Origin of the sequence: Streptomyces sp. CBMA152 (assembly GCF_014596475.1) — a bacterium.
Taxonomy (GTDB): domain Bacteria; phylum Actinomycetota; class Actinomycetes; order Streptomycetales; family Streptomycetaceae; genus Streptomyces.
The window spans coordinates 113,839-170,825 of the sequence record NZ_MECJ01000028.1; the positions used below are offsets into that span (position 1 = coordinate 113,839).

At 70.3% G+C, this 56,987-nt stretch carries 51 protein-coding genes (2 of these 51 only partly in view); 19 read left to right on the forward strand and 32 right to left on the reverse strand.

From position 1 onward, the window contains the following. From BG418_RS24025 to sigE, 3 genes are all read right to left on the reverse strand, one after another. On the reverse strand, positions 1–1,732 hold the 5' portion of the coding sequence (locus BG418_RS24025) for a trypsin-like peptidase domain-containing protein (protein ID WP_188276051.1). The gene continues 14 nt to the left of window position 1, outside the view; only the first 1,732 of its 1,746 coding nucleotides appear in the window; it begins with the start codon at positions 1,730–1,732; the stop codon falls past the left edge of the window. A 173-nt stretch (positions 1,733–1,905) separates the two neighbouring features. Continuing rightward, the gene (locus BG418_RS24030; RefSeq protein ID WP_188276052.1) at positions 1,906–2,820 is read right to left on the reverse strand and encodes a zf-HC2 domain-containing protein; all 915 of its coding nucleotides are present in this window, start codon (positions 2,818–2,820) and stop codon (positions 1,906–1,908) included. Next, positions 2,817–3,593, reverse strand: coding sequence for an RNA polymerase sigma factor SigE (gene sigE / locus BG418_RS24035; RefSeq protein ID WP_188276053.1), 777 nt, complete (start codon positions 3,591–3,593; stop codon positions 2,817–2,819). The genes BG418_RS24030 and sigE overlap by 4 nt, the downstream gene beginning before the upstream one ends. Positions 3,594–3,713: 120 nt before the next feature. On the opposite strand from sigE, the gene BG418_RS24040 reads away from it, so the two are divergent. Next, on the forward strand, positions 3,714–4,451 hold the full coding sequence (locus tag BG418_RS24040; protein ID WP_188276054.1) for an O-methyltransferase: 738 nt from the start codon (positions 3,714–3,716) through the stop codon (positions 4,449–4,451). A 196-nt stretch (positions 4,452–4,647) separates the two neighbouring features. Here the strand turns inward: BG418_RS24040 and BG418_RS24045 are convergent, their stop codons facing one another. Beyond that, entirely contained in the window at positions 4,648–4,815 is a 168-nt protein-coding gene (locus tag BG418_RS24045; protein WP_009997451.1) for a DUF3117 domain-containing protein, read from the reverse strand. Positions 4,816–5,124: 309 nt separating this feature from the next. Here BG418_RS24045 and BG418_RS24050 point away from each other — a divergent pair, with 309 nt between their 5' ends. Next, positions 5,125–5,925 carry an enoyl-CoA hydratase/isomerase family protein gene (locus BG418_RS24050; protein WP_188276055.1) on the forward strand — a complete coding sequence of 267 codons (801 nt, stop codon included), beginning with the start codon at positions 5,125–5,127 and terminating at the stop codon, positions 5,923–5,925. A gap of 108 nt (positions 5,926–6,033) precedes the next feature. Here BG418_RS24050 and BG418_RS24055 read toward each other — a convergent pair whose 3' ends face one another. Together BG418_RS24055 and BG418_RS24060 are read right to left on the reverse strand one after the other, a co-directional pair. Beyond that, positions 6,034–6,612, reverse strand: coding sequence for a DNA-3-methyladenine glycosylase I (locus BG418_RS24055; RefSeq protein WP_188276056.1), 579 nt, complete (start codon positions 6,610–6,612; stop codon positions 6,034–6,036). Then, on the reverse strand, positions 6,609–6,935 hold the full coding sequence (locus tag BG418_RS24060; RefSeq protein WP_399000036.1) for a DivIVA domain-containing protein: 327 nt from the start codon (positions 6,933–6,935) through the stop codon (positions 6,609–6,611). The genes BG418_RS24055 and BG418_RS24060 overlap by 4 nt, the downstream gene beginning before the upstream one ends. A 103-nt stretch (positions 6,936–7,038) precedes the next feature. On the opposite strand from BG418_RS24060, the gene folP reads away from it, so the two are divergent. After that, positions 7,039–7,899, forward strand: a complete 861-nt coding sequence (gene folP, locus BG418_RS24065; RefSeq protein WP_188276058.1) for a dihydropteroate synthase — start codon at positions 7,039–7,041, stop codon at positions 7,897–7,899. 214 nt (positions 7,900–8,113) lie between these two features. On the opposite strand, the gene BG418_RS24070 is transcribed toward folP, so the two are convergent. Both BG418_RS24070 and dapE read right to left on the reverse strand, forming a co-directional pair. Next, positions 8,114–8,875, reverse strand: a complete 762-nt coding sequence (locus tag BG418_RS24070) for a TIGR00730 family Rossman fold protein (RefSeq protein WP_188276059.1) — start codon at positions 8,873–8,875, stop codon at positions 8,114–8,116. Between the two features lie 124 nt (positions 8,876–8,999). Next, positions 9,000–10,079 carry a succinyl-diaminopimelate desuccinylase gene (dapE, locus tag BG418_RS24075; RefSeq protein WP_188276060.1) on the reverse strand — a complete coding sequence of 360 codons (1,080 nt, stop codon included), beginning with the start codon at positions 10,077–10,079 and terminating at the stop codon, positions 9,000–9,002. A 190-nt stretch (positions 10,080–10,269) separates the two neighbouring features. Between dapE and BG418_RS24080 the strand changes: the two genes are divergently transcribed. Continuing rightward, complete coding sequence (locus BG418_RS24080; RefSeq protein ID WP_317453742.1) at positions 10,270–11,220, forward strand: hypothetical protein; 951 nt, start codon at positions 10,270–10,272, stop codon at positions 11,218–11,220. Between the two features lie 349 nt (positions 11,221–11,569). After that, entirely contained in the window at positions 11,570–12,019 is a 450-nt protein-coding gene (locus tag BG418_RS24085) for an ATP-binding protein (protein WP_188276061.1), read from the forward strand. 78 nt (positions 12,020–12,097) lie between these two features. On the opposite strand, the gene BG418_RS24090 is transcribed toward BG418_RS24085, so the two are convergent. Continuing rightward, positions 12,098–13,195, reverse strand: coding sequence for a bifunctional succinyldiaminopimelate transaminase/glutamate-prephenate aminotransferase (locus tag BG418_RS24090; protein WP_188276062.1), 1,098 nt, complete (start codon positions 13,193–13,195; stop codon positions 12,098–12,100). Between the two features lie 109 nt (positions 13,196–13,304). Then, positions 13,305–13,640, reverse strand: coding sequence for a ferredoxin (gene fdxA, locus BG418_RS24095; RefSeq protein ID WP_188276063.1), 336 nt, complete (start codon positions 13,638–13,640; stop codon positions 13,305–13,307). A gap of 141 nt (positions 13,641–13,781) precedes the next feature. Between fdxA and BG418_RS24100 the strand changes: the two genes are divergently transcribed. Both BG418_RS24100 and BG418_RS24105 read left to right on the forward strand, forming a co-directional pair. After that, positions 13,782–14,798, forward strand: a complete 1,017-nt coding sequence (locus tag BG418_RS24100) for a GNAT family N-acetyltransferase (protein WP_188276064.1) — start codon at positions 13,782–13,784, stop codon at positions 14,796–14,798. 115 nt (positions 14,799–14,913) lie between these two features. Next, positions 14,914–15,753: a transglutaminase-like domain-containing protein gene (locus BG418_RS24105; RefSeq protein ID WP_188276065.1), complete on the forward strand. Its 840-nt coding sequence runs from the start codon at positions 14,914–14,916 to the stop codon at positions 15,751–15,753. Positions 15,754–15,775: 22 nt separating this feature from the next. On the opposite strand, the gene BG418_RS24110 is transcribed toward BG418_RS24105, so the two are convergent. The 8 genes from BG418_RS24110 to BG418_RS24145 form a co-directional block, all read right to left on the reverse strand. Next, positions 15,776–16,381 (reverse strand): response regulator transcription factor, encoded by a 606-nt coding sequence (locus BG418_RS24110; protein ID WP_188276066.1) that lies wholly within the window; start codon positions 16,379–16,381, stop codon positions 15,776–15,778. Positions 16,382–16,390: 9 nt separating this feature from the next. Beyond that, positions 16,391–17,569, reverse strand: coding sequence for a sensor histidine kinase (locus BG418_RS24115; protein ID WP_188276553.1), 1,179 nt, complete (start codon positions 17,567–17,569; stop codon positions 16,391–16,393). Between the two features lie 26 nt (positions 17,570–17,595). After that, on the reverse strand, positions 17,596–18,336 hold the full coding sequence (locus BG418_RS24120; RefSeq protein WP_188276067.1) for an ABC transporter permease: 741 nt from the start codon (positions 18,334–18,336) through the stop codon (positions 17,596–17,598). Beyond that, positions 18,333–19,259, reverse strand: coding sequence for an ABC transporter ATP-binding protein (locus tag BG418_RS24125; protein WP_188276068.1), 927 nt, complete (start codon positions 19,257–19,259; stop codon positions 18,333–18,335). Before BG418_RS24125 ends, BG418_RS24120 begins: the two co-directional genes overlap by 4 nt. A gap of 138 nt (positions 19,260–19,397) precedes the next feature. Continuing rightward, positions 19,398–21,518, reverse strand: coding sequence for a hypothetical protein (locus BG418_RS24130; protein ID WP_188276069.1), 2,121 nt, complete (start codon positions 21,516–21,518; stop codon positions 19,398–19,400). Positions 21,519–21,683: 165 nt separating this feature from the next. Further along, the gene (locus tag BG418_RS24135; protein WP_317453743.1) at positions 21,684–22,106 is read right to left on the reverse strand and encodes a DUF6113 family protein; all 423 of its coding nucleotides are present in this window, start codon (positions 22,104–22,106) and stop codon (positions 21,684–21,686) included. Continuing rightward, positions 22,103–22,993 carry an N-acetyl-1-D-myo-inositol-2-amino-2-deoxy-alpha-D-glucopyranoside deacetylase gene (gene mshB / locus BG418_RS24140; protein ID WP_188276070.1) on the reverse strand — a complete coding sequence of 297 codons (891 nt, stop codon included), beginning with the start codon at positions 22,991–22,993 and terminating at the stop codon, positions 22,103–22,105. The genes BG418_RS24135 and mshB overlap by 4 nt, the downstream gene beginning before the upstream one ends. A gap of 76 nt (positions 22,994–23,069) precedes the next feature. Beyond that, a complete protein-coding gene (locus BG418_RS24145) occupies positions 23,070–23,264 on the reverse strand; it encodes a hypothetical protein (protein ID WP_188276071.1) in 195 nt (64 codons plus the stop codon). 200 nt (positions 23,265–23,464) lie between these two features. Here BG418_RS24145 and BG418_RS24150 point away from each other — a divergent pair, with 200 nt between their 5' ends. Further along, on the forward strand, positions 23,465–25,594 hold the full coding sequence (locus BG418_RS24150; RefSeq protein WP_188276072.1) for an alpha/beta fold hydrolase: 2,130 nt from the start codon (positions 23,465–23,467) through the stop codon (positions 25,592–25,594). An 88-nt stretch (positions 25,595–25,682) separates the two neighbouring features. Here BG418_RS24150 and BG418_RS24155 read toward each other — a convergent pair whose 3' ends face one another. Then, on the reverse strand, positions 25,683–26,678 hold the full coding sequence (locus BG418_RS24155; protein ID WP_188276073.1) for a hypothetical protein: 996 nt from the start codon (positions 26,676–26,678) through the stop codon (positions 25,683–25,685). Between the two features lie 456 nt (positions 26,679–27,134). Between BG418_RS24155 and BG418_RS24160 the strand changes: the two genes are divergently transcribed. The 5 genes from BG418_RS24160 (at position 27,135) to BG418_RS24180 (ending at position 33,302) form a co-directional block, all read left to right on the forward strand. Continuing rightward, complete coding sequence (locus BG418_RS24160) at positions 27,135–28,157, forward strand: ABC transporter permease (protein ID WP_188276074.1); 1,023 nt, start codon at positions 27,135–27,137, stop codon at positions 28,155–28,157. Positions 28,158–28,186: 29 nt separating this feature from the next. Continuing rightward, the gene (locus BG418_RS24165) at positions 28,187–29,968 is read left to right on the forward strand and encodes an ABC transporter substrate-binding protein (RefSeq protein WP_188276075.1); all 1,782 of its coding nucleotides are present in this window, start codon (positions 28,187–28,189) and stop codon (positions 29,966–29,968) included. A 61-nt stretch (positions 29,969–30,029) separates the two neighbouring features. Next, complete coding sequence (locus BG418_RS24170; RefSeq protein ID WP_188276076.1) at positions 30,030–31,007, forward strand: ABC transporter permease; 978 nt, start codon at positions 30,030–30,032, stop codon at positions 31,005–31,007. Positions 31,008–31,069: 62 nt separating this feature from the next. Next, the gene (locus BG418_RS24175; protein ID WP_188276077.1) at positions 31,070–32,137 is read left to right on the forward strand and encodes an ABC transporter ATP-binding protein; all 1,068 of its coding nucleotides are present in this window, start codon (positions 31,070–31,072) and stop codon (positions 32,135–32,137) included. Between the two features lie 25 nt (positions 32,138–32,162). Continuing rightward, the gene (locus BG418_RS24180) at positions 32,163–33,302 is read left to right on the forward strand and encodes an ABC transporter ATP-binding protein (protein ID WP_188276078.1); all 1,140 of its coding nucleotides are present in this window, start codon (positions 32,163–32,165) and stop codon (positions 33,300–33,302) included. A 177-nt stretch (positions 33,303–33,479) separates the two neighbouring features. Here the strand turns inward: BG418_RS24180 and BG418_RS24185 are convergent, their stop codons facing one another. The 5 genes from BG418_RS24185 to BG418_RS24205 form a co-directional block, all read right to left on the reverse strand. Then, positions 33,480–34,508, reverse strand: coding sequence for an ABC transporter ATP-binding protein (locus tag BG418_RS24185; RefSeq protein ID WP_188276079.1), 1,029 nt, complete (start codon positions 34,506–34,508; stop codon positions 33,480–33,482). Further along, the gene (locus BG418_RS24190; RefSeq protein WP_188276080.1) at positions 34,501–35,475 is read right to left on the reverse strand and encodes an ABC transporter ATP-binding protein; all 975 of its coding nucleotides are present in this window, start codon (positions 35,473–35,475) and stop codon (positions 34,501–34,503) included. The genes BG418_RS24185 and BG418_RS24190 overlap by 8 nt, the downstream gene beginning before the upstream one ends. 13 nt (positions 35,476–35,488) lie before the next feature. After that, positions 35,489–36,505: an ABC transporter permease gene (locus BG418_RS24195; RefSeq protein WP_188276081.1), complete on the reverse strand. Its 1,017-nt coding sequence runs from the start codon at positions 36,503–36,505 to the stop codon at positions 35,489–35,491. Then, positions 36,498–37,421 carry an ABC transporter permease gene (locus BG418_RS24200; RefSeq protein WP_188276082.1) on the reverse strand — a complete coding sequence of 308 codons (924 nt, stop codon included), beginning with the start codon at positions 37,419–37,421 and terminating at the stop codon, positions 36,498–36,500. Before BG418_RS24200 ends, BG418_RS24195 begins: the two co-directional genes overlap by 8 nt. A 72-nt stretch (positions 37,422–37,493) precedes the next feature. After that, positions 37,494–39,125 carry an ABC transporter substrate-binding protein gene (locus BG418_RS24205; RefSeq protein ID WP_188276083.1) on the reverse strand — a complete coding sequence of 544 codons (1,632 nt, stop codon included), beginning with the start codon at positions 39,123–39,125 and terminating at the stop codon, positions 37,494–37,496. 157 nt (positions 39,126–39,282) lie between these two features. Between BG418_RS24205 and BG418_RS24210 the strand changes: the two genes are divergently transcribed. Beyond that, positions 39,283–40,095 (forward strand): GNAT family N-acetyltransferase, encoded by an 813-nt coding sequence (locus tag BG418_RS24210; RefSeq protein ID WP_188276084.1) that lies wholly within the window; start codon positions 39,283–39,285, stop codon positions 40,093–40,095. A gap of 77 nt (positions 40,096–40,172) precedes the next feature. Here BG418_RS24210 and BG418_RS24215 read toward each other — a convergent pair whose 3' ends face one another. From BG418_RS24215 to BG418_RS24245, 7 genes are all read right to left on the reverse strand, one after another. Beyond that, the gene (locus tag BG418_RS24215; RefSeq protein ID WP_188276085.1) at positions 40,173–41,327 is read right to left on the reverse strand and encodes an ABC transporter ATP-binding protein; all 1,155 of its coding nucleotides are present in this window, start codon (positions 41,325–41,327) and stop codon (positions 40,173–40,175) included. Beyond that, positions 41,320–42,378 (reverse strand): ABC transporter ATP-binding protein, encoded by a 1,059-nt coding sequence (locus tag BG418_RS24220; RefSeq protein WP_188276086.1) that lies wholly within the window; start codon positions 42,376–42,378, stop codon positions 41,320–41,322. Before BG418_RS24220 ends, BG418_RS24215 begins: the two co-directional genes overlap by 8 nt. Before the next feature lie 14 nt (positions 42,379–42,392). After that, positions 42,393–43,334: an ABC transporter permease gene (locus BG418_RS24225; RefSeq protein ID WP_188276087.1), complete on the reverse strand. Its 942-nt coding sequence runs from the start codon at positions 43,332–43,334 to the stop codon at positions 42,393–42,395. After that, complete coding sequence (locus BG418_RS24230; RefSeq protein WP_188276088.1) at positions 43,327–44,256, reverse strand: ABC transporter permease; 930 nt, start codon at positions 44,254–44,256, stop codon at positions 43,327–43,329. The genes BG418_RS24225 and BG418_RS24230 overlap by 8 nt, the downstream gene beginning before the upstream one ends. Positions 44,257–44,392: 136 nt before the next feature. Continuing rightward, positions 44,393–46,024 carry an ABC transporter substrate-binding protein gene (locus tag BG418_RS24235; RefSeq protein ID WP_188276089.1) on the reverse strand — a complete coding sequence of 544 codons (1,632 nt, stop codon included), beginning with the start codon at positions 46,022–46,024 and terminating at the stop codon, positions 44,393–44,395. Between the two features lie 455 nt (positions 46,025–46,479). Beyond that, the gene (gene typA / locus BG418_RS24240) at positions 46,480–48,381 is read right to left on the reverse strand and encodes a translational GTPase TypA (protein WP_188276090.1); all 1,902 of its coding nucleotides are present in this window, start codon (positions 48,379–48,381) and stop codon (positions 46,480–46,482) included. A gap of 316 nt (positions 48,382–48,697) precedes the next feature. Next, positions 48,698–51,160 (reverse strand): ABC transporter family substrate-binding protein, encoded by a 2,463-nt coding sequence (locus BG418_RS24245; protein WP_188276091.1) that lies wholly within the window; start codon positions 51,158–51,160, stop codon positions 48,698–48,700. A gap of 313 nt (positions 51,161–51,473) precedes the next feature. On the opposite strand from BG418_RS24245, the gene BG418_RS24250 reads away from it, so the two are divergent. From BG418_RS24250 to BG418_RS24265, 4 genes are read left to right on the forward strand one after another with little or no spacing between them, the layout of a single operon-like run. After that, on the forward strand, positions 51,474–51,758 hold the full coding sequence (locus tag BG418_RS24250; protein ID WP_188276092.1) for a hypothetical protein: 285 nt from the start codon (positions 51,474–51,476) through the stop codon (positions 51,756–51,758). 21 nt (positions 51,759–51,779) lie between these two features. After that, entirely contained in the window at positions 51,780–52,598 is an 819-nt protein-coding gene (locus tag BG418_RS24255; protein WP_188276093.1) for a hypothetical protein, read from the forward strand. A gap of 45 nt (positions 52,599–52,643) precedes the next feature. Further along, complete coding sequence (locus BG418_RS24260) at positions 52,644–54,578, forward strand: fumarate reductase/succinate dehydrogenase flavoprotein subunit (RefSeq protein WP_188276094.1); 1,935 nt, start codon at positions 52,644–52,646, stop codon at positions 54,576–54,578. Then, a complete protein-coding gene (locus BG418_RS24265) occupies positions 54,575–55,348 on the forward strand; it encodes a succinate dehydrogenase/fumarate reductase iron-sulfur subunit (protein ID WP_188276095.1) in 774 nt (257 codons plus the stop codon). The genes BG418_RS24260 and BG418_RS24265 overlap by 4 nt, the downstream gene beginning before the upstream one ends. A gap of 68 nt (positions 55,349–55,416) precedes the next feature. On the opposite strand, the gene BG418_RS24270 is transcribed toward BG418_RS24265, so the two are convergent. Further along, positions 55,417–56,472 carry a hypothetical protein gene (locus BG418_RS24270; protein WP_399000064.1) on the reverse strand — a complete coding sequence of 352 codons (1,056 nt, stop codon included), beginning with the start codon at positions 56,470–56,472 and terminating at the stop codon, positions 55,417–55,419. A gap of 138 nt (positions 56,473–56,610) precedes the next feature. On the opposite strand from BG418_RS24270, the gene BG418_RS24275 reads away from it, so the two are divergent. Then, positions 56,611–56,987, forward strand: the 5' portion of a protein-coding gene (locus BG418_RS24275) for a TPM domain-containing protein (protein ID WP_188276096.1). The gene runs 1,135 nt beyond the window's last position; the window shows 377 of its 1,512 coding nt (coding positions 1–377); the start codon lies at positions 56,611–56,613; its stop codon lies beyond the right edge, outside the window.

The following is a 56,987-nucleotide window of genomic DNA, read 5'->3' on the forward strand; positions in this document are numbered from 1 at the left end:
AGCCGAGCGTGAGGGTCAGGCGCTGCTCCTGGCCGCCGCGCTTGAGGGTCAGCTCCAGACGGTCGCCGGGGCGATGGGCGCGGATCTTGACTATCAGCTCCTCGGCGCTGTGCACCCGCTGGCCGTCGACCTTGGTGATCACGTCCTCGGGCTTGATGCCGGCGGCGGCGCCGGGGCCGTCGGGGGTGACGGACGGCTTGCCGTCGGCGGCCTTGGTGCCGACCCGGGCCCCGTCGCCGGTGTACTTCATGTCGAGGGTCACACCGATGACCGGGTGGGTGGCCTTGCCGGTGTTGATCAGCTCTTCGGCGACCCGCTTGCCCTGGTTGATCGGGATCGCGAAGCCCAGGCCGATGGAGCCGCCCTGGCCGCCGCTGTCGCTGTTGCCGGCGGCGCGGATGGCGCTGTTGATGCCGACGACGTGGGCACGCGAGTCGAGCAGCGGGCCGCCCGAGTTGCCCGGGTTTATGGGGGCGTCGGTCTGGAGCGCGTCGACATAGCTGACGTCGCTGCCGTCGCCCTTCTCACCGCCCGCCGTGATCGGGCGCTCCTTGGCGCTGATGATGCCCGAGGTGACGGTGTTGGAGAGGTCGAAGGGGGCGCCGATGGCCACCACCGGGTCGCCGACCTGCACGTTCTCGGAGTTCCCGAGCGGCAGCGGCTTCAGCCCGGAGACACCGGTGACCCGGACCACCGCGAGGTCGTACCCGGAGTCGCGGCCGACCACCGTGGCGCGGGCGGTCTCGCCGCCGCTGAACGTCACACTGATGTCGCCGGACGAGCCCGCGGGCTGCACCACATGGTTGTTGGTGAGGATGTGCCCGGCGGTGTCGAGCACGAAGCCGGTGCCGGTGCCGGACTCGCTGTCCCCGCTGACGTGCAGCGTGACCACGCTCGGCAGGGCGCTGGCGGCGATCCCGGCGACGCTGTCGGGCGCCCGCCCGACGGGCCCCTTGCCCGCCTGCGGCAGGTTCACGTGGGTGACACCGCCGTTGCGTTCGACGTACGCCCCGACCCCGCCGCCGATGCCACCGGCGACCAGCGCGAGGGCGACGGCCCCGAGCACCAGCGCGCCGCGCCGCGACTTCGCCTTCTGCGGCACCCCGGCCGAGCTCAGCGGCTGCCCGCTCGCGCCCCAGGGGTCGTACTGCACCCACTGCGACGACGGCGACGCCTGCGGTACGCCTTCAGGTGCGGGGTAGGCGGCACCCGGCTGCGGTACGGGTGCCGGGCCCTCGGGCGGTGCCGGGTACGCGGCCTGCGGCGGCACCACGGGCGCGCCGGGCGGCGTCGGCCGCTGCACCGGCGGCGCGGGCGCCCACGGCCCGGGCCCGCCGTAGGGCGGAGTCCCATACGGATCGGGGTCGTGCAACGGCCGCACCGGCGAAGCGACTTCGGCGACGTCAGCGGCCTCGGCCGAGCCGTCAACGGGTGCGGCGGGCTGCGCCGCAGCGTCGACGGGCTCGGCGGGTATCTCCGAGGGCGTCTCCGGAGCGCCGTCGGGCTCGCCCGCACCGGTCTGCCCCGCCGGCGCGGGCGGCGCCAGCCGATACGCCGACTCGTCCTCGACGGGCACGCCCTCGGCCAGCGGGTACGGCTCCGCGTCCGGCGCGGGTTCCGCTCCGACAGGCGGAGCCAGGTCGTACGTCTCCTCGGCGCCGGAACCGCCCCCGCGCTGGGTGGGACGGCTCCACCATCTCGCCTTGGCCCCGGTGGGCTTCCCGTCGTTCATGCTCTCCCCGCAACTGACGCGCGTGCCCCTGAGGGGCACCCTCCCGGGAATTCAACCAGGTTTGACGGGGTGCGCGCCCCATAAGGGGCGCGGGGTTGTGACACGGGAGAGCTTGGGGGAGCGACGAGCCAGCACGGTCCGCAGCCGAAAACACCGCACCCCACGCGAAGCGCTCAACGCTGAGGCGCAGCCAAATGCGTAGGCGGCGAGGACGGTGTCGCCCCCGGGAGCGTAGGCATCAGGGAAGCAGGCCGCACGGCCAGCACGGCGACGGCGGGACGTATCAGCGGCGGCAGAGACGACCCGCTCAACAACGCTGCACGGAACGCGTTCTGCGACGTGGGCTGCGACGGCACCCCGTTGAGCCCGGCCAAGCCCATGGTCGCGGGCGCCGAGGACTCCGGGACGACGGGCGCACTCGCCGCGCCACCGTACCGACGCTCCGACTCAACGGACAGCGGCGTCCCCGAAGCCGACCCGGCCGACGGACCCTGGGCTCGCAAAGGAGTCACATTGCTCCCGGACCCCTCGCCCCGGGCCGTCGTATCCGGCCCCGAGTCCGACGGCATCGCGCCGCCGAGGGCGATAGCGGCCAGGGACACCGCGCTCGCGGCGGCGAACGCGAACCGGCGCCCGCGCCACGGCGAGCCGGAGCGCTCCTCCGGGCGGCCCACCTCGTGGATGCGGAAGCCGCGTCCGGGCAGGTCGCCGCCGAGGACGGCCGCGTGCGCCCCACCGGGCACGTACTCGAAGCCGCTCATGGGATCGCTCAGCGAGCCCGGGGTGGTGAAGACGCCCCCGGAGAAGCGCCCCCCGCCGAGTGGTCCCCGACCGTCGGCGTCACCTCCGGGACCGCCGGGCAGCCCCTGGAGCCGGGCGAGCAGCCCTTCGGAGGGCGGCGGCGGGGCGGTCTGCGCGAACACGTTCTTGAGGCGGCGCTGGGCGTCGGCCTCGGCCTTGCACTTGGGACAGGTCGCCAGATGCGACAGGACCCGCTCGCGGGCGTCATGGTTGAGCTCGCCGTCGACGAGGGCGGCGAGCCGGTCCCCCAGATGCTGCTCGGCGGGGGTGGGACTGGTGCCGGTCACGCGGTCCCCTCTCCGACCGCCCCCGGGGCGCCGTGCGCCACCCCCGCGAGGGCGCGCTGCTGCTCCGCACGGGCCTCGGGCGAGCGGTGCTGGAGGGCCTTGCGCAGATGCGAGCGGCCCCGGTGGATACGGCTGCGCACGGTCCCGAGCTTCACGCCGAGCGTGGCCGCGATCTCCTCGTACGACAGTCCCTCGATGTCGCAGAGGACGACGGCGGCGCGGAACTCGGGCGCGAGGGTGTCCAGGGCCTGCTGGACGTCGGCGTCGAAGTGCGCGTCGTTGAAGACCTGCTGGGGGGACGGGTCACGGCTGGGCAGCCGCTCGGCCGCGTCGTCGCCGAGCGCGTCGAAGCGGATGCGCTGGCGGCGGCGGACCATGTCCAGGAACAGGTTGGTGGTGATCCGGTGCAGCCAGCCCTCGAACGTGCCCGGCGTGTACGTCGACAGCGAGCGGAAGACGCGGACGAAGACCTCCTGGGTGAGGTCCTCGGCGTCGTGCTGGTTGCCCGTCAGGCGGTAGGCGAGGCGGTAGACGCGGCCGCTGTGCGTGCTGACGATCTCCTCCCAGGTGGGAGGGGTCCACGCCGGGGAATCCGCGTCGGCGAAGGTCGCGGTGGCTGCGGAGTCTGCGGGCGTGGAACGGTCAGCGAACTTGGTCACGGATTTCGGCTCACCCGCCGACCTGAGAAAGCGCCGGAGCACTCCTCCCCGATCCACAGGCGCAGCCGCACCTCCCCTGTCGGCTCTGGTGGTGTCCAGTGGAGCCCCTACCATAGCCACCTCGCCCGTTAGCTCCGGATAAGAATCTTTACGCGCATTTGGGACTGGGTTCGTATCCCTTGAACCGCGCTGCTTCCCGGACCGCTCGGGGACCGGGTTTCCGTACTCGTCCATATGCTCCCCCCGCCCTTCTTAACGCCCGGTCCCATCTGCGGGTTCCCGGGTCCAGCGGATACAGTCACCGTTGCGCGCCAACTACGGGGACAGGAGAGGGCCATTACCGCCAACCGGCAGACGAGCTGGGCGTTCGCCGACGCCTTTGTCGCCGAGGACGACGCGCTGCGCTGGGCTCGCGAGCGGGCTCGGGAGGCAGGCCTGCGTTCGGTTTCCCCGGGGACGGGCGCCGCTCTGCGCCTGCTCGCTGCCACCGCCGACGCCAAGGCGGTCGCCGAGATCGGCACCGGAACCGGCGTCTCCGGGATCTATCTGCTCCAGGGCCTGCGGCCGGACGGCGTGCTGACCACCGTCGACCCGGAGCCGGACCGCCAGCAGTTCGCCAAGCAGGCGTTCCGCGCGGCGGGCTTCGCCGGGAACCGGGCGCGTTTCATCCCCGGGCGCGCCCTGGACGTACTGCCCCGGCTCGCGGACGGCGGATACGACCTGGTGTTCTGCGACGGCGACCGGATGGAGTCGCTCGACTGCCTAGCTGAATCGTTGCGCCTGCTGCGGCCCGGCGGAATCGTCTGCTTCGAGGGCGTCTTCGCGGACGGCCGCACGGTCGACTCGGGCGTCCAGCCCGCCGAGGTGCTGCGGCTGCGCGATCTGCTGCGGACCGTACGGGAGAGCCAGGAGCTCGTGGAGTCGCTGCTGCCGGTCGGCGACGGGCTGCTGTGCGCGGTGAAGCGGGTCTGAGCGCCGGGCGTTTCGCCGCAGCCTGAGCGCGCGCGTGGCGCGGGTCCGAACTCTCGCGCGCGTGGCGCGGGTTCCGACCGCCTCGCGCGGGGCGCGCCTTCATCGAACGTACGCCCTGGGGATACGACTCCGCCCCGGGCCGGTACCTGCGTACCGAGCCGGGGCGGTGAAGAGTAATCGGGTCGAGCCCGCTGTATCAGCCGACGACCTTCTTGAGCGCGTCACCGAGCGCCTCGGCCTCGTCCGGGGTCAGCTCGACGACAAGCCGACCGCCGCCTTCGAGCGGAACGCGCATGACGATGCCCCGCCCCTCCTTGGTCACCTCGAGCGGGCCGTCGCCCGTCCGCGGCTTCATGGCCGCCATGCTGTTTCCCCTTCCTGAAACCAGCTCATCGCAGCCGGCGGCCCCATGACAGGCACCGTGTTACCGGCATCGAACACATTGCTTCCAGGTCATTATCCCGCATCGCAGGACCCGATGACCAACATCGGTCGGCATCGCTTGCGCAACGCGCTCGATCAAAACCACCCAATTCGGCGATCCGCCTGCGATACTTCGCCGCCTCGGGTCGGGGTGGGCCCGAAGTTTGTTTGACGCAGGTCACATGTGCGGCCGTGACGATCTCCGCCATGCTGGGCGGACACGACACCGCAACGGAGGGGATCCATCCCAATGGCCGACACCGTGCTCTACGAGGTGACCGACGGGCTCGCGACGATCACGATCAATCGTCCCGACGCCATGAACGCCATGAACACCGAGGCGAAGGTCGCCCTGCGGGACGCGGCACGCCAGGCGGCGGCCGACCCCGCCGTACGGGCCGTCCTGCTCACCGCGACCGGCCGGGCCTTCTGCGTGGGCCAGGACCTCAAGGAGCACGTCGCTCTGCTGGCGGCCGACCGGGAGGCGGGCACCGGCTCCACGATGAGCACGGTCCGCGAGCACTACAACCCGATCCTGAAGGCGCTCACGGAGATGCCGAAGCCGGTCGTGGCCGGGGTCAACGGCGTCGCGGCGGGCGCGGGCTTCGGCTTCGCCCTCGCGGCCGACTACCGCGTGGTCGCGGACACGGCGGCCTTCAACACGTCCTTCGCGGGGGTCGCCCTGACCGCCGACTCGGGCGTCTCCTGGACGCTGCCCCGGCTGATCGGCCAGTCCCGCGCGGCCGACCTGCTGCTCTTCCCGCGCTCGATCTCCGCGCAGGAGGCGTACGAGCTCGGCATCGTGAACAAGCTGGTCCCGGCCGCCGACCTGGCGGCCGAGGCGGCGGCCGTGGCGCGCGCGCTGGCCGACGGGCCGACGCTGGCGTACGCGGCGCTGAAAGAGTCCCTGGCGTACGGGGCGGGGCACTCGCTCTCCGAGGCGCTGGAGAAGGAGGACGAGCTCCAGACTCGGGCTGGCGCGTCCGAGGACCACTCGATCGCGGTTGCGGCGTTCCTCGCCAAGGAGCGGCCGAAGTACGTGGGCCGCTAGGCCCTCCTGGACAAAGGCACGCGGTACCGCAGCGGATGCCCGTTGGGCCGTGTGGGTGAAATGCGGGGTACGTGAGGTCCGCGTACCCCGTCACTCGCTACGCGCGCGTCACGCCCCTCGGGCGACGCAGTCGGCCAGATGGTCGTCCACCAGGCCGCACGCCTGCATCAGGGCGTACGCCGTCGTGGGGCCGATGAAGCGGAGGCCGCGCTTCTTCAGGGCCTTGGAGAGGGCCGTGGACTCGTCCGTGACGGCGGGGACGTCCGCGAGGGTGCGGGGGGCCGGGCGGGTGGCGGGGTCCGGGGCGTACGACCAGATCAGTTCGTCGAGCTCGCCGGGGGCCCAGTCGGCCAGTACGCGCGCGTTGGCGAGCGTCGCCTCGATCTTGGCGCGGTTGCGGATGATCGATTCGTCGGTGAGCAGCCGCGCCGCGTCGGCGTCCGTGAAGACGGCCACTTCGGCGATCTTGAAGTCGGCGAACGCGCGGCGGAACCCCTCGCGGCGGCGCAGGATGGTGATCCAGGACAGCCCGGACTGGAACGCCTCCAGGCACAGCCGTTCGTAGAGGGCGTCGTCGCCGTGGACCGGGCGGCCCCACTCGGTGTCGTGGTACGCGACGTAGTCCGCCGTGGACAGCCCCCAGGGGCAGCGCAGCCGGCCGTCCGGGCCGGGGATCGCGGAGCTCACTGGTGCGGCTCCTGGTCCGTCGGGGCGGTCGCGGCGGCCAGCGCGGCGGAGAGCTCGGCGATACGGGCGTCACGCTCGGCGAGCTCCGCGCCGAGCCGGTTCAGCACGTCGTCGACGTCCGCCATCCGGTAGCCGCGGGCCGTCATCGGCAGCCGCAGGGCGTCGATGTCCGCGCGCTCGACGGGACGGCCGGCCGGCAGCGGGTCCACCAGCCGCTCGGGCGCCGCATCCGGCAGTACGGCGCTGTCGTCGCCGCCGCCCACCACGGCCAGGGTGACCGCGGCGACCACCACGACCAACGCGATCAGCAAGAACCAGAACACGCGCGAAGCCTCTCCCCGGCAGCCGGAAACCGTCGGGTCCGATCGTGCCATGCGGGACTGACAGTTAAGGTCGCAGGCGACCTATACGAGGAGGAAACAGCTGATGCTGCGGCTGGGACGGCGCGAGTTCGACGCGCACGAGCCGGTGATCATGGCGATCGTCAACCGGACCCCGGACTCCTTCTACGACCAGGGTGCGACGTTCCGCGACGAGCCCGCGCTGGCCCGCGTGGAGCAGGCGGTGTCAGAGGGTGCTGCCATCATCGACATCGGCGGGGTCAAGGCGGGCCCCGGCGAGGAGGTGACGGCCGAGGAGGAGGCGCGGCGCACGGTCGGCTTCGTGGCCGAGGTGCGGCGGCGGCATCCGGACGTGGTGATCAGCGTCGACACCTGGCGGCACGATGTCGGGGAGGCGGTCTGCGAGGCGGGCGCGGACGTGCTGAACGACGCGTGGGGCGGGGTCGACCCGAAGCTGGCCGAGGTCGCGGCGCGGTACGGGGTGGGGCTTGTGTGTACGCACGCGGGCGGTGTGGAGCCTCGTACGCGGCCGCACCGGATCGCGTACGACGACGTCATGGCGGACATCCTGCGGGTCACCGTGGGGCTGGCCGAGCGGGCCGTCGCGCTGGGCGTGCGGCGGGACGGGATCATGATCGATCCCGGTCATGACTTCGGGAAGAACACGCGGCACAGTCTTGAGGCGACGCGTCGGCTGTCGGAGATGACGGCGACGGGGTGGCCCGTCCTTGTCTCGCTCTCCAACAAGGACTTTGTGGGGGAGACGCTGGATCGGCCGGTCAAGGAGCGGGTGATCGGGACGCTGGCGACGACTGCGGTGTCGGCGTGGCTGGGGGCGCAGGTGTACCGGGTGCACGAGGTCGCCGAGACGCGGCAGGTCCTGGACATGGTGGCGTCCATCGCGGGCCACCGGGCCCCGGCGGTCGCGCGGCGCGGGCTGGCATAGCGGGTTTTTGACCCCACCCCACCCCTTCCCGAAACCCTGCCGGGAGCTGACGTTCGACTGACCGCCGGTGGGGGCTGGTCGCGCAGTTCCCCGCGCCCCTAAGGGGGCCCGAAGGGCCCATCAAGGGGCGCGGGGAACTGCGCGAGCAAGCCAGCACGGTCCGCAGCTGAAGAGATCCCCCGGAGGGTTTAGGGAAGGGGCGGGGTGGGGCCCCCTACCGGCCGACCTCCTTCGTCACCAGCGCCACCGCCTCCTCCACGCTGTCCGTGACGTGGAAGAGGAGCAGGTCGCGTTCGGAGGCCTTGCCGCCGCCGACCACCGTGTCGCGGAGCCAGTCGATCAGGCCCGACCAGTACGCCGAGCCGAACAGGACGATCGGGAAGCGGGTCACCTTGCCGGTCTGGACGAGGGTGAGCGCCTCGAAGAGCTCGTCCAGGGTGCCGAGCCCGCCGGGCAGCACGACGAAGCCCTGCGCGTACTTCACGAACATCGTCTTGCGGACGAAGAAGTAGCGGAAGTTGACGCCGATGTCGACGTGCGGGTTGAGCCCCTGCTCGAAGGGGAGCTCGATGCCGAGCCCGACCGAGACGCCCCGCGCCTCGCGCGCGCCCCGGTTCGCCGCCTCCATCGCGCCCGGCCCGCCGCCGGTGATCACCGCGAAGCCCGCGTCGACCAGCGCGTGCCCGATCCGCACGCCCGCCTCGTACTCCGGTGAGCCCACCGGCGTACGGGCGGAGCCGAAGACGCTGATGGCGCTGGGCAGTTCGGCGAGCGCGCCGAAGCCTTCCACGAACTCCGACTGGATGCGCATCACCCGCCAGGGGTCGGTGTGCACCCACTCCGAGTCGCCGCCCTCGGTGTCGAGGAGGCGCTGATCGGTGGTGCCTGGCTTGACCTGCTCGCGTCGGCGGAGCACCGGCCCGAGCCGCTGCTCCAGCCGCTGCTCCGCCGGAAACTCTCCCTCGGGGTTGGCCATGCCGTGCTCCCTCCGCTGACGTCGTTGCGTCGTGCAATGGTGCGTAAAAGCGATGGTGCGGTCGTGCTTGGTGCTTATGGTGCTCCCGCCAGCGTAAGACCGCCTACGTGACCAATGGCTGAATTCAGGCGGTCAGCCAGGCGCGCAGGCGCTCCTCGCACTGGGTGATGCGCTCGACCACCACGTGCTCGTCCCGCTTGTGCGCGTACTGCGGGTCGCCCGGGCCGTAGTTGACGGCGGGGACGCCCAGCGCGCTGAAGCGGGCCACGTCGGTCCAGCCGAACTTGGGCTGCGGGGTGCCGCCGACCGCCGCCATGAAGGCCGCCGCGGCCGGGTGCGAGAGCCCCGGCAGGGCCGCGCCCGAGTGGTCGTCGACGATGAACTCGGCGACGCCGCAGTCCGCGAAGACCTCGCGTACGTGGGCGATCGCCTCCTCGGCGCTGAGGTCGGGGGCGTAGCGGTAGTTGACGGTGACCGTGCAGGCGTCGGGGATGACGTTGTTGGCGACGCCGCCCTCGATCCGTACCGCGTTCAGGCCCTCGCGGTACTCCAGGCCGTCGATCACCGGGCGGCGCGGCTCGTACGCGGCGAGCTTGGCCAGGATCGGGGCGGCCGAGTGGATCGCGTTGGACCCCATCCAGCTGCGCGCGGAGTGGGACCGCTCCCCCTCCGTACGCAGCAGGACCCGCAGGGTGCCCTGGCAGCCGCCCTCGACCTCGGCCCGGGAGGACTCCAGGAGGATCGCGAAGTCGCCCTCGATCCAGTCAGGGTGTGCGTCGGCCACATGCCCGAGACCGTTGAGGTGTGCGGCGACCTCTTCGTTGTCGTAGAAGACGAAGGTCAGGTCGCGGTTGGGCTCGGGGACGGTCGCCGCGATGCGCAGCTGCACCGCCACACCGGACTTCATGTCCGAGGTGCCGCAGCCCCACAGCACGCCCTTCTCGTCGAGCCGCGACGGCACGTTGTCGGCGATCGGGACGGTGTCGATGTGCCCGGCCAGGACGACCCGTTCGGCCCGGCCCAGGTCGGTGCGCGCCACCACGTTGTTGCCGTACCGGTCGACGGTGAGGTGCGGCAGCGTCCGCAGGGCCGCCTCGATCGCGTCCGCGAGCGGCTTCTCCGTCCCGCTCACCGACGGGAAGTCGACGAGCCACGCGGTGAGCTCGGGGCCGTCAAGGGTCAGGTCAAGGGAGGTGTCAGCCATGGCTCCGACCCTAGCGCGCCCCCACCCGGCCCCGACCGAACTGTCCGAAGTGCGAGCACCACCGACGGGGTGTTCCGGCCGACGTGCGCCCCCACCCCCCGCACCACCCCGGTTCCGGCCACGGCCCCCGGTCCCCGTACGGCCCCACACCGCCCCGGACCCCTCCCGCGGCCTCCAGTACGGTGGTCCCGTGTCCCACCCCGCCACTCACCCCCGACCCGCCCGGCGCGGCCGCCTCTTCCGTATCGCGGCCGCGGCCGTCGTTCTGCTCGCCGTCGCCGGATACCTGGTGGCGCAGTACGTGAGCGGAGGCCCCGGGGCGCCGAGATGCACGGTCGGATCCGGGGACGGGGACACCTACAAGCTCAGCCCCGAGCAGGCCGAGAACGCGGCGACGATCTCCGCGGTCGGCACCTCGCGCGGGATGCCCGAGCGCGCGGTGACGATCGCGCTCGCGACCGCGCTCCAGGAGTCCGGGCTGCGCAACATCACGCGCGGCGACCGTGACTCGCTGGGCCTCTTCCAGCAGCGCCCCTCGCAGGGCTGGGGCACCGTGGACCAGATCATGGACCCGGTCTACGCGGCCGGGAAGTTCTACCAGCGCCTGGCCGAGGTCCCCGGCTACTCGCGGATGCCGCTGACCGTCGCCGCGCAGAAGGTGCAGCGCAGCGGCTTCCCACAGGCGTACGCGAAGCACGAGCCGGATGCCACGCTGCTCACCGCGGCCCTCACCGGCCGCTCGCCCGCCTCGCTGACCTGCACTGTCGCCAAGGACGCCCACCCGGGCGACCCGGCGAGGGTGCGCGCCGAGCTGACCCGCGCGTTCGGCGCGGGCGTGGCCCCCGACAAGGGCGACGGCCGCGAGGTCACCATCCCGGTGCACTCGCCCGCCCGGGCCGGTGCCAACGCCGACGGCGGCGCCGAGCAGCGCGGCTGGGCGCTCGCGCACTGGGCGGTCGCCCACGCGGCGACCCTGCGCGTCGAGCAGGTGGCGTACGCCGGGCACACCTGGAACGTGTCCGGCTCGCACAAGGGCTGGCGCACCGACTCGGGCACGGCCTCGGACACCAGCACCGGCTCCGCCGGTGACGCCGCCCAGTCCGGCGCCTTCGGCCAGGTCCGGATCACGCTCGCCGGATAGCGCGCACCGAACAGCGCTCGCGATACCCGTGAATGCGCCTTTCACCCATTCGGCCGCCCATTCGGTCGGCCACTCGTAAGGGGCCACCGAACCCTTCGCCGTACACCGTTTCGTACACCCACCCCCGCACCGGCTCGAAGAATCGTCAATTCCCTTGAGAACAAGGGGATCTGACGTCACATCAGACGACTACCCACCGGTTCGTTTGCCCGTTTTTATCCGAACCCGATAATGCGACGCATTGCGAACTCTTTACATGGGATCACCGCAACCTCCGCCGCCCTTGGACCGGTTGTCACTGCGTCCGAACGCCGGACAGATCAGAACAGTCCCTGTCTGAAGGAGCATCATGTCCCTCCCCCTGACCCGTCGGATCGCCCGTGTCGCGCTGCTCATCGCGGCGGGCGCAGCGCCCGTGGTCGGTGCGGCCGGCTCCGCAAGCGCCGCCGGTCTCCCGGAGACCCCGAACCTGAGCGGCCTGAGCGCGCTCGACGGCGCCAACCTCGGCAACACGGTCGACGGCGCCGCACAGAAGGCCACCAACCTGGCGGGCGACGCCGGCAGCTCGGCGGTCAAGAAGGCGGTCCCGGCCGCGGGCAAGACCGTCGGCAAGGCGGGCAAGACGGCGACCCCGGCCGCGCAGAAGGCGGCGGGCGACGCGGCGGGCAACGCGGGCGACCTCCTCGGCCAGACCGCCAAGTCGGCCTCCCTGGACGGCCTCCCGGTCGGCGGCCAGCTGCCGACGGGCGGCCTGCCGTCCACCGACTCCCTGCCGCTCAAGGGCCTGCCCGTCGGCTGAGCACCTGCCGCACACGCCGAAGGGGCCCCGGGATCCTGTCCCCGGGGCCCCTTCTCGTGCGTACGAGAGCGACCGCGCCTAGGCGCCCAGGCGCTTCACGGCCGCCTCGACGCGCTCGTCCGTCGCCGTGAAGGCCACCCGCACGAACCGCTCGCCCGCCTCGCCGTAGAAGTCGCCGGGGGCGACCAGGATGCCGAGCTCGGCGAGGTGCGCCACGGTCTCCCAGCAGCCCTCGTCGCGGGTCGCCCAGAGGTAGAGGCTGGCCTCGCTGTGCTCGATGCGGAAGCCGTGCTTGACCAGGGCGTCACGCAGGGCGGTGCGGCGGGCGGCGTAGCGCGCCCGTTGCTCCTGGACGTGGGCGTCGTCGCCGAGCGCCGCCACCGTGGCCGCCTGCACGGGCGCGGCGGTCATCATGCCGCCGTGCTTGCGGATCTGGAGCAGCTCGCCGAGCACGGCCTCGTCGCCCGCGATGAACGCGGCGCGGTAGCCCGCGAGGTTGGACCGCTTGGAGAGCGAGTGGACGGCGACGATGCCCTCGTACGTACCGCCGCAGACGTCCGGGTGCAGCACCGAGACGGGCTCGGCCTCCCAGCCCAGCTCCAGGTAGCACTCGTCCGAGAAGACCAGCACGCCGTGCTCGCGCGCCCAGGCGACGATCCGGACCAGCTCGTCCTTGGCGAGGACCCGGCCGGTCGGGTTGGACGGCGAGTTCAGCCAGAGCAGCTTGAGACCGGCCGGGTCGAGCTCGGTCGGGTCGTCGTAGACGACGGCCTCCGCGCCGCAGAGCCGCGCGCCGACCTCGTACGTCGGGTAGGCGAGGCGCGGGTAGGCGACCTTGTCGCCCGCGCCTAGGCCGAGCTGGGTCGGCAGCCAGGCCACCAGCTCCTTGGAGCCGACGACCGGCAGGACGTTGCGGTGGCCGACGCCGACCGCGCCGAGCCGCCGCTCCACCCATCCTGTGAGCGCGTCCCGCAGCTCGGTGGTGCCCCACACCGTCGGATAGCCCGGCGAGTCCGCGGCCGCGACCAGCGCTTTCTGGATCAGCGCCGGGACCGGGTCGACCGGGGTGCCCACGGAGAGGTCCACGATCCCGTCCGGGTGCTGCGCGGCCGTCGCCTTGTACGGCTCCAGCTTGTCCCAGGGGAAGACGGGCAGACGTGCGGAGACTGCGCCCACGAAGGTGCTCACTTTCTCGTACCGGTTTCCGTACGTGAGGAAACGCCTCGGTCCCGTAGGCGGTGGGCGCCGTACGGGACCGGGGGGACACACGGTGTCGGTGTCGGTGTCAGTGCTCGCTGTCGGCGTTGATGTCGGCGGGCAGCGCAGCGATGAAGGGGTGATCGCGCTCGATCAGGCCGAGCTTGGAGGCACCACCGGGCGAACCGAGCTCGTCGAAGAACTCGACGTTCGCCTTGTAGTAGTCCTTCCACTCCTCCGGGGTGTCGTCCTCGTAGAAGATGGCCTCGACCGGGCAGACCGGCTCACAGGCGCCACAGTCGACACATTCGTCCGGGTGGATGTAGAGGGACCGCTGGCCCTCATAGATGCAGTCGACCGGGCACTCTTCGATGCATGCCTTGTCCTTAAGGTCGACACAAGGCTCCGCAATGACGTAGGTCACGCTGTCGTTCCTCCTCGATAGGGCGCGGCGGGCCGGTCTGCGGCTCCGTCCACGTGGCGCGCGGGAGCGCGGCGTCGTCGATGCCCACACCTAGTATCTCCGTTCCGGGGCGCGATCCGAACAGGAGGGGCGAAGAGAGCTGTGGAGTTCACCACCGGCGGACGGTTGATCGTCCGCATCACGCCTGAAGATCAGGGCAAACGGGTATCAGTCAGGCACCTCGCGACGACCGGGGAGCGGGGCGAGAAGTTCACCGACACGATCGGCGTTCTCACATCGTGGGAGGCCGGGGTGCTGTCGATCACACGCAGGACCGGCGAGACGGTCCGCATCCCGGAGCGCGAGATGGTCGCGGGCAAGGTCGTCCCGGCCGAGCCCGCCCGGCGGCGCGGCCCGGCCGCCACCTTCCGGGAGTTGTCGCTGGTCAGCGCGCGCTCCTGGCAGCCGGTGGAGAGCGCGCCGCTGGGCGACTGGACGCTGCGGGCGGTCGGCGGATTCACCCGCCGGGCCAATTCGGTCCTCCCGCTCGGCGACCCGGGCAGACCGCTCGCGGACGCTCTTTCGTACGTACGTCAGTGGTACGCGGCGCGTGGACTTCCCACGTATGTGCAAACGGCGACCGGCGCCGAGGGCACCCAGGAACAGCTCTGTGTCGATCTTGAACAGGATGGGTGGATCCGCGAAGTAAGCGCCCAACTGCGGATCGCCGCACTTGCCCCGATCGGGGACGTCGACGCGGACGTCTCACGGGTCGAGCTGTCGCGCACCGTCGGCCCCGCCTGGCTCAGCCGCTACCAGCGCACGGGCACTCCGGGCCCGCACGTCCTGAAGGTCCTGGAGAGCGGCCCGTCGACGTGGTTCGCGACGGTGGCCGGGGAGGGCTCCTCGGCAGAGGGCGCCGCGCCCGCCGCCATCGGGCGGTGTGTGATCGACGGCCGCTGGGCCGGGTTCATGGCGGTCGAGGTGGACCCGGATCAGCGCCGCCAGGGCCTCGCGACCGCCGTGATGGCCGCGTTGGCCCGGCAGGCCCTGGACGAGGGCGCGTCGGCGGCGTGGCTCCAGGTCGAGGCGGACAATGAAGGGGCGGCGGCGCTGTACGACGCGCTCGGCTTCGCGACGCATCACATGTATCACCACTTCAGGCATCCCTCGGGTTGACGAACCCCGGTCGGAACCGGAACCTCCGGTCCCATCGGCACTCCCGGAACCGACCGACCGAAACCGGAACCCCGGCACCACACTTCCGAACTCACTGAACGGGTACGAGGCGGTTATGGACCCCGAAAGCCCCGGCGCGGACGACTGGCGAGGGCAGTTCACCGAGGAGGCCCGCTGCGAGCGGCCGGACCTCGCGATGCTGTGCCTGCTGATCGGCGCGGTGGCCGACCCGGAGCTCGGCCAACCCGGCCTGGACGCGGCCCAGGTGGAGCTCGACCGGCTGGCGGGCCTGCTCCCGTACGGGGTCGACAGCGCGGGCGCCTGGGCCGAGGCGCTGGCGGAACTGCTCGGCGGCGCCTGTGACTTCCGGGGCACCCCGGCGGAGTACCAGCGCCTGGAGTCGTCGCTGCTGCCGGAGGTACTGCGGCGCCGCCGGGGGCTGCCGATCCTGCTCTCGGTGATCTGGATCGAGGTGGCCCGTCGGGCCGGGGCCCCGGTGTACGGGGTGGCGCTGCCCGGCCACTTCGTCGTCGGGTTCGGCGGGCCGGAGGAGCGGATCCTGGCCGACCCGTTCAACGGGGGCCGCCCGCTGACCGGCGCGGACGCGGAGCTGCTGGTCGCCGGGGCCACCGGCGCCCCGCTCGACCCGTCGATGCTGACCCCGGCCGACCCGCTGGCGATCGTGCTGCGCATCCTCAACAACATCCGCGCCTGGGCGTCGGCCCGCCCGGAGCACAGCGCGGTGGCCCTGTGGGCGCTGGACCTCAGCCTCCTGCTGCCCACGCACCCGGCCCGGCTGCGCTACGACCGGGCCCAACTGCTCGTCCAGCGCGGCGACTTCCTCGGGGGAGCCGCCGAACTCGACCTGTACGCGGACGTCCTGGAGCCGGTGGAACCCCGTACCGCCGATACGGTCCGCGGGCGCGCCCGGGCGGCGCGGGCGATGCTGAACTGAGGCTCCGTACGAGGGGACCGGCCTACAGCCAGCCCTTCTCCCGCGCGATCCCCACCGCCTCCGCCCGGTTGCGGGCCGCGAGCTTCTGGATGGCCATCGAGAGGTAGTTGCGGACCGTGCCCTGGGAGAGCGAGAGGGTGCGGGCGAGCTCGGCGTTGGTGGCGCCGTTCGCCGCCGCGCGCAGGACATCGCGCTCGCGGTCGGTCAGCGGGTTCGCGCCCTCCGCGAGCGCGGCGGCCGCCAGGGTCGGGTCGATGACCCGCTCCCCCGCGAGCACCTTGCGTACGGCTGCCGCGAGTTGAGCGGCCGGGGCGTCCTTGACCAGGAAGGCGTCGGCGCCCGACTCCATCGCGCTGCGCAGATACCCGGGGCGCCCGAAGGTCGTCAGGATCACGATCTTCATGGCCGGGAACTCGCGGTGCAGGGCGGCCGCCGCCTCGATGCCCGTACAGCCCGGCATCTCGATGTCCAGGAGCGCCACATCGATCTCTCGGGCCCGGGCGGCGGGGAGCACCTCGTCGCCGCGCGCGGCCTGGGCCACGACCTCGAAGTCCGGCTCCAGGCCGAGCAGTGCTGCGAGGGCCTCGCGGACCATGGACTGGTCTTCGGCCAGCAGGAGTCGGATCATGAGCCGATTTTAGTGGGACTCCGGGGACGCTCCGAGCCCGGCCGCCGGGGCCTCGTCCAGCGGGATCCTCGCGATCAGCGTGAACCCCTTGGAGGACGCGGACTCCACTGTTCCGCCCGTCTTGGCCAGGCGTTCCGCCAGGCCCGTCAGGCCGTTGCCGGGAACGGGGGCGCCCGGGCCGCCTCGGCCGTCGTCGCTGATGCGCAGCTCGACGAAGCGGCCGTCCAGCGTCTGGCGTACGTCGAGGGTGATCGCGCACTTCTTGGCGCCGCTGTGGCGCACCACGTTGGTCGCCGCCTCCCGGACCACCCAGGCGAGCGCCTCCTCCGCGCCCTCCGGTGCCTCGTCGGGCAGCTCGGCGGTGGCGGGCAGATCGGCCGTCACCCCGGCCGCCGTCAACGCGGTCCGGGCGCCCGCCAGTTCACCGGCGAGTGTCGCCCTGCGATAGCCGGACACCGCTTCCCGTACGTCCACCAGGGCCTGGCGGCTGACCTGTTCGATGTCGGCGACCTGCTGGGCCGCCTGGTCGGGATGGTCGGGGAGCATCCGGCCCGCCAGCTCGCTCTTCAGCGTGATCAGTGAGAGCGAGTGGCCGAGCAGGTCGTGCAGATCGCGGGCCAGGCGCAGCCGCTCCTCGTTGGCGGCCAGCTGCGCGACCGTGGCCCGCGCCTGGCGCAGCTCCACGGTCGTACGCACCAGTTGGCGCACGCCGCTCATGGCGAAGCCGCCGAGCAGGGCCGGGATCGTCAGGCCCGGGACGAAGTCGCCCCAGGCGCCCTTGGTGGTGAGGCCGAGCAGGGCCATGACGCCCGTCACGGCCGGGATCGCGAACTTCGCGATCGACATCGGCAGCGCCGCCCCGCAGCCCACCGACACGTACACGAAGAGCACCAGCCAGGGCGCGTCCAGGGTCAGCGAGGTGAGGATCGCGAGGGCGGCCATGAAGGCCAGGATCGAGGCGACCGTGGAGCGGGCGTAGGGGCGGGCGGTGTGGCGGAAGACCAGGGCCAGGTAGGCGGCGACGAACGCCACCAGGGCGAGCCAGCCGAGCACGGTCGCCCACACCGTGTGATGGCCCTTGAGCAGGTCGGAGACGGGCGCCCCGAGGAACGCCAGCCAGATGCCGATCCACAGCAGCTTGCGCCCCGCCTCCTGGCGGTTCTCCGGCGGGCGGCCGATGGCGGCCATGGGCTTGCGGTCCTCCGTCACGCTGCTCACGCCTTCAGGGTGTCCTTCCGGTACAGCCAGGCCGCGCCGCCCGCGAAGAGCAGGAAGTAGACGGCGAGGACGGCCACGTCCAAGGCGCGCGGGGCGTTGCCCGCCTCGATGGCCTGCCCGAGCGCAGCGTACGCGTGGGTGGGCAGCCACTTGGCGAGCGACTGGAGCCAGGGCGCGAAGGTCGTGGTGGGCATCCACAGGCCGCCCAGGATGGAGAGGCCGAAGTAGATGATCATCGTGATCGGGCGGACCGCGTCACCGCTGGCGAGGTAGCCGATGGCCACGCCGAGCGCGGCGAAGCAGAGCGAGCCCGCCCAGATGGAGCCGGTCAGGGCCAGCCACTGCCAGGTGTCGAACCGTACGTCCTTGACCGTGGCCGCGACCAGGAAGACCACCACGATGCAGGGCAGGGTGACCACGGCGGCGCTCGCGATCTTCGCCAGCACATAGCCGCGGCCGGGCAGCGCGGTCAGCCGCAGCTGGCGCACCCAGCCCTTCTCGCGCTCCTTGGCGATCTTCTCGCTGTTGCCCATCAGGACGGCGGTGATCGCGCCGAACGAGGCCATCGAGACCATGAAGAAGGCCGGGAAGGTCAGATCGGTGCCGCCGATCCTGTCCGTGGTGTTCTGCGAGCCGGAGATCAGCAGATACAGCGCGGAGGGGTAGATCACCGAGAAGAACATGAACTTCTTGTTCCGCAGAGTGCGGGCGATTTCGAGCTTGATCAGGGTGTTCATGCGGTCCTGGCCTCCTCGGCCTCGGTGATGGCGACGAAGGCCTGCTCCAGGCCGAGGCCTGCGACTTCGAGGTTGCGCGGGTACAGGCCGAGCCCGTACACCGCGTGGACGGTGGCGTCGGCGTCCGTGGACTGGAGGCGGACCGTGCGGCCCGAGATGTCCAGGCTCGCCAGGAACGGCAGCCCGCGCAGGGCCGACTCGTCGATCGCGCCCTCCAGGTCGAAGGCGATCCGGCGGGCACCGGCCTTCGCCTTGATCTCGGAGGCGGTGCCGTCGGCGAGCAGCCGGCCCTTGTGGAGCACCAGGACGCGGTCGGCGATCGCGTCCGCCTCCTCCAGGTAGTGGGTGGCGAACAGGACCGTACGGCCCTGCTGCGCCTGCTCGCGCATGGTCGCCCAGAACGCCTGGCGGGCGGTGACGTCCATGCCCGTGGTCGGCTCGTCCAGGACGATCAGGTCGTTGGCACCGGCGGTCGCGAGCGCGAAGCGCACACGCTGCTCCTGGCCGCCGGAGAGCTTGTTGACCATCCGGTCGGCGATCTGCGCGATGCCCGCGCGGTCCAGGACCTCCTGGACCGGGTACGGACGGGGGTGCAGATCGCAGGCGAGCTTGACCAGCTCGCGGACCTTGACCTCCTCCATCAGGCCGCCGCTCTGGAGCATCGCGCCGACCCGGCCGTCCTGGATGGCCTGCTCGGGGCTGGTGCCGAAGAGCCGGACCGCACCGGCGTCGGCGCGGCGCAGCCCGAGGAGCAGGTCGAGCGTGGAGGACTTGCCCGCGCCGTTCGGCCCGAGCAGTGCGACCGTCTCGCCGGGGTGGAGGGTGAGCGAGAGGTCCGCGACGGCGCGGACGTCCCCGTAGCTCTTGCTCACGTTCTCGAAACTCACCACGGAGGTGGCGGTGGAGGTCGTCGTTGTGGTCATGACCCAAGGTTCGCCCGCGGACGCCGGCCCGGGGCAGTGCCGCCTGTCGTGACTCCTGGATGACAGATGTCATGCGTACGGCGTGACACGGCCCCCGCACGCGTGGCGCGTACGGGGGCCGGGCACAGGAACCGCGGGTCAGTTGGCGTTCAGGTCGATCGTCACGGTGCGCTGCGCGGTGGTCTTGCCGCGCAGGGCGCTCTGCATCGCCTTGGCCACGTCGTCCGAGGACAGCTGGTGCTTCTGGCCGTCGCCCTTCATCACCATCACGCCGTTGAAGGAGCTGCCCATGAGCTCCTCGATCGCCTTCTTGTCGTAGACCTCGACCAGCTTGCCCTCGATCGGCTTCATGGAAAGGATCTTCGGGAGCGACTTCACCGGGCCGAAGACGATCTGCTTGCCGCCGGCCTTGATGGTGATCTTGTCCGACATGGCGGGCTTGGCGAAGTCGTTCATCGCCCGCTCGATCTCGGCCGCCGAGACGGTCGGCTGGCGGCTGGTGACCGGCAGCTGCACCTCGTTGGGCGTGCCCGTCTCCACCTGCGCCCGGTAGGCGTCCTTGACCGAGTTCATCGAGCGGTTGACGTCGAGCGCCTTGCCCGCCTTGCCGGGTACGGCCACGGCCTTGCCCGGGACGAACTTGATCGTGCCCTCGACGGCGGAGCCGGAGGCGCCCGCGAGGTCGGTCAGGGCGACGCCCAGCTTCTCCTCGTCGACCGGGATGACCGGCTCGGCGACCCGCTTGCCGCCGAAGAGCGAGGAGATGACCGAGACCGGGTTGTAGTCGCTGCCCGCCGCGTTGCGCACGGTCGCCTGGCTGTCCAGGGTCAGACCCGCCTTGTCCGGGGCGAGCGTCTCCTTCTTGCCGTCGACGGTGAGCCGCAGCGGCTGGGCCGCGCGCTTGCCGAGCGTGGCGTCCAGCTTGGCGACGGCCTGCTCCTTGGTGCCGCCGCCGATGTCGACGCCGAGGACCGTGGTGCCCTTGGGGACCTCGGAGTGGTTGAGCAGCAGGCCCGCGCAGTACGCGACACCGGCGAGCACGACGGTCGCGACACCGAGGAGGACCAGCTTGGAGCGGCCCTTCTTCTGCTTCTTGGCGGCGGGCGCGCTCGTACGGGCCGGGGCCTGGGGGGCCTCCTGCGCCTGCGCGGAGCCCGAGCCGTCGGGGATGCGCGGCGTGAGGTCGGGACCCATGCCCGGCCCGCCCGCGAACGCGGCCCGGTTGTCGCCCGGGACGACCGGGATACCGCTGGTCAGCGTGTCACCGGAGACATGCTCGACCGGCGGGGGCGGGGTCATCCCACCGCGCCCGGGCACCGGGGCCGGGGCCTGCGGGGTCAGGATCGCGGTGTCGTCGGACATCCGGGGCACCGAAGGCGTCATCGGACCGGGCCGCACACCCGGGGCCGAGGTCCCGCGACCGGGCGTACCGTCGCCGCCGAAGACCGGGGTGCCGTGGCTCGGCGTACCGCCGGGGCCCTCCGTGCCGAAGACCGGCGAGCCGTGGCTCGGGGTGCTCGCGGGGCCCTGCGAAGCGGCGCGGCCCTGGCCGCCGAGCCGCTGCTGGCCCTTGCCGCTGCCGGTCGGCCGGGTGGGCAGCGCGGAGGTGCCGGTCATGGGGCCGGTGGTGGGTCCGGCGGGGCCGCCGTTGGCGGAGAGCCCGGAACTGCCGCTTCCGTTGGGCGAGCCGCCGTTCCCGGCTGCGAAGCCCTGGCCGTTCGTGGAGCCCGCGCCGGGGGCGAAGCCGCTCCCGTTCGTGGAGCCCGCGCCGGGGAAGCCGCTCCCGTTCGTGGAGCCGTCGGCGGGACCGCCCTGCGGGGCGTCCGAGAAGTACGGGAGGTTCGAGCGCGGGGTGCCGGACGGCGGCGTCGGCGCGCCGGGGCCCGACTTGCGGGGCGCGAACCAGTCGCTGGCCGGCTTGTCATCGGCGGGGGGCGCGGCATGCGTGCCGGTCTCCTCCGCGTCCGCGACGCTCTGCGCGCGCTCGCCCTCGGAAGGGGACGAAACGGACGCCTTGTCCGCGTCGCTCACCGGCGTACGCATCACCACCGGCGGAATCGGCCGGGATCCGGGGATGTTGATCCGGATCCGGGTCGTCAGCGTGGTCTCGGTCTTGGGTTCGTCCGGCTCTGCGGCGGCGGCTTCCGGGGCGTCGTGCGCCGGAGAGTGCGGCGTTCCGTACGGCGGGGTACCCGACGGGTACGCAGCTCCGCCGCGCCCGTGGGGGCCGGAGGTCGAACTGTCAGTTTCACGACTCAAGGCAGGTTCTCTCCCGATCGGCTCCGCCACCCGCTCTTGTCTCGTGTGCCTGTGTGCGGGCGGCTCGGCGGCGCGCACCACCATACTGGCCGCCGCGCGCACGCACGGGTCGGCCCGGGGAAGCGGCACACCACACCCACTACTGCGCCACGCCGCCCGCGCACGTCACTTGCCAAGTCGGGCCGAATCACCGGCCGGTTGTACGAGGTTGCCGATCGTGGCACAGATCACAGCCGAGGCCATCCCGCCGAGCAGGAAGATGTACGAGCCGAGGCCCGCGCCGAACACGAAGTCGCCCTCGGGCCGGGTGGCCGTCAGGAACAGCACCGCGACCAGCCATCCGGCACCGGGAGCGGCGACGCCGACCCGGCTGTTCGTCAGGGACGAACCCACCCAGAACAGTCCGGCCGCACCGGCCAGCGAGAGCAGCAACCCGCCGGGGAACCAGGCGGCTTGGACCAGCGCGCCCGCGACCCCGGTCAGCGCGCCGAGCACGAACAGCCCGGCGAAGGCGGCGATCCGCCCGGGGCGGGCGCCCGCCGTACGGGGGTTGACGTCGACGGGGGACGTACGGGGCTTCGTGCTCACGACAGCTCCAGCCCGGCGAACAGGTCGTGCTCGCGCTCGCCCTCGGGCGCCCCGGACTCGCCGCGCACCAACTCGTAGTACTCCTTGGCGAACAGCGGCTGGCCCAGGTCGTTGGAGAGGGCGAAGAAGGGGCCGTCCACGGCGATCTGGGTGAGGTGCGCGCGCATCGCGGCGGCCTTGGCCTGCGCGTACGGCGTGCCGTCGATCTCCGCCGTGATCTGCTCGTCCTCGACGACGCCGGGGATGTCGGACACTTCGGCGATCCCCGGGAAGGAGACGCCCGAGTCGCGCAGCCGCGCGAAGCCCTCCTCGGCGGCGGACCTCGGCACCCGGTTCCAGTAGATCTTGCCGATGGTGTGCGGTTCGCCCAGGTCCGGGCGGTACGCGGCGTCACCGGCCAGCTCGGCCGCGCGCATCGCGACGCGGTGGGCCTGGATGTGGTCGGGGTGACCGTACCCGCCGTTGGTGTCGTACGTCACGAGCACCTGCGGCCGGACCTCGCGGATCACCTCGACCAGGTGCGGGGCGGCGTCGTCCACGTCGGTGTTCCAGAACGCGCCCGCGCGGCCGTTCTGCTCCGCGCCCATCATCCCGGAGTCGCGGAAGCGGCCGGGGCCGCCGAGGAAGCGGTGGTCGGTGACCCCCAGCTCCTTCATCGCGGCCGCGAGTTCGCCGATCCGGTGGGCGCCGAGGCGGTCGTCGCGGTCGGCGGCGAGATGTGCGAGGTCCGCCGGGATGACCTCGCCCTCCTCGCCGAGGGTGCAGGTCACCAGCGTGACCAGGGCGCCGTCGGCGGCGTAGGCGGCCATGGTGGCGCCGTTGTTGATCGACTCGTCGTCGGGGTGCGCGTGCACCAGGAGCAGACGCCGGGCGGGGAGATCCGTCATACCCGACAGCCTACGAGGCATGGCTCGCGGCGGCATGCCTCGGATCCCCCGGCCGCGCCGGGCCGCGTCACCGGCGTCAGAACTTGATGTCGCTGATCATGCCCGCCACGTTGTTGGTCAGGTTGTTGATGCTGGGTGCCATGGACGAACTGGCGAGGTAGAAACCGAGCAGAGTGCAGACCACCGCGTGTCCGGCCTTCAGTCCGGACTTCCTGACCAGCAGGAAGACGATGATCGCCAACAGCACCACCGCCGAAATAGAGAGTGCCACGGCGGTTCACCTCCATCTGTCGGTCAGGCAGAGCCAGTCGGTCGGGAAGAGCGTGTGCGAGGGGGCATGCGGAGTCATACCCATGCCCCACTATGGATCATAACTATCCGACGGAACGCATTGATCGGTGCACGGGCGCACAAGGGGCGCACACCGGCCACGGCCAGGCACGTCGGGGCGAGGGCCGCTAGGTTCGGTTCATGACCTCAAATGCCCCCGGGGAACCCTCGTTTCCCCGTCAGTACGCCAGGACCCAGCGCTACACGCTCGGTGCGCCCCGCGCCTTCACGGTGGCGCCGGACGGCAGCCGGGTGGCCTTTCTGAGGTCTCCGGACGGTACGGATCCGGCCAACAGCCTCTGGGTGCTCGACCTGGCGCCCGGCGGCGGTGAACGGCTCGCGGCCGACCCGCGCGCGCTGCTCGGCGGGCACGCGGAGGACCTCTCCCCGCAGGAGCGGGCGCGGCGCGAGCGCAGCCGCGAGGGCGCGGCGGGCATCGTCGGCTACGCGACCGACGCGGCCGTGGAGTTGGCCGCGTTCGCGCTGTCGGGCCGCCTGTTCACGGCCGAGCTGCGGGCCGGCACCACCCGTGAACTGCCCGCCCCCGGCCCGGTCATCGACCCCCGCCCGTCCCCCGACGGCCGCCTTCTCGCCTATGTCGTACAGGGTGTGCTGCGGGTCGCCGGGGCCGGTGGCGAGGACGACCGGGCGCTCGCCGAGCCGGAGTCGCCCGAGGTGACGTACGGTCTCGCCGAGTTCATCGCGGCCGAGGAGATGGGCCGCTCCCGGGGTTTCTGGTGGTCGCCCGACTCCGACCGGCTCCTTGTGGCGCGGGCCGACGAGAGCCCGGTGAAGCGCTGGTGGATCGCCGACCCGGCCCACCCGGACCGCGAGCCGCAGCGCGTCGCGTACCCGGCGGCGGGCACGCCCAACGCCGAGGTCCGGCTGTTTCTGTACGGTCTGGACGGCTCCAGGACCGAGGTCGTCTGGGACCGGGCGCGCCACCCGTATCTCTCGCGGGTGCACTGGTCGGCGGCGGGCGCCCCGCTGCTCCTGGTGCAGGCCAGGGACCAGCGGACCCAGACGTATCTGGCCGTGGACACGGAGTCCGGGACGACCCGGACCGTCCATGTCGACGAGGACGAGGTCTGGCTCGATCTTTTCCCCGGTGTCCCGGCCTGGGCTCCGGACGGCCGACTGGTGCGGATCGCCGACGAGGGCGGGGCGCGGGTGCTCGCCGTCGGGGACCGCCCGCTCACCGGTGACCAGCTGCATGTCCGGGCCGTGCTCGACATCGGACCGGACGACATCCTGCTCTCCGCGTCGGCCGGGGAGGGGGCCTCTGCTCCCGAGACCGGGGAGATCCATGTGTACCGGGTCAACGAGCTGGGTATTGAGCGGGTTTCGGAGGGTCCGGGCGTCCACTCGGCAGTGCGGGGCGGACCGGCGACCGTCCTCACATCCGCCCGTCCGGACATCCCGGGCACCACGGTACGGGTGGAACGGGACGGCAAGCAGCTCGCGGTGATCGACTCGTACGCCGAGACACCCGTGCTCACGGCCGGAGTGCGACTGACCGAGGGGGGCGCGAGGCGCATCCCGTGCGCCGTACTGCTCCCCGCCGGGTACACGGAATCGGACGGCCCGCTTCCGGTGCTGCTGGACCCCTACGCCGGCCCCCACGGCCCGCGCGTCCTGGCTTCCCAGAACTCCCATCTCACCTCCCAGTGGTTCGCCGACCAGGGCTTCGCGGTGATCGTCGTCGACGGCCGCGGCTCCCCGGGCCGCTCCCCCGGCTGGGAGAAGGCGATCCGCGACGACTTCACGCTCAGCCTCGACGACCAGATCGAGGCGCTGCACGACCTCGCGAAGCGCTTCCCGCTGGACCTCGGCCGGGTCGCTATGCGCGGCTGGTCGTACGGCGGCTACCTCTCGGCGCTCGCGGTCCTGCGCCGCCCCGACGTCTTCCACGCGGCGATCGCGGGCGCTCCGGTGACCGACTGGCGCCTGTACGACACCCACTACACCGAGCGCTACCTCGGCGACCCGCAGACCAGCCCCTCGGCGTACGAGACGAACTCGCTCGTCACCGACGCGGGCCTGTCCCAACCGGCCGAGCAGCACCGCCCGTTGATGCTCATCCACGGCCTGGCGGACGACAACGTGGTGGCGGCCCACACCCTGCGCCTCTCCTCGGCCCTCCTGTCGGCGGGCCGCCCCCACGAGGTCCTGCCGCTGACGGGCGTGACCCACATGACCCCGCAGGAACAGGTGGCGGAGAACCTGCTCCTGCTCCAAGTGGACTTCCTGAGGCGGTCGTTGCCGAGCTGAGTGGCTGTACCTACAGGGGCGCGGGGCTGTGACATTGTGCGGCTCCGCCGCGTGGGCGCGACCAGCCCCCACCGGCCCGCAGACGAACTCACCACCCGGGCGGTGGGAACGACGGTGGCGGCGGCCCAAACCCGCCGCCGCCAGGCGCAGGCGGCCACGCCCCCGCCGTGTCCACCGGCTCCGGCGGCCCCCGCCGCACCAGCACCGGAACCAGCACCACCCCCACCACCACCTCGAAGAAGAACGTCACGACCTGCAACTGACCGGCGGTCGACAACGAGTCGAAGCGGTCGAGCAGCTTGAACCGTACGACCACGGCGATCCCCAGCGCCCCCGACGCGGCGAGCACGGCGGCCGCCATCAGACCGAGCGGCCGGGAGAAGGCGGCCCGGGCCAGTCCGCCCACCGCCGCGGTCAGCGCGACCACGGCCAGCACCACCGTCAGCCACCCCGCCGGCACCCACAGCAGCGGCAGGTTCTCGCCGCTGAACCGCACCTTGTACAGGTCCCCGGGGACCTGTACCGCCGTATAGATCTCCCACGCCACCGCGACCGCCGCGGCGGCGACCAGCAGCACGAACGCGGTGATCCCGGCCCCCGCGCCCGGCCGGGTCGGCGACGGAGGCCCGACTTCCGGAGACGGCCGACGCCCCGCCGCAGCCGTGATCAGCATGGCCAACCCCGCCGCCAGCGCCGCGAACGTGCTGAGCAGCGCCCGGCGATGGAGTTCGTGCAGCGCGGTGGTGTCCAGCCAGTGGTCGTGCAGCACCCACAGCGAGGAGATCCGCAGCGCGGCGGTGACGGCCCCGACAGCCGCCAACACGCCCGTGGCCAGCGGCGATCGGGGGACCACGGCGACCGCCACCACGTACACCACGAGCAGCACGGGGTCGAGGAAACCGGTGGTCAGCGGGGTGCCACCGGTGTGCCTGGGCGCACCCGACCAGAACCACCACAGGTCCGCGGCGGACCGCGCGGTGTGCAGATCGCGGGCGATCCAGGCGGCCGTGAGCAGCGCGAGGAACGCGCACAGCACGGCCCCGGTGAGCCGCGCCCCGCCCGTGAGTGTCTGTGCCTGCCTCATGCCCCTTGCCGTCCCCCCGGTTGGCTTGGTGAGCGCATGCTCCGCCGCATCCTCCACCCACGGTGCTCGGGCCGACAAGAGGGGCGCATGACCTGGGCGGGACGGCAGCGGCCGGCCGGGGTGACGAGACACCCCGGCCGGCCCACGGCACCCGCACGGCCGTACGGTGTTCAGCGTGACGCGTTCGTATATCGGTGTTGCGTCAGTCAAGTTGCCTGCTTGTTAACGAAATTGATGGGCATTTATGGAGTCATGTCGCCCGCTCCGCCGCCTTGTCAAGCACGCAGTCGCCTCGATGTGCGAAATCTTGTGCCAAGTTCTCCCGTGATCGCACACAAGCATGCTCAAACCTCTTGACGCACAAGGCTGAGCGCATGAATGTTCCGGTCAATCAATGACGCCTGCGGGCGCCGTTCGACTCTCTTCGACTCTCTCTCTGTGCGGGGGCTATGTGCGATGACGAGTTCAACCCAGGCCGCCACGGAACCAACTGATCCTCTTCCACAGGGGGCGGATTCCGGCACGGGACTCACGGCGACCGAACTCATCGGGCGTTCTCCCGGCCGGCTCGCCTGGGCGCGATTCAAACGCGACCGGGTGGGTATCGCGTGCGCGGTCACCGTGCTCGCCTTCATTCTCATCGCTTTCGCGGCGCCCTTGATCGCGAAGCTCTACGGCAAAGATCCTTATCAGCTGTACGGACAGGACCGCGGGCTCCTGAACAGCTACGGAATTCCGCTGAAACCCAACGGCGGCGTCGACGGCGACTTCTGGTTCGGCGTCGAACCCAACCTGGGCCGCGACGTGTTCACGCTGTTGATCTACGGGATCCGGACCTCGCTGTTCATCTCGCTGGCCGTCACCCTCGTCTCGGTGGCCACCGGGGTGCTGATCGGCCTGGTCCAGGGCTATATGCACGGCAAGGTGGACTACTTCCTGGGCCGCTTCTCGGACCTGATGCTGTCGTTCCCGCAGCAGCTGTTCTTCATCGCCTTCACCCCGGTGATCGTCGCGCTCTTCGTCTCGCCGCGCGACGAGGAACCGACGTACGTACGGATCGTGGCGCTGATCCTCGTGCAGTTCCTGCTCGGCTGGATGGTGGTGGGCCGCCTCGTGCGGGCCCAGGTCCTTTCGCTGCGGGAACGCGAGTTCATCGAGGCGGCCAGACTCAGCGGCGCCTCGAACTGGCGGATCATCCGCAAAGAAGTGCTGCCCAACATCTGGTCCACGGTCCTGGTACAGGCGACACTCCTGCTTCCGGCCAATGTCACGGCGGAGGCGGGACTTTCCTTCCTGGGCGTCGGTATTCAGCCGCCGACCCCGGACTGGGGACTGCTTTTCCAGTCGGGCGCCTCGTACTTCGAGTCCGACGTCACCTTCATGTTCTTCCCCGGCATCGCGATGCTGATCTTCGTCGTCGCCTTCAACCTGCTCGGGGATTCGGTCCGGGACGCACTCGACCCCAAGACCGTCCGCTGAACCGTCCACATCCTGACAGGCAGGAATCAATGAGAACTCGCAAGGCGCGCTACGCCTCCGCGTTTCTGGCGGTGGGGGCTTTGACACTGTCCGCAGCGTGCAGCAGCGGCGGGGGCGACACCGGGAAGAACCCTTCCGGTGACGACAAGAAGGCATCGGTACAGAACTTCGGCATCGGCACCAAGGCCGACTCCACCGGCCCGGCGGCCGCCGTCACGGGCGCGAAGCCCGGAGGCACGGCCTACGACCTGGACCAGGCGGGCTTCGACTATCTGGACCCGGGCCAGCAGTACGTCAGCGACATGCTCTCGCTGCAACTGCTCTACAACCGCTCGCTCACCGGATACAAGATCGACGCCAAGACCGGTAAAACGATTCTGGTGGGCGATCTCGCCACCGACACCGGTACCCCGTCGGACGGCGCCAAGACCTGGACGTACACCCTCAAGGACAACCTGAAGTTCGAGGACGGCACGCCCATCACGTCCAAGGACATCAAGTACGGCATCGAGCGGCTCTTCGCGGACTTCGAGACGCAGGGCCCGCAGTACGTCCAGAAGTGGATGTTCGGCCCCGACTACCGCAAGGCGTACGCGGGCCCGTACACCGGCCAGGAGCTGCCCGACACGGCGCTCGCGACGCCGAACGACAAGACCATCGTCTTCCACTTCAAGGACCCGCACGCGGACGCCCCGTACGCGATGTCCATGCCGAACGTGTCGCCGGTGCCCAAGGCCAAGGACGACAAGCAGAAGTACAACAACCACCCGGTCGCGTCCGGTCCGTACAAGATCGCCGACTACAAGCCGGGCAAGTCGCTCTCGTTCGTGCGCAACACCAACTGGGACCCCAAGAGCGACCCGATCCGCAACGCCTACCCCGACAAGTGGGAGTTCCAGCTCGGGATCGCCGAGCCGGGTCTGACCAACCGGATGGCCGCGCAGTCCGGGCCCGACAAGTACGCCGTGAACCTGTCCGGCTCCGCGGACCCGTCGAAGATGCAGACGCTGACGTCGGACTCGCAGTACAAGTCGCGGACGGTCAACGAGTACCAGCCGTACGTCGAGGTCATGAACGTCAACACCAAGCGGATCACCAACCCCAAGGTCCGCCAGGCGATCATGTACGCCTTCCCGATGCAGCAGGTCCAGCAGGCGTTCGGCGGCGGCGCGCAGGGTGAGCTCGGCACCACGCTGATCAGCCCGACGGTGGCCGGCTGGCAGAAGTTCGACCCGTTCGGCAAGCTCGCCAAGCCGATGGGCGACCCCGAGAAGGCCAAGGAGCTCCTGAAGGAGGCCGGGGTCACCACACCGGTCAAGCTCAGCTACGCGTACGCCAACACCCCGCGCTGGCAGAACGTCTCGCTGACGCTGGCGAAGGCGCTGGAGAAGGCCGGCTTCCAGGTGGAGCGCAAGGCCATCGACCCGACCTCGTACTACACGGTGGTCGGCAAGGTGAACACGCCGTTCGACATCTACCGCACCGGCTGGGGCGCCGACTGGCCGAGCGCGTCGACCGTGGTCCCGCCGACCATGGACGGCCGCAACCTCCAGGACGGCACCAACAACTACGCGTTCCTGAACGACCCGAAGGTCAACTCCGAGATCGACCGGATCATGGCGCTCACGGACATCAACCAGCAGAACACCGAGTGGCGCAAGCTCTCCGAGTACGTGCTGCAGTCCGACACGTCGCAGATCCCGTTCATCTACGACAAGTACTTCAACCTGTACGGCGACGGCCTCGGCGGCGTCACCTACAACCAGGTGTTCGGCACGATCAACCCCAGCACCATCTACGTGAAGCAGTAGTGGCGGCCCGGTCCCCGGCCCGCCTCACGGGCCGGGGGCCGCATACAGACGGAAGAGTCCGATGCTCCGTTTCCTTGTGCGACGACTGCTCGGCGCCGCGGTCATCCTGCTGCTGATCAGCGCCATTACGTATTTCCTCTTCTTCTTCCTGCCCTCCGACCCGGCGCTGTTGTCCTGCGGCAAGAACTGCGACCCGCAGAACGTGGCACTGATCCGCAAGAACCTGGGGCTCGACCATCCGATCTGGGTGCAGTACTGGCACTTCATGACGGGCATCTTCGCCGGGCGCGACATGCCCGTCGGGCACTGCCCGGCGCCCTGCTTCGGCTACTCTTTCGCCGACCAGCAGCTGGTGTGGAGCACCATCTCGGACCGCTATCCGACGACGCTCTCGCTGGGCGTCGGCGGCGCCGCGATCTTCCTGACCGTCGGCGTCGGCCTCGGCCTCATCTCCGCCTGGCAGCAGGGCAAGCTCTTCGACCGGATCGCCAGCGCGGCCTCGCTGGTCGGCCAGTCCGTGCAGATCTACTTCATCGGCCCGATCGCGATCCTGCTGCTCTCCACCAAGACCCACATCTTCAACCGCGGCCAGGATCCGCACTGGGCGAGCGACCCGGCCGGTTCGGTCTCCGGACTGCTGCTGCCGTGTCTGATCCTGTCGGTGATCTTCTGGTCGAACTACAGCCGGCAGACCCGCTCGCTGATGGTCGAGCAGATGTCGGAGGACCATATCCGCGCGGCCCGCGCCAAGGGCATGAGCTCGCGCTACGTCTTCCTGCGCTACGCCCTGCGCGGCGCGATGGCCACCGTCATCACCATCTTCGGCGTCGACCTCAGCGCGGTGCTCGGCGGCGCGATCATCACCGAGGTCACCTTCGGGCTGCACGGTCTGGGGTCGCTGTCGGTGCAGGCCGTGCTCCGCAGCGATCTGCCGCTGGAGATGGCCGTGATGCTGATCGGCGCCACGATCATCGTGCTCTGCAACATCGTCGTCGACATGGCGTACGCGTTCATCGATCCGCGGATCCGGCTCTCCTGAGAGCTCGTCGTCCCTTCCGATCCCGCACCACGGGATCCCGGAAACTCTGAGGAGAACCCTCCGTGAGCACCCTCAGCCAGACCGAGGCCGCGCCGGACACCGCCGCGTCCCGGGGCTTCCTCTCGGTCCGTGATCTGTATGTGCACTTCGCCACCGAGGACGGCGTCGTCAAGGCCGTCGACGGGCTCTCCTTCGACCTGGCGCGCGGCTCGACGCTGGGCATCGTGGGCGAGTCGGGCTCCGGCAAGTCGGTCACCAACCTGGCCGTCCTCGGGCTGCACAACCCGCGCAACACCACGATCCGGGGCGAGATCCTACTCGACGGGCAGGAGCTGACCGGCGCCTCCGAGCGCCAACTCGCCCAGCTGCGCGGCAAGAAGATGGCGATGATCTTCCAGGACTCGCTGGCCGCGCTCTCGCCGTACTACACGGTCGGGCGCCAGATCGCCGAGCCGTTCATGAAGCACATGGGCGCCTCCCGCAAGGAGGCCAAGGAGCGGGCGATCCAGATGCTCGGCAAGGTCGGCATCCCGCAGCCGAGGCTGCGGGTCGACGACTACCCGCACCAGTTCTCCGGCGGGATGCGCCAGCGCGTGATGATCGCGATGGCCCTCGTCTGCGACCCGGCGCTGATCATCGCGGACGAGCCGACCACCGCGCTCGACGTCACCGTCCAGGCGCAGATCCTCGACCTGCTCAAAGACCTTCAGCAGGAGACCGGTTCGGCGATCATCATCATCACGCACGACCTGGGCGTGGTGGCGAAGACCGCGGACGACGTGATGGTGATGTACGCGGGCCGCTGTGTGGAGCGCGGCACGGTACGGGAGATCATGCGCACCCCGCGCCACCCCTACAGCTGGGGGCTGCTCGGTTCGATCCCCCGCCTCGACTCGCCCGTCGACCTGCCGCTCGTGCCGATCCCGGGGGCGCCGCCCAGTCTGCTCTCGCCGCCGCCGGGGTGCCCCTTCCATCCGCGCTGCGCCTTCCCCGACCAGGTCGCGGGCGGCCTGTGCCGTACGGTGCGGCCCGCCATCCCGGAGGACCAGCCGCACGGCGCCGCCTGCCATCTGAGCGGCGAGCAGAAGGACACGATCTTCGCCGAGCAGATCCGGCCGCGGCTGCGCTGACCCGACCAGGAGTCGAGAACACATCATGAGCGAACAGCTGGACCTCACCAAGGTTCCCGGCCCCCGCGACCAGGTCGCCGACCCCGGCGGCCGGGAGCGGTCACCGCTGCTGGAAGTGGCCGGGCTCGTCAAGTACTTCCCCATCCACAGCGGGTTCGTGCTCAAGCGCCACGTCGGTGACGTACGGGCCGTGGACGGGGTGGACTTCGCCATCGCGCAGGGCGAGAGCCTGGGTCTGGTGGGCGAGTCGGGGTGCGGCAAGTCGACCACCGGGCGCCTCATCACGCGCCTGCTGGAGCCGACCCGGGGCACCATCACGTACGACGGCCGGGACATCAGCCATGCCTCGCGCAAGCAGATGGCGCCGATCAGGTCCGAGATCCAGATGATCTTCCAGGACCCGTTCGCCTCGCTCAACCCGCGTCAGACGGTCGGCGACATCATCTCCAACCCGATGGTCGTCAACGGCGTCAATCCACCGGGCGGCCGCGAGAAGCGCGTGCGCGAGCTGTTGGAGATCGTCGGTCTCAACCCGGAGCACTACAACCGGTTCCCGCACGAGTTCTCCGGCGGTCAGCGTCAACGCATCGGTGTGGCAAGGGCGTTGGGGCTCAAGCCACGCCTGATCGTCGCGGACGAGCCGGTCTCGGCGCTGGACGTCTCGATCCAGGCGCAGGTCGTCAACCTGCTCCAGAACCTCCAGCGCGAGCTGGACATCGCGTTCCTGTTCGTCGCCCACGACCTGGCGATCGTGCGGCACTTCTCGCAGCGGATCGCGGTGATGTACCTCGGCCGGATCGTCGAGATCGGCGACCGCGACTCGATCTACGAGCGGCCCCGCCACCCGTACACGCACGCGCTGCTCTCGGCCGTGCCGGAGGCCGTGGTCGACGACGAGGGCGAGGGCCGCGAGCGGATCCGGCTCGCCGGTGACGTGCCGTCCCCGATCGACCCGCCGTCGGGCTGCCGCTTCCGCACGCGGTGCTGGAAGGCGGCCGATCTCTGCGCCTCCGAGACCCCGCCGCTGGTACGTCTTGAGGGCAACCGGGAAGGGCATCTGACCGCGTGCCACTTCCCCGAGGAACCGACGGTCGCGGCGCGGGACGAGGACGTCGTCCTCGATCCCGCGCTCGCCGCGATCGAGGAGGCGACGGACACCCATTGACCCGAGCCTGAGCCTCCGCTCGGAGCCGGGGCCCGCGCCCGCACACCCCAGTCACCACCGCGGACGCGGGCCTCGGCGTACGCCGTCAGATGACGTCCTTCAGCTGCGGACCGTGCGTGGCTGGTCGCGCAGTTCCCCGCGCCCCTTAATTGCTCGGCTTCGCCGTCGCCCGGCACCTCACTCCGGTGGCACCACCGTCTTCTCCTCCGCGAAGTGGCACGCCGACGGGTGCTGGGCCGGGCCCGCGGCCAGGCGGAACGCGGCCGGGACGGCCAGCTCCGGGACCTCCAGGGTGCAGCGCTCCTGGGCTTTCCAGCAGCGCGTACGGAAGCGGCACCCGGAGGGGATGTTCGCCGGGGACGGCACATCCCCGGCGAGAATGATCCGTTCGCGACGCTCCCGCGCCGCCGGGTCCGGCACCGGGACGGCGGAGAGCAGCGCCTGCGTGTACGGATGCGTCGGATGGTCGTAGATCTCCTCGTCCCGCCCGGTCTCCACGATCCGGCCCAGGTACATCACCCCCACCCGGTCCGAGATGTGCCGCACGATCGACAAGTCATGGGCGATGAACACGTACGAGAGCGAGAACTCCGACTGGAGGCGTTCCAGCAGGTTCACCACCTGCGCCTGCACCGAGACATCGAGCGCCGACACCGGCTCGTCCGCCACGATGATCTCGGGCTGGAGCGCCAACCCCCGTGCGATACCGATGCGTTGGCGCTGGCCGCCGCTGAACTGGTGCGGGTAGCGGTTGATGTACTCCGGGTTGAGGCCCACCACGTCCAGCAGGTCCTGCACCTTGCGCCGCCGGTCCCCCTTCGGGGCCACCTCGGGATGGATCTCGTACGGCTCCCCGATGATGTCGCCGACCGTCATCCGGGGGTTGAGCGAGGTGTACGGGTCCTGGAACACCATCTGGATGTTCCGGCGCACGGACCGCAACGCCTTGCCGGACATCTGCGTGATGTCCGTCCCCTTGTACTTGATCTGCCCCGCCGTCGGGCGCTCCAGGTTCACCAGCATCCTGGCCACCGTCGACTTGCCGCAGCCCGACTCCCCGACGATCCCCAGCGTCTCCCCCGCCGCCAGGTCGAAGGACACGCCATCGACCGCCTTCACCGCGCCGACCTGCTTCTTGAAGAGGATCCCCTGGGTCAGCGGGTAGTGCTTGACCAGGTCGCGCACTTCCAGAATCGCCTCAGCCATTCAGGCACTCCTTCCAGAAGTGGCACGCGCTCTTGCGGCCCTCGGCGACGTCCGCGAGCGGCGGCACGTCGGTGCGGCACACGTCCTGCGCCATCGGGCAGCGCGGATGGAAGGCGCAGCCGGACGGGATGTGCATCAGGTTGGGCGGCAGGCCCTTGATCGCGTACAGCTCCTGGCCCTTCTGGTCCAGGCGCGGGATCGAGTCGAGCAGACCCCGGGTGTACGGGTGCGCGGGCGCCTTGTAGATCTCGTGGACCGGGGCCTGTTCGACGATCCGGCCCGCGTACATCACCGCGATCCGGTCGGCGACGTCCGCGACCACCCCGAGGTCATGGGTGATCAGGATCAGGCCCATCGTGAACTCGCGCTGGAGCTCGGCGAGCAGGTCCATGACCTGGGCCTGGACCGTCACGTCGAGCGCCGTCGTCGGCTCGTCCGCGATGATCAGCGCGGGCTCCAGGGCCATCGCCATCGCGATCATGATGCGCTGGCGCATACCGCCGGAGAACTGGTGCGGATACTGCCCGACCCGCTCCTGCGCGGCCGGGATCCGCACCCGGTCCATCAGCTCGACGGCCTTGGCCTTGGCGTCCTTGCGCGACATCCCCTGGTGGACGGTGAACATCTCGCCGAGCTGCGCGCCCACGCTCAGCACCGGGTTGAGCGACGACAGCGCGTCCTGGAAGATCATCGCCATCCCGGAGCCGCGCACCTTGCGCCGCTCGTCCTCCTTGAGCTTCAGCAGGTCCTGGCCCTTGAAGAGGATCTCGCCGCCGGTGATCCTCCCGGGCGGCATGTCGAGGATGCCCATCACGGCCTGCGCGGTGACCGACTTGCCGGAGCCGGACTCGCCGAGCACGGCCAGCGTCTCCCCGGCCGCCACCGAGTAGGTGACGCCGTTGACGGCCTTGGCGATCCCGTCCCGCGTCTTGAACTCGACCTGGAGGTCGCGCACTTCGAGCAGCATGGCGTCCAACTCCTCAGCGCAGCTTGGGGTCGAGGGCGTCGCGCACCGCGTCGCCGAGCATGATGAACGCGAGCACCGTGATCGCGAGCGCCCCGGCGGGCCACAGGAGCATGTGCGGGGCGTTGCGGATGTACTGGGAGGCGGCCGAGATGTCGATGCCCCAGGAGACCGACGGCGGCTTGAGCCCGACACCGAGGTAGGAGAGCGTCGCTTCGAGGGAGATGTACGTACCGAGCGCGATGGTCGCCACCACGATCACCGGGGCCACCGCGTTGGGTGTGATGTGGCGCAGCAGCATCCGGGAGTTGGAGGCGCCGAGCGCCCGGGCCGCCTGCACGTAGTCGTTCTGTTTGGCGGTGATCACCGAACCGCGCGCGATCCGGGCGATCTGCGGCCAGCCCAGCAGGATCATGAAACCGATCACCGGCCAGACCGTGGTGGAGGTGACCACGGACAGGAAGACCAGACCGCCGAGCACCACCGGGATGCCGAAGAAGATGTCGGTGATCCGGGAGAGCAGCGCGTCCCAGCCGCCCCCGAAGAACCCGGCGAGCCCGCCCAGCGTCGAGCCGAGGAGCGCGACCCCGAGCGTGGTGCAGACGCCGACGGTGACCGAGGTGCGCGCGCCGTAGACCGTACGCGTGTAGACGTCGCAGCCCTGCCCGTCGTAGCCGAAGGGATGGCCGGGCCGGGAGCCCAACTGGGCCTTGGCCAGATCGCACTTGAGCGGGTTGCCGGAGGCGATCACCGAGGGCCAGAGCGAGATGAAGATCAGGAACAGGATGATCAGGCCCGAGATGATGAAGACCGGGTTGCGCCGCAGATCCCGCCAGGCGTCGCCCCACAGGCTGCGGGGCTTCTCCCCGGGGCCCGTGCCCTCCGGTCCTCCGGGCGTCTTGTCCAGCGTCGCGCCCTCGCTCAGCGCGAGGTCCATCGCGCCGCCGGTGCCGGTCGGGGCGATGGCTCCCTGGCCAACGCCGCCCGCACCGGTCGCGGCGACCGAACGTTCGTCGAAGTCGGGCTCAGGCATAGCGGATCCTCGGGTCGAGTACGGCGTACAGGAGGTCGACGACGAGATTCGCCACCAGGAACACCAGCACCAGAACGGTCACGAAGCCGACGACGGTCTGGGTGCTCTGGCGCAGGATGCCCTGGTAGAGCTGGTAGCCGACGCCGTGGATGTTGAAGATCCGCTCGGTCACGATCGCCCCGCCCATCAGGGCGCCCACATCCGTACCGATGAAGGTGACCACCGGGATCAGCGAGTTGCGCAGCAGATGCCGGGTGATCACCCGGTGCCGGGGCAGGCCCTTGGCGACGGCCGTACGGACGTAGTCGGCGCGGGAGTTCTCGGCGATCGAGGTCCGGGTGAGCCGGGTGACGTACGCCAGGGAGACCGAGGCGAGCACCAGGCCGGGGATCAGGAGCTCGTTGAACGGCGCCTCCGGGGACACCGACGGCTTGATCCAGCCCCACTCGACGCCGAGCAGCAGCTGGAGCACCAGACCGGTGACGAAGGTCGGGATCGCGATGACGACGAGCGTGAGGACCAGCACCCCGGTGTCGACCGGGCGCCCGCGCCGCAGACCGGTGACGACGCCGAGGGTGATGCCGATGACGATCTCGAAGACGATCGCGACGATCGTGAGCCGGATGGTGACGGGGAAGGCGGTCGACATCAGCTCGGTGACCTTCTGACCGTTGAACGCGGTCCCGAAGTCACCGGTGAACACGTTCCCCATGTAGGTCGTGTATTGCTGCCAGACCGGCTTGTCGAGGCCGAACTCCTGCTTGAGGCGGGCGGCGGTCGCCGGATCGCAGGCCCGCTCGCCGCAGAGCCCGGCGATGGGGTCGCCCATGACGTTGACCATCAGGAAGATCAGCAGCGTGGCGCCGATGAACACCGGGATCATCTGCAGCAGCCGCCGGATCACATAACGTCCCATGAACCGCTCCGGGAGTCGGGGAAGAGGTCCGGCCCGGCGCGATGTGCACGCCGGGCCGCACCTCCGCCGGCGTCAGCTGACCTTGATCTCGTTGTAGACCGGGACGCTGAACGGGTTCAGCGCGACGTTGGAGACCCGGGTCGAGTAGCCGGCGCTGCCGTTCTGGTACCAGAGCGGGATGGCGCCCATCTGGTCCCGCAGCACGCCCTCGGCCTTCTGGAACAGCTCGACCGCCTTGGCCTTGTCCGTCTCGGCGTTGGCCTCGTTGACCAGCTTGTCGAAGTCGGCGTTGGTCCACTTGCCGTCGTTGGAGGAGGCGTCGGTGTAGTACAGCGGCTGGAGGAAGTTCTGGATCAGCGGATAGTCCATCTGCCAGCCCGCCCGGAACGGCCCGGACATCTTGCTCTGGGTGATCTGGTTGCGGAAGTCGGCGAAGGTGCCGATCGGGTTGCCGACGCACGCCTTGTCGTTGCCCAGCGCGTTGTTGACGCTGTTGCAGATGGCGTCGACCCACTCCTTGTGCGAGCCGGTGTCCGCGTTGTACGAGATCTTCACCTGGCCGCCGGGGATGCCGCCGCCGTCCTGGATGAGCTTCTTGGCGGCGGCGGGGTCGTACTTGCAGGCGTCCCCGCACAGCCCGTCCTTGTAGCCGCCGGCCGCGCCGAGCACCGGCGAGGTCCAGTCGGTGGCCGGGGTGCGGGTCTTCTGGAAGATCGTGTCGGTGATCTGGGCGCGGTTGATCGCCATCGACAGGCCCTTGCGGACCTTGGCCGCGCCCGGGGTGTTCCAGGCCGCGTCGTAGTACGGGAACGCGAGCGTCTGGATGATGCCGGCCGGGGTGTTGATGTACCGGTCGCCGAGGTCGGCCTTGACGTTCTTGAGCTGGGAGGCGGGCACGTCGTCGACGAGGTCGAGGTTGCCGGCGGTCAGGTCGGTGTAGGCGGTGTTGTTGTCGGTGTAGACCTTGAGGTCCACACCGCCGTTCTGCGCCTTGTCCGCCCCCATGTACCCGTCCCACTTGCGCATTTCCAGCTTCGAGCCCTTGGTGTACGAGTTGACGGTGTACGGGCCGTTGCCGATCGGCTTGGAGAGCCACGCCGAGTGGTTGTCGAAGAACGCCTTGGGCAGCGGCGCGAAGGCCGCGTAGCCGAGGGTGTCGGGCCACAGCGAGAACTTCTGGTTGAGCTTGACGGTGAAGGTGCGGTCCCCGGTGACCTTCAGGCCGGAGAGCGTGTCCGCGGTCGCCTCGCCCTTCTCGGGGTGGACCTTGTCGTACCCGTCGATGTACCCGAAGAAGTACGCGTTCTTCTGGTTGTTCTTGAGGTTGGCGCCGTAGTTCCAGGCGTCCACGAAGGACTTGGCGGTGACCTTCTCGCCGTTGGAGAACGTCCAGCCGTCCTTGACGGTGATGTTGAAGGTGGTCGAGTCGGTGGTCTCGATCTTCTCGGCGAGCATGTCCTTGGCCGCGCCGGTCTTCGGGTCGTACCGCTTGAGCCCGCGGAAGAGCATGTCGAGGACCTTGCCGCCCTGCACCTCGTTGGTGTTGGCGGGCTCCAGCGGGTTCTGCGGATCGCCCCAGGACGAGCTCACGATGCCGGCGGCGCCGCTTCCTCCGCCGCCACCGCCTCCGCCTCCGCAGGCCGTCGCCGCGAGGGCGACGACCACCGCACCTGCGGCCCACTTGGCCTGCGTGGCTCCGCGCATGGAGTCCTCCTGGGATCTCAAAACTGACTTAGGCCCAAATATCACCCCAGGAGTGGACAGAGCGCATGTCACCACACCCATTCGGGCGTACGGCGAAAAGGGAGGCGGGCACCGGAAATCGGCTGCGCCCGACCGTGCGGAGGTTGGAAAATAGGGCATGACCTGGCATCTGACGGATGACGTAGAAGAGTTCCGGACCGTCACGGAGACGTTCCTGGCCACCGATCCGGCCCGCAATACCGTGTTGCTCACCCTCACCGAGGGAGCGCGGTCCGGGGTCTGGCCGGGCGCGCGCTTCGGCTGGTGGACCGGGCCGGACGGCGCGGTGGGGGGTGCGTACATACAGACCCCGGGGATGCCTCCGGTGCTCGGCACGATGCCGGACGAGGCGGCCCGCGCGCTCGCCGGGGCGCTGCGCGGCAGCGGCCTCGTCGGGGTGAACGGCGCCACCGCCACCGCGCGGGCCTTCGGCGAGGCGTGGGGCCCGTACCAGGTGGACCGCGAGGAGCGGCTGTTCCGGCTCGCCGAGCTCGCCGAACCGGCACCCGTCGGCGGCCGCTCCCGGCTCGCGACCGAGGCGGACGTGCCGCTGGTGACCGAGTGGATGAACGCCTTCATCGACGAGCTGGGGCTGCCCGCGGAGCTGGGCGCCGCGCGGACCGCGTCCCGCCGCACCTCGGCCGGGCAACTGGTGCTCTGGGAGGGCGAGGAGGGCCCGGCGTCCCTCGCCGCGGCCTCGGCGGTGCTGGCGGGCCAGTCCCGTATCGGCCCGGTCTACACCCCACCGGCCCTGCGCGGCCGGGGCTACGCGGCCGCGGCCACGGCGGCGGCCACCCGCCTCGCCACCGGCTGGGGCGCGGCCGAGGTCGTCCTCTTCACGGACCTCGCCAACCCGACGAGCAACGCGCTCTACCAACGGCTTGGGTATCAGCAGGTCCAGGACCATCTGGTGCTGGACTTCACGGGCTGAACAACGCGAGGTACGCGAGAGGGGCGCCCGGAACCGTGAAGTTCCGGGCGCCCCTCGTCGTATGACGTGAGCCGCGATCAGGCCGCGCCCACCACGTCCTTCTCCTCGGCGAAGTGGCACGCCGAGTCGTGGGCGGCCAGGGTGTCCTTGCCCTGGAACCGCTCCGGGATCGCCAGCAGCGGGACCTCGGTGGAGCAGCGCTCCTCCGCCTTCCAGCAGCGGGTGCGGAAGCGGCAGCCCGACGGCGGGTTGGCCGGGGACGGGACGTCGCCGGTCAGGATGATCCGCTCGCGGTGCTCGCGCGCGTCCGGGTCCGGGACCGGGACGGCGGAGAGCAGCGCCTGGGTGTACGGATGCGTCGGGTGCTCGTAGATCTCCTCGTCCGTGCCGATCTCGGCCATCTTGCCGAGGTACATCACACCGACGCGGTCGGAGATGTGCCGGACGATCGAGAGGTCGTGCGCGATGAAGATGTAGGACAGGTTGAACTCGTCCTGGAGCTTCTCCATCAGGTTGATGACCTGCGCCTGCACCGACACGTCGAGCGCGGAGACCGGCTCGTCGCAGATGATGATCTCGGGGTTGAGCGCGAGGCCGCGGGCGATGCCGATGCGCTGGCGCTGACCGCCCGAGAACTGGTGCGGGTACCGGTTGATGTACTCCGGGTTGAGGCCGACGACGTCCAGCAGCTCCTGGACGCGCTTGCGGCGGTCGCCCTTGGGAGCCACCTCGGGGTGGATCTCGAAGGGCTCCCCGATGATGTCGCCCACCGTCATACGGGGGTTGAGCGAGGTGTACGGGTCCTGGAACACCATCTGGATGTTGCGGCGGACCGCCTTCAGCGCGCGCCCGGACAGCTTGGTGATGTCCTGGCCCTTGTAGAAGACCTCGCCGGCGGTCGCCCGCTCCAGCGTCATCAGCAGCTTGGCGACGGTCGACTTGCCGCAGCCGGACTCGCCGACGATGCCCAGGGTCTCGCCCTGGTACAGGTCGAAGGAGACCCCGTCGACGGCCTTGACCGCGCCGATCTGCTTCTTGAAGAGGATGCCCTGGGTCAGCGGGAAGTGCTTGACCAGGTTGCGCACCTGGAGGATCGGCTCACCGCGGTCGACCTTGACGTCGAGGAGCGCCTCGACCTCGGTGGTCGTGGAGGCGTCCGCCTTCACCACGTCCGTGACGCTCGCGGTGGGGGCGGCGTCCACGGCCTCGTCCTTCTTGATCGGCTCAGCCATGGATCGTCTCCTTCCAGAAGTGGCAGGCGCTGCCGCGGCCGGGCAGGTCCGCGCCGTCCGCCTCGGTGACCGGAGCGAGCTTCGGCACCTCGGTACGGCAGATGTCCTGCGCCTTGGGGCAGCGCGGGTTGAACGCGCAACCGGTGGGGATCTTCAGCAGGTTGGGCGGCAGACCCTTGATCGCGTACAGCTCCTGGCCCTTCTGGTCCAGGCGCGGGATCGAGTCGAGCAGACCCCGGGTGTACGGGTGCGCGGGGCGCTTGTACAGCTCGTGCACCGGCGCGGTCTCCACGATCCGGCCCGCGTACATCACGGCGATCTTGTCCGCGACGTCCGCGACCACACCGAGGTCGTGGGTGATCAGGATCAGGCCCATGTGGTACTCGCGCTGGAGCTCCGCGAGCAGGTCCATGACCTGCGCCTGCACCGTCACGTCGAGCGCGGTGGTCGGCTCGTCCGCGATGATCAGGTCGGGCTCCAGGGCGAGCGCCATCGCGATCATGATGCGCTGGCGCATACCGCCGGAGAACTGGTGGGGGTAGTCGTTGACCCGCGCGGCGGCCGCGGGGATCTTGACCTTGTCCATCAGCTCGATGGCCTTGGCCTTCGCCTCCTTGCGGGAGGCGCCCTGGTGCACCCGGAACATCTCGCCGAGCTGGTAGCCGACGCTCAGCACCGGGTTCAGCGCGGAGAGCGCGTCCTGGAAGATCATCGCGATCTTCTGGCCACGGATGGCGCGACGGTCCTCCGCGCTCATCTTCAGCATGTCCTCGCCGCGGAACAGGATCTCGCCCTGCGGGATCTTGCCGGGCGGCATGTCGAGGATGCCCATGATCGCCTGAGCGGTCACGGACTTGCCCGAGCCGGACTCGCCGAGCACGGCGAGGGTCTCGCCCGCGCTGACGCTGTAGTTGACGCCGTTGACCGCCTTGGCCACACCGTCACGGGTGTGGAACTCCACGTGCAGGTCCCGGACTTCGAGCAGCGGACCGCTCTTGTCGTCGTCGGCGCGGGGCGCCGGGACGCTTGCTGTCTTGTCGATGATGCTCACGTCGTACGCCCTCCTCAGCGCAGCTTGGGGTCGAGGGCGTCGCGCACCGCGTCGCCGAGCATGATGAAGGCGAGCACCGTGAGGCTCAGCATGGCGCTGGGGAAGAACAGCACGTGCGGAGCGGTACGGATGACGGTCTGGCCCGAGGAAATGTCGTTGCCCCACGAGACGGTGGACGGCGGCAGGCCGATACCGAGGAAGGACAGCGTCGCCTCGGTGGCGATGTATCCGCCGAGCGCGATGGTCGCGACGACGATCACCGGCGCGACCGCGTTCGGCAGGATGTGCCGGATCATGATCCGGTTCGTGCTCGCGCCCAGCGCCCTGGCGGCCTGGACGTAGTCGGCCTGCTTGACCGTGATCACCGAACCGCGCATGACCCGGGCGAGCTGGGTCCAGCCGAGCAGGCCGAGGCCGAGCACCACGGACCAGACGGTGCGGTGGGTGAAGGCGTTCAGGATGACGATCGCGCCGAGCAGCAGCGGGATGCCGAAGAACACGTCGGTCAGACGCGAGAGCAGCGAGTCGATCCAGCCGCCGAAGTAGCCGGCCAGCATGCCGACGAAGCCGCCGAGCAGCGTCACGAAGACCGTGACGCAGACGCCGACGATGATCGAGGCGCGGGCGCCGTACAGGACGCGCGAGTAGATGCTGCGGCCCTGGACGTCGTAACCGAACCAGTCCTCCTGGAAGACATGGCCGTAGTTCGGGTCGCCGAGGTAGTGCTTGGCGAGGTCCGCGTGGTCCGGGTCGACCGAGGTGAACATCCCCGGGGCGATCGCGATGAGCGCCAACAGGACGATCAGCAGCGCCGAGACGATGAAGAACGGGTTGCGGCGCAGGTCCCGCCAGGCGTCGGACCACAGGCTGCGCGGCTTCTCCGACGACGCGGTGGCGGCGACGGCGACGGCCGGAGTCTCGGTTGTGGCCTCGGCCTTCTTGAGGGTCTCAGGCATAGCGGATCCTCGGGTCCAGAGCGGCGTACAGCAGGTCGACGGCAAGGCTGGAGAGCAGGTAGACGATCACGAGGATCGTCACGATGCCGACCACCGTGGTGTTGTCCGACTGGTTGATCGAGCGGTACAGCGTGTTGCCGATGCCGTGCACGTTGAAGATGCCCTCGGTGACGATGGCGCCGCCCATGAGGGCGCCGAGGTCCGTACCGAGGAAGGTGACCACCGGGATGAGCGAGTTGCGCATCAGGTGGATACCGACGACGCGGCGGCGCGGCAGGCCCTTGGCGACGGCGGTGCGGATGTAGTCCGCGCGCAGGTTCTCGGCGATCGACGTTCTGCTGAGCCGCGCGATGTACGCGAAGGACAGCGAGCCGAGGACCACACCGGGCAGCAGCAGCTGCGTGATGTCGTTGGAGTCCTGCACGGTGGGCGTGACCCAGCCGAGCTGGTCGGCGAAGACCGTCTGGAAGATGAAACCGAGGACGAAGATCGGGATCGAGATCAGCAGAAGCGTGACCACGAGGACCAGCTTGTCCGCGATACGACCGCGGTTGAGGCCGGCCAGGAGGCCGAGCACGATACCCACGACGATCTCGATGGTGAAGGCGATCAACGACAGCCGGATCGTGACCGGGAAGGTCTCCGACATGACGTCGAGCACCTTACGGCCGGTGACGAAGCTCGTGCCGAAGTCCCCGGTGATGACATTGCTGATGTAGTGCCAGTACTGCGCGAGCACCGGTCGGTCGAACCAGTACTCGTGGCGCAGCCGCGCCATCGCCTGCGGGTCGGCAGGTCTGTCGCCCCACAGCGCCCGGACGGGGTCGCCGGGGAGTGAGTACACCATCAGAAAGATGAGCAGAGTGGTCCCGATGAACACCGGGATCATCTGGAGCAGTCGCCTCGCGACGTAGCGCCCCATCGAGCCTCCATTGTCAGCCGCCAGCAGCCGGCCCGCCCCGCTCCTCGTGGGAGGGGCGGGCCGGCTGCCCTGCGCGAACGGTGTGGCGCCGGCGATGCCGGAACGCCTGGGTGAATCGACCGTTAGCGGCCTGGAACTACTTCTTCAGCACCTCGACGGCGGTGAACACCGGCTTGCCGAAGGTGTCGTACGTGACGTTCTTGACGTTGGCCGAGTAGCCGGCGTTCGTCTTGTAGTACCAGAGCGGGATGGCCGGCATGTCGGCGTACAGGGCCTTCTCGGCGTCCTGGTACAGCTTGACCGACTCGTCCAGGGTCGTCGCCTTGTCCGCCTTGGCGGCCAGGTCGTCGAACGCCTTGTTGGAGTAGCCGCCCTCGTTGCCCGCGGCGGTGGTGCCGTACAGGTCCTTGAGGAAGTTGGCGTTCAGCGGGTAGTCCTGCACCCAGCCGGAGCGGTAGAGGCTCTGGACCTTCTTGCCGGTGCGGATGTCCAGGACGGTCTTGAAGTCCGCCTTGGCGTCGCTCTCGCACTTGACGCCGGTGGCCTGGGTGATGTTGGCGCAGACCGCCGTGACCCATTCCTTGTGGCCGCCGTCGGCGTTGTAGAGCACCGAGATCTGGGCGTTGGTGCCGCCGGCCTCGGTGACGAGCTCCTTGGCCTTGGTCGGGTTGTACTTGCAGGTGTCGCCACAGGCGTCCGCGAGGTAGCCCTTGACGGCCGGCGGCACGAAGCCGGTGGCCGGGGTGCGCGAGCCCTGGAGCACCGTCTTGGTGATGGTGTCCCGGTCGATGGCCATCGAGAGGCCCTGCACGAACTTCGCGCGGTCCTTGACACCCTTCATCGTCGGCGAGTAGGCCGCGATGGCGATGGTCTGGATCGAGTTCTGCGGAGCGTCCACGGCGCGCTTGCCGAGGTCCTGGTGGTACGTGGCCATGCCGCTCGGGGCGACCTGGTCCAGCACGTCCAGGTTGTTGGAGACGGTGTCCTTATAGGCGGCCTCGGAGGTCGTGTAGAACTTGAAGTCCACACCACCGTTCTTCGGCTTGTCCGCACCCGCGTACTTGTCGTACGCCTTGGTGAGGAAGTCCTGGTTGTGGTTCCACTTCACGAACTGGTACGGGCCGTTGCCGATCGGCTCGTTGCCGTACTTCTTCGGGTTGGTGAAGAAGACCTGCGGCAGCGGCGAGTAGGCGCTGTAGCCGAGCTTGTAGGTCCAGTACGGAGCCGGCGTGCCGAGCTCGACCTTGATGGTGTAGTCGTCCGGGGTGGACAGACCCGACATCTTGTCGGCCGTCGGGTCACCCTTGTCCGGGTGGACGTCGGTGTAGCCCTTGATGTCCGAGAACCACGAAGCGTTCTGCTGCGCGTTCTTGGCGTTGGCGCCCCAGTTCCAGGCGTCGACGAAGGACTTCGCCGTGACCTTCTCACCGTTGTGGAAGGTCCAGCCCTGCTTCACCTTGATGGTGTAGTGGCTGGCGTCGTCCTGCTTGATCGAGTCCGCGACGACGTTGACGATCGCGCCCGACTTCGGGTCGAAGTCGACGAGCTTCGAGAAGAGCACGTCGGTGATACGGCCACCGCCGGTCTCCATCACGTTGGCCGGCTGGATCGGGTGCTGCGGCTCGCTGCTCTGGTAGCTGAAGACACCTGCCGGGTCGGCAGCCGCGCCCGAGTTGTCCGTGCTGTCCTTGCCGCCGCCACAGGCAGTCGCTGCCATGGCGACCATCACCGCGCCCGCGACCCACTTGGCGCTGTTGGCACCACGCATGGGTTCCTCCTCATGAGTCCACTTGTCACTACAAGAGGGGCACAAAAAGATCGCCGACACCCCTGACGGCGATCGATGAAGCGCCCCGAGTGTGCTCGTGAGTCGGCACTCCCCACAGTGCGTGACCCATTGACCCGAGCTCAATGGAGCCAACTATTAAGTACGGCCGGGCTGTAAACCACACTTAAAGGGTCTCGTTTTGACAACATCAGGACAGGCCAACAGTCCGAAATCCGGACAAACAGAGCACAGACAGACACGCCCGAAACGGACCGTTAACACATCTTCCGGAGCGCGGGGATCGATATCCGAACAGGATGTCCCTTAAAACAACTTGACCCCGCGCCAGATGATGATCACTGCGCATGGGCCGCGCCCGCCCCACCGTACGACAACGGCCCGGCCCCCCGCGATCTTCGCGGGGGGCCGGGCCGACAGGCTCAACTGGTCTGCGATCAGCCGTGCTTGGCGCGCGAGGCCGTGCGGCCGCGCTCCTTCTGGTCCAGGACGACCTTCCGGATACGGACGGCCTCCGGGGTCACCTCGACGCACTCGTCGTCGCGGCAGAACTCCAGGGACTGCTCCAGGGAGAGCTTGCGCGGGGGCACCACGTTCTCGGTGTTGTCCGCGGAAGCCGCACGCATGTTGGTGAGCTTCTTCTCCTTGGTGATGTTCACGTCCATGTCGTCGGAGCGCGAGTTCTCACCGACGATCATGCCCTCGTACACCTCGGTGCCGGGCTCGGTGAACAGCACACCGCGCTCCTGGAGGTTGATCATCGCGAACGGCGTGACCGCACCGGCGCGGTCGGCGACCAGGGAGCCGTTGTTACGGGTCACCAGGTTGCCGAACCACGGCTCGTGGCCCTCGTGGATCGAGTGGGCGATACCCGTACCGCGGGTGTTGGTCAGGAACTCCGTACGGAAGCCGATGAGGCCACGGGACGGGACGACGAACTCCATGCGGACCCAGCCGGAACCGTGGTTGGACATGTTGTCCATCCGGCCCTTGCGGACACCCATGAGCTGCGTGACCGCGCCCATGTGCTCCTCGGGGACGTCCACCGTGAGGCGCTCGACCGGCTCGTGCGTCTTGCCGTCGACCTCCTTGGTGACGACCTGCGGCTTGCCGATGGTGAGCTCGAAGCCCTCGCGGCGCATCTGCTCGACCAGGATGGCGAGCGCGAGCTCACCACGGCCCTGGACCTCCCAGGCGTCCGGGCGCTCGGTGTCCAGGACTCGCAGCGAGACGTTACCGATCAGCTCGCGGTCCAGGCGGTCCTTGACCTGGCGGGCGGTGACCTTGCGGTCCTTGACGGCGGACTTGGCGTCCGCGCCCTTGCCGGTGCCGCCACGGCCGACGAGCGGCGAGGTGTTGGTGCCGATGGTCATGGAGATGGCCGGCTGGTCGACCGTGATCAGCGGCAGGGCGACCGGGTTCTCCGGGTCGGCCAGCGTCTCGCCGATCATGATGTCGGGGATACCGGCGACGGCGCAGATGTCACCGGGGCCCGCCACCTCGGCCGGCTTGCGGGTGAGCGCCTCGGTCATCATCAGCTCGGAGATGCGGACGTTCGAGATCGAGCCGTCGCGCTTGATCCAGGCGACCGTCTGGCCCTTGCGCAGCTCGCCCTGCTCGACACGGAGCAGCGCGATACGGCCGAGGAAGTTGTCGGCGTCGAGGTTGGTGACGTGGGCCTGGAGCGGCGCGTCCTCCTCGTACGTCGGGGCCGGGACGTGCTCCAGGATGGTGGAGAAGAACGGCTCCAGGTTGGTGGAGTCCGCCGGGACCGTGCCGTCCTGCGGCTTGGTCAGCGAGGCGATGCCGTCGCGGCCGCAGGCGTAGACGATCGGGAACTCGATCTGGTCCTCGTCCGCGTCCAGGTCCAGGAACAGGTCGTACGTCTCGTTGACGACCTCGTCGATCCGGGAGTCCGGGCGGTCCGTCTTGTTGATGCAGAGGATGACGGGCAGGCGCTGCTGGAGCGCCTTGCGCAGCACGAAGCGGGTCTGCGGCAGCGGACCCTCGGAGGCGTCGACGAGCAGCACGACGGCGTCCACCATCGACAGACCACGCTCGACCTCACCGCCGAAGTCGGCGTGGCCGGGGGTGTCGATGATGTTGATCGTGATCGGGGCCCCGCCGTCCTTGGGGTGGTACTTCACGGCGGTGTTCTTCGCCAGGATCGTGATGCCCTTCTCACGCTCCAGGTCGTTCGAGTCCATCATGCGGTCGTCGAGGTGCTGGTGCGCGGCAAACGCACCCGCCTGCTTGAGCATGGCGTCGACGATGGTCGTCTTACCGTGGTCGACGTGGGCGACGATGGCGACATTGCGGATGTCGTGGCGCGTGGGCATGCTGGCTGGCGCTTCTCTCGATCGGGAATCAGGCGTCTGACGGTCGAAGCCTCGTCCGCCCGCCGGGCGCGGACACGCCACGGCTAGTCCTATGGTACGGGGCTGACGCGCCCGGGGCCTCCCGGGCCGAACCTATGATCGTTTCTACGGGGTGGGAAAGCAGCGAGAAGCCGGTTCCTGCGCAGCCTCAAGGCCGGGTCAAGGGCATGCACGACCTTGCCCGCCGGCGGGCCGGCGGGCAAGGGACTTGAGCCACTTCTGAGGTTCTGACCTGCTGATTCGTGGTGGCTGAAACTATTGCTTCAGGGCCGATCGATCACTTCTGGGAAGATTCGGCACCCTTCGCGGCACTCGGTGCCTTCTTGAAACCGATGTCCTCGAAATGCGGGGCCGCGAAGCCGAAGGCACCGGCGTTGACGACGTTCGGCTTCACCGCGACCAGCTGCGGGCGCTGATAGATCGGCAGGGACGCGGCCGCCGCCCAGATCCGGGCGTCCGCCTTGCGTACGAGATCGCGGGCCTCGTCCTCGTCGAGCTCGCCCGCCGCCCGGTCGAAGAGCTGGTCGATGCGGTCGGTGCCGATCCGGGTGTAGTTCTGCTCGACCAGCAGCGAGCCGTCCGAGGCGGGCTCGGGCTTGGCGAACACCGGCCGGTCGTCGGTGGCCGGGTAGGCGGTGCCGGGCCAGGAGTACAGCGCCAGATCGAAGTCGCCCGAGGCGATGTGGTCCTTGAAGTAGCTGTCGTCGGCCACCTTGGTGATCTCGGTGTTGATGCCGACCGCCTTCAGCATCTGCGCGATTTTGTCGCCGACCGCGCGCAGCGACTCCGAGCCCGCGCCCGAGGGGAGCACGAACCGCAGGGACAGCGGCTTGCCGTCCTTGCCGAGCGGCCCGCCCGCGGCGGCCGGGGCCGCCGTGCCCTTGGGGGCGTACGCGCCGGGGGCGCCGCCCTGGCGGTGCGCCTCGGTGCGGTGGATCTCCTCCTGGCGGCGGGCGCCGTGGCCGGAGCCCGCGTCGTCGATCGCCTCGGCCTGGCGCATCAGGGCGATCTCCTGGAGGGCGGCCGCGCGGGCCGGGGCGAGCACGTGGGTGTCGCTGCCGGGGCCCGAGCCGCCGGGCCGGTTGTCCCCGGGCTTGTCGTCACCGGCGCCGCCCGCGTCCGGCTTCTCCTCGCCCGCGTAGTACGGCCCCTCGCCGACCTTCCGGCCACCGACCCGGTAGGTCACCTTGCCCGGCCGGTCGGCCGCCTTGTCGTCGCCGACGATGTACGTGCCGTCGCCCTCGGCGCCCTCGCGCTTGGCGTCGTCGTCGGCGCCCGCACCGGACGCCTTGCTGCCCGCCTTGGTCGAGCCGGGCTTCTGGCGGGCGCCGCCCGGCGTGAAGCCCGCGTCGGCCAGCAGGGCCTGCGCCTCATGGGTGTCCTGGCCGCCGAGCGCGTCGCTGTTGTCCGCGTACGCCTGCTGTCCGGCGAGCGCCAGATGGCTGCCGGGCGGGTGCGCGGGCAGCCCGAGCGGCTTGAGCACGATCTCTGCGAGCTCCTTGCGGTCGAGGGCGCGGGCGATGGCCCGGCGCACCCGTTCGTCGGCGAGCGGGCCGGAGCTGCCGTTGAGGGCGAGCTGGGTGTAGGCGGGCTCCAGGGATCTGCGGATGACGAGCCCGCCCAGGCCCGCCTGCTCCTGGGCGTAGCGCTCGATGGCCTCGCGGGTCTGCTTGCGGGCGCGCACCTCCGAGTCGGCCCGCTCCTCGTCGGAGCCGTGCGCGAGCGCCCAGGAGCGCAGTGCGGAGGCCGGGGTGATCGCGGCGCCGGGGCCGTGGGCGAGCTCGGGGCCGTCGTTGCCCCGGCCCGCGCTCTTGTCGCGTTCGGCGAGCGTGATGCGCTCGGCGGCGGGCCGGTCGATCTCGGCCACGTCGAGGCTGCCGTCGGCGAGGGCGGCGACCCGCTTGTCGCGCGGCACGGCCCGGAAGACGAGCTCGTCGAGCTTGCTGGGCCGACCCCACCAGCGCGGGTTGCGGGTGAGCGTGAGGGTGCCCTTGTCGCGGTCCGTCGCCTTCAGGAGAAACGGTCCTGCGGTGGCCTTGAGCTTGGTGCGGGCGCCGTCGTTGAAGGCGTCCGGCGTACCGGTCACGTCCTTCGGGTAGAGCGGATTGAAGAGCGCCCGCCAGTCCGCGTACGGCTTGTTGAAGGTGACCTTGACCTCCAGGTCGTTGGCGCCCTTCTCGATCTTCTCGATCCGCTCGTACCCCGCGTTGCGCGCGGTCCAGTACGCCGAGTCGCGGCCGCTGAGCGCGCGCCACTGGGCGACGAAGTCGGGCGCCCCGATCTCCCGGCCGTCGCTCCACACCGCCTTCTGGTTGAGCTTGTAGAGCACGACCTGCTTCGGCTCGCGCTGCACGACCTCGGCCTTCTCCAGGAAGTCCGGGTTGCGCTGCGGTCTGCCCCGGTCGTCCAGGGTGAAGAGGCTGGGCAGCACGGCGCCGGTGATCCGCGCGGTCGCGGCGTCTGCGTCGGCCTGGAACGCGTTGAGCGTCTGCGGCATCGCGTCGACGGCCCAGCGCAGGGTGCCCCCGTCGGCGACCTGGGGCCGGGCGGCCGCACCGATGTCCTGGGGGACGGCGGACGCGGACGCGTCGTCGTCCGAGGAGCAGCCCGCCAGTGCGGGCAGTGCCAGCACACCGGAGGCGAGGAGCGCGACGGACCGCAGCGACGCGGCGGTGCGGATGGCGGCGACGGTGCGGACCGCCCGGGATGCCCTCCCGCGCTGGACTCCGACGTGGGCCATGGCTTGTACCTCTTCGTCAGTTTTGTTTGCTTGGTGGCATTTCGCGATGATCACACGTATTGCCCACCCACTGAAGAGGACGGCCCCCCTGCCCGTACCGCGACACGGCGTGCGGGCGGCCGGATCCCACCCATGCGGCGCAATGACGGCGCGAACGGCGGACCGCGCGCCCCCTATAACCCCGTGCACGCGCCTTCACAACCACGGAAGTGACGCGCGACACTCTTGGGCGCATGACCTTTCGGGGGGATCCGGAGGTCGCCCTCCGGAATGACCGGTTCACCGCCCGCTACTGCGGAAGGTAGGGCACGTCATGTCCCTGCAGGACGAGTTGACGGCAGTTCAGCGCTGTCTCGACGACCTCGTCAGGTCGGTCGGACGGCTGGAGAAGGCCGGCGACGGCGGCCTGGACATCCGGCGGGTGCGGACCGACACCGACCATCTGCGCGAGAGCGTGGCGCTGCTGCGCGAGACCGTTCCCCGCACCGCCGCGGTCCGCCCGGACCTGGTGACCATCCCGGACACGCCGTACGACACCTCCCTCTGGACGGACTCGGACGACGAAGGTCTCGGCGCCCGCGACCGGCGCGCCCCCTGACCCAGCTGACTGGAGCCACTGTTGGCCACAGGCACCGAACCCCAACCCATCACCGGCGTTCACGACGCCTCGCGCGCCGCCATCGCGCCACGCCATCTGCGGACGGACCGCTGGTGGCTGGCGCCGGCCGTGACCGCCGCCGGACTGCTCGCCTTCGTCGTCTACTCGACCTGGCGGGCCTTCGTGAACGACAACTACTACGCGGCTCCCTATGTGTCGCCCTTCTACTCGCCGTGCGTCGCCGACAACTGCGCGCCCATGCACGGCGGCCCGAACGCCGATCTGATCGGCAGCTGGTGGGGCCTGTCCCCCGCCCTGCTGATCCTGATCTTCCCGCTCGCGTTCCGGGGCACCTGCTACTACTACCGCAAGGCCTACTACCGGGGCTTCTGGGCCTCGCCACCGGCCTGCGCGGTCGCCGAGCCGCACAAGAAGTACTCGGGCGAGACCCGCTTCCCGCTGGTGATCCAGAACATCCACCGCTACACGTTCTACTTCGCCCTGCCGGTCGCCGGCTTCCTCACGTACGACACGGTCCTCACCTTCCGCGACGACCACTACCGCTGGGGCCACATGGGTCTCGGCTCGCTGATCTTCGTGGCCAACATCGTGCTGATCTGGGCGTACACCCTCTCCTGCCACTCCTGCCGGCACATCGTCGGCGGCAAGCTGCGGCACTTCTCCAAGCACCCGGTGCGCTACCGGCTGTGGGGCTGGGCGGGGAAGCTGAACAACCGTCACATGCTGCTCGCCTGGTCGTCGCTGATCAGCGTCTCCGTCGCCGATCTGTATGTGTACCTGCTCTCCACCGGGGCGTTCGACGATCCGAGGTTCTTCTGATGACAACGGGACTTCTGACCACAACGGGACATGGGGCCGCCTGAGATGACGCAGCTCGAACGGCAGCAGTGGGACGTCGTCGTGGTGGGCGCGGGCGGGGCGGGCCTGCGGGCCGCCATCGAGGCACGCGAGCAGGGCGCCCGTACCGCGGTCATCTGCAAGTCCCTGTTCGGCAAGGCCCATACGGTCATGGCCGAGGGCGGCATCGCCGCCTCCATGGGCAATGTGAACTCCGGCGACAACTGGCAGGTGCACTTCCGCGACACCATGCGCGGCGGCAAGTTCCTCAACCAGTGGCGGATGGCCGAGCTCCACGCGCGCGAGGCGCCCGACCGGGTGTGGGAACTGGAGACCTGGGGCGCCCTCTTCGACCGTACGCCCGACGGCCGGATCTCCCAGCGCAACTTCGGCGGCCATGAGTACCCGCGCCTGGCCCACGTCGGCGACCGCACCGGCCTGGAGCTCATCCGTACGCTCCAGCAGAAGATCGTCTCGCTCCAGCAGGACGACAAACGCGAATTCGGCGACTACGAAGCCCGGTTGAAGGTCTTCCAGGAGTGCACGGTCACCCGCGTCCTCAAGGACGGCGAGCGGGTGTCCGGCGCCTTCTGCTACGAGCGAGAGTCCGGCCGCTTCTTCGTCCTCCAGGCCCCGGCCGTGGTGCTCGCGACCGGCGGCATCGGCAAGTCCTTCAAGGTGACGTCGAACTCCTGGGAGTACACCGGCGACGGCCACGCGCTCGCGCTGCTCGCGGGCGCGCCGCTGCTCAACATGGAGTTCGTGCAGTTCCACCCCACCGGCATGGTCTGGCCGCCGTCGGTGAAGGGCATCCTGGTAACCGAGTCGGTCCGGGGCGACGGCGGGGTGCTGCGCAACTCCGAGGGCAAACGCTTCATGTTCGACTACGTGCCGGACGTCTTCAAGGAGAAGTACGCGGAGTCCGAGGCGGAGGGCGACCGCTGGTACGAGGACCCGGACCACAACCGCCGCCCGCCCGAACTGCTGCCCCGCGACGAGGTCGCCCGGGCCATCAACTCCGAGGTCAAGGCGGGTCGCGGCTCCCCGCACGGCGGCGTCTTCCTGGATGTGTCGACCCGGATGCCCGCCGAGGTCATCCGGCGCCGGCTGCCGTCCATGCACCACCAGTTCAAGGAGCTGGCCGACGTGGACATCACGGCCGAGCCCATGGAGGTCGGCCCGACCTGCCACTACGTGATGGGCGGCATCGCGGTCGACTCGGAGACGGCGGCCGCGCGCGGGGTGCCCGGGCTCTTCGCGGCGGGCGAGGTGGCCGGCGGCATGCACGGCTCCAACCGCCTGGGCGGCAACTCCCTCTCCGACCTGCTGGTCTTCGGCCGCCGGGCCGGACTGCACGCCGCCGAGTACACCTCGGCGCTCGGCTCCGCCCGACCCGCCGTGGACGAGGCGCAGGTGGACGCCGCTGCCGCCGAGGCGCTGCGCCCGTTCAGCGCCGAGCCCGCCGAGGCCACGACCGCCGCGCCCGAGAACCCGTACACCCTCCACCAGGAGCTCCAGCAGGCCATGAACGACCTGGTCGGCATCATCCGGCGGGACGCGGAGATGCGGCAGGCGCTGGAGAAACTGGGCGAGCTGCGCGTACGGGCCCGGCGCGCCGGGGTGGAGGGGCACCGCCAGTTCAACCCCGGCTGGCACCTCGCCCTGGACCTGCGGAACATGCTGCTGGTCAGCGAGTGCGTGGCGCGCGCGGCCCTGGAGCGCACCGAGAGCCGGGGCGGCCACACCCGCGAGGACTGGCCGGCGATGGACCGCGCCTGGCGCCGGGCCAATCTGCTGTGCAGCCTGGCCGACCCCACCGGCGGCCTGGCGGCCACCGACCCGGTACGGGGCCAGATCCGGCTGACACGCGAAGAGACCGAACCCATCCGTGCCGACCTGCTCGCCCTCTTCGAGAAGGAGGAGCTGGTCAAGTACCTCGCCGAAGAGGAGCTCTACGAGTGACCACGTATGACGCGAGCTTCCGGGTCTGGCGGGGCGACACCGGCGGCGGCGATCTGACGGACTACAAGGTCGAGGTGAACGAGGGCGAGGTCGTCCTCGACATCATCCACCGGCTCCAGGCGACCCAGGCGCCCGACCTCGCGGTGCGCTGGAACTGCAAGGCGGGCAAGTGCGGTTCCTGCTCGGCGGAGATCAACGGCCGCCCGCGCCTGATGTGCATGACGCGGATGTCGGTGTTCTCCCGCGAGGAGACGATCACGGTCACTCCGCTGCGGGCGTTCCCGGTCGTCCGCGACTTGGTGACCGACGTCACCTTCAACTACGAGAAGGCGCGAGAAGTTCCCGCCTTCGTTCCCCCGAAGGGGGTGGCTCCCGGCGAGTACCGGATGCAGCAGGTCGACGTGGAGCGCTCGCAGGAGTTCCGCAAGTGCATCGAGTGCTTCCTGTGCCAGGACACCTGCCATGTGGTGCGCGACCACGAGGAGAACAAGACGGCCTTCGCGGGCCCCCGCTTCCTGATGCGGATCGCGGAGCTCGACATGCACCCGCTGGACGCGGCGGACGAGACGGGCCTGGACCGCAAGCGCACCGCCCAGGACGAACACGGCCTGGGCTACTGCAACATCACCAAGTGCTGCACGGAGGTCTGCCCCGAACACATCAAGATCACCGACAACGCCCTGATCCCGCTGAAGGAACGGGCGGTGGACCGCAAGTACGACCCGCTGATCTGGCTGGGCAACAAGATCGGCCGACGGCCGGGAAGCTAGGCGATACGGGACGGGGCCCGGCATCCGTGGATGCCGGGCCCCGCCGTCGTACCGCTCGTACCCGTGGCTCAGTTCCAGCCCTTGTCGTACGCGGCCCAGTCCTTGTCCCGGGCCGTGAAGTCGACGTACAGGGCCACGCCGAAGTGCTCGCGGTGCCGGTCGGTTCGGCCCAGCCCGAGCCGGACGCCGCGCACGGCCGCCTTGACCGTCTCGGCCGAGCCGTGGTGCCCCATGTTCTCCGTCTGGAAGAACGGCAGCCCCATCAGCAGGTCGGTGGTCTTGGGCGTCACCTCAAGCGCGAGCGACGCCTGCTGGGCGACATAGCCGCCGTACAGGCTCTCCAGCGGCATCGAGGTGTCGTACGACATGACCGCGATCTGGTCGACGCGCTTGGCGACCTGCCCGAAGTACGCCTGCGACCACCACTTGGGGTGTCCGGCGATCTTGCCGGCCGCCGAGTGCAGCTTCGGGACCGGGTCTATCTGGTGCGCCGCCACGGAGAGCGTCGCGTTGTGCGCGCGCGTCATGGGCCGCACCACGTCCAGGAACTCCAGGAAGTGGCGGTCGCCCGAGGGCACCGGCTCCACGTCGAAGTGCACGCCGTCGAAGCCGCCGGTCAGCACCTGGCGGGCGGAGTCCACCATCGCGCTGCGGGTCTCCGGTCGCTCCAGACGCAGCCCCTTGGGGCTCTCGGTGGCGAGCTTGTCACCGAGCCAGGCCTGGACGCGTACGCCGGGAAGCCTGCTGTGCATCCCGTCGACCAGCCAGCGCGCCTTCGGGTAGCGCGCGGCGGGCAGGGTGCCGTCGTGCTCCAGTGGCCCGGTGTGGACGTACAGGTCGTGTATCCCGGTGTCCCGCACGCGCGCGGCGAAGACGTCGAGGTCGTGCTCGCTCTTACGGCCGTCGACCCAGGCGTGGCCGAGCCAGATGGCGTCCCGGCCCCGCGTTCTGGTGCCGTCCCCCGGGTCGCCCGCGTAGCTGCTGCGCAGCGCCACGGCGCCGACCACCATCGGAGCCATCACCAGCAGCACGGCCGCGAGCACGGCACGCCGCACCCAGGTCCGTGCCGGGCGCCGGAACCACCGGCGCAGGCCTTCCACTCCGGCCGATATAGCTGTCCGCACGAGAACCCCTGACTGTCAGTGTGCCGTGGAAGTATGACGTCCCGGTGGCGGATGGCATAACGAGCGGGCCGCGTCCGGCCGAGGCGGGCGAATTCCGCCCGGTCGCGGAGCGGCAGATCCGGCCATACCCTCACAAATGTGACGCCGTGTGTCAGTCGCACCAGGCCGCACATAGCCGTCCGGGCCGTCCGGGGCCTCGTGGCCGTGCTACTGGCGGCGGGCTGGCTCGCCCTGCCCGGCGTTCCGTCAGCGCGCGCGGACGCCCTGACGGCGGCTGTGGAGATGCCCGCGGCGCCCCCTGTGGCCGCCTCCACGCACAACGGATCCTTCTCCTCCAGTGACTACGTGCTGCCCGTCGCCGTCCTCGTGGGGGCGGGCGCGGCGGCCGCGTACGCGTATGCCCACAGGAACCGGCGGTCCCTGACCCGGACGACGCCCGCGAGTGCGCCGGGGGCGGGGGCGGGGGCCGGCGGGGAGGGGGCGGCCGAGTCTCGGGAAAGCCTCAACCTCGACGC

What these genes read in the sequence shown, in the direction of transcription:
- sigE (WP_188276053.1), bottom strand. Translation starts at nt 3,593, where the DNA reads ATGGTAGGGGCTCCACTGGACACCACCAGAGCCGACAGGGGAGGTGCG.
- BG418_RS24040 (WP_188276054.1), top strand. Translation starts at nt 3,714, where the DNA reads ATGCTCCCCCCGCCCTTCTTAACGCCCGGTCCCATCTGCGGGTTCCCG.
- BG418_RS24045 (WP_009997451.1), bottom strand. Translation starts at nt 4,815, where the DNA reads ATGGCGGCCATGAAGCCGCGGACGGGCGACGGCCCGCTCGAGGTGACC.
- BG418_RS24050 (WP_188276055.1), top strand. Translation starts at nt 5,125, where the DNA reads ATGGCCGACACCGTGCTCTACGAGGTGACCGACGGGCTCGCGACGATC.
- folP (WP_188276058.1), top strand. Translation starts at nt 7,039, where the DNA reads ATGCTGCGGCTGGGACGGCGCGAGTTCGACGCGCACGAGCCGGTGATC.
- BG418_RS24070 (WP_188276059.1), bottom strand. Translation starts at nt 8,875, where the DNA reads ATGGCCAACCCCGAGGGAGAGTTTCCGGCGGAGCAGCGGCTGGAGCAG.
- dapE (WP_188276060.1), bottom strand. Translation starts at nt 10,079, where the DNA reads ATGGCTGACACCTCCCTTGACCTGACCCTTGACGGCCCCGAGCTCACC.
- BG418_RS24085 (WP_188276061.1), top strand. Translation starts at nt 11,570, where the DNA reads ATGTCCCTCCCCCTGACCCGTCGGATCGCCCGTGTCGCGCTGCTCATC.
- BG418_RS24105 (WP_188276065.1), top strand. Translation starts at nt 14,914, where the DNA reads ATGGACCCCGAAAGCCCCGGCGCGGACGACTGGCGAGGGCAGTTCACC.
- BG418_RS24110 (WP_188276066.1), bottom strand. Translation starts at nt 16,381, where the DNA reads ATGATCCGACTCCTGCTGGCCGAAGACCAGTCCATGGTCCGCGAGGCC.
- BG418_RS24115 (WP_188276553.1), bottom strand. Translation starts at nt 17,569, where the DNA reads ATGGCCGCCATCGGCCGCCCGCCGGAGAACCGCCAGGAGGCGGGGCGC.
- BG418_RS24120 (WP_188276067.1), bottom strand. Translation starts at nt 18,336, where the DNA reads ATGAACACCCTGATCAAGCTCGAAATCGCCCGCACTCTGCGGAACAAG.
- BG418_RS24125 (WP_188276068.1), bottom strand. Translation starts at nt 19,259, where the DNA reads ATGACCACAACGACGACCTCCACCGCCACCTCCGTGGTGAGTTTCGAG.
- mshB (WP_188276070.1), bottom strand. Translation starts at nt 22,993, where the DNA reads ATGACGGATCTCCCCGCCCGGCGTCTGCTCCTGGTGCACGCGCACCCC.
- BG418_RS24150 (WP_188276072.1), top strand. Translation starts at nt 23,465, where the DNA reads ATGACCTCAAATGCCCCCGGGGAACCCTCGTTTCCCCGTCAGTACGCC.
- BG418_RS24155 (WP_188276073.1), bottom strand. Translation starts at nt 26,678, where the DNA reads ATGAGGCAGGCACAGACACTCACGGGCGGGGCGCGGCTCACCGGGGCC.
- BG418_RS24160 (WP_188276074.1), top strand. Translation starts at nt 27,135, where the DNA reads ATGACGAGTTCAACCCAGGCCGCCACGGAACCAACTGATCCTCTTCCA.
- BG418_RS24165 (WP_188276075.1), top strand. Translation starts at nt 28,187, where the DNA reads ATGAGAACTCGCAAGGCGCGCTACGCCTCCGCGTTTCTGGCGGTGGGG.
- BG418_RS24170 (WP_188276076.1), top strand. Translation starts at nt 30,030, where the DNA reads ATGCTCCGTTTCCTTGTGCGACGACTGCTCGGCGCCGCGGTCATCCTG.
- BG418_RS24180 (WP_188276078.1), top strand. Translation starts at nt 32,163, where the DNA reads ATGAGCGAACAGCTGGACCTCACCAAGGTTCCCGGCCCCCGCGACCAG.
- BG418_RS24185 (WP_188276079.1), bottom strand. Translation starts at nt 34,508, where the DNA reads ATGGCTGAGGCGATTCTGGAAGTGCGCGACCTGGTCAAGCACTACCCG.
- BG418_RS24190 (WP_188276080.1), bottom strand. Translation starts at nt 35,475, where the DNA reads ATGCTGCTCGAAGTGCGCGACCTCCAGGTCGAGTTCAAGACGCGGGAC.
- BG418_RS24195 (WP_188276081.1), bottom strand. Translation starts at nt 36,505, where the DNA reads ATGCCTGAGCCCGACTTCGACGAACGTTCGGTCGCCGCGACCGGTGCG.
- BG418_RS24200 (WP_188276082.1), bottom strand. Translation starts at nt 37,421, where the DNA reads ATGGGACGTTATGTGATCCGGCGGCTGCTGCAGATGATCCCGGTGTTC.
- BG418_RS24205 (WP_188276083.1), bottom strand. Translation starts at nt 39,125, where the DNA reads ATGCGCGGAGCCACGCAGGCCAAGTGGGCCGCAGGTGCGGTGGTCGTC.
- BG418_RS24210 (WP_188276084.1), top strand. Translation starts at nt 39,283, where the DNA reads ATGACCTGGCATCTGACGGATGACGTAGAAGAGTTCCGGACCGTCACG.
- BG418_RS24215 (WP_188276085.1), bottom strand. Translation starts at nt 41,327, where the DNA reads ATGGCTGAGCCGATCAAGAAGGACGAGGCCGTGGACGCCGCCCCCACC.
- BG418_RS24225 (WP_188276087.1), bottom strand. Translation starts at nt 43,334, where the DNA reads ATGCCTGAGACCCTCAAGAAGGCCGAGGCCACAACCGAGACTCCGGCC.
- BG418_RS24230 (WP_188276088.1), bottom strand. Translation starts at nt 44,256, where the DNA reads ATGGGGCGCTACGTCGCGAGGCGACTGCTCCAGATGATCCCGGTGTTC.
- BG418_RS24235 (WP_188276089.1), bottom strand. Translation starts at nt 46,024, where the DNA reads ATGCGTGGTGCCAACAGCGCCAAGTGGGTCGCGGGCGCGGTGATGGTC.
- typA (WP_188276090.1), bottom strand. Translation starts at nt 48,381, where the DNA reads ATGCCCACGCGCCACGACATCCGCAATGTCGCCATCGTCGCCCACGTC.
- BG418_RS24245 (WP_188276091.1), bottom strand. Translation starts at nt 51,160, where the DNA reads ATGGCCCACGTCGGAGTCCAGCGCGGGAGGGCATCCCGGGCGGTCCGC.
- BG418_RS24250 (WP_188276092.1), top strand. Translation starts at nt 51,474, where the DNA reads ATGTCCCTGCAGGACGAGTTGACGGCAGTTCAGCGCTGTCTCGACGAC.
- BG418_RS24260 (WP_188276094.1), top strand. Translation starts at nt 52,644, where the DNA reads ATGACGCAGCTCGAACGGCAGCAGTGGGACGTCGTCGTGGTGGGCGCG.